Origin of the sequence: Kitasatospora sp. NPDC051914 (assembly GCF_040680995.1) — a bacterium.
Lineage (GTDB): Bacteria > Actinomycetota > Actinomycetes > Streptomycetales > Streptomycetaceae > Kitasatospora.
In genome coordinates this window covers 112987-153403 of the sequence record NZ_JBFAXX010000011.1, presented here as the reverse complement: position 1 = coordinate 153403, position 40417 = coordinate 112987, and the positions used below count along the sequence as shown (strand labels likewise).

Annotated in this window: 37 protein-coding genes and 1 riboswitch; of the genes, 19 read left to right on the top strand and 18 right to left on the bottom strand. The window is 72.9% G+C overall.

Translation table 11 applies throughout. The features are described 5' to 3' along the window. Nucleotides 1–137: 137 nt before the first annotated feature. Entirely contained in the window at nt 138–2351 is a 2214-nt protein-coding gene (locus AB0M03_RS10365; RefSeq protein ID WP_363490550.1) for a transglycosylase domain-containing protein, read from the bottom strand. A gap of 401 nt (nt 2352–2752) precedes the next feature. Here AB0M03_RS10365 and AB0M03_RS10360 point away from each other — a divergent pair, with 401 nt between their 5' ends. Further along, nucleotides 2753–3076: a WhiB family transcriptional regulator gene (locus tag AB0M03_RS10360; RefSeq protein ID WP_043175103.1), complete on the top strand. Its 324-nt coding sequence runs from the start codon at nt 2753–2755 to the stop codon at nt 3074–3076. Nucleotides 3077–3132: 56 nt separating this feature from the next. On the opposite strand, the gene AB0M03_RS10355 is transcribed toward AB0M03_RS10360, so the two are convergent. Together AB0M03_RS10355 and AB0M03_RS10350 are read right to left on the bottom strand one after the other, a co-directional pair. Beyond that, nucleotides 3133–4326, bottom strand: coding sequence for an ArsA family ATPase (locus AB0M03_RS10355; RefSeq protein WP_363490548.1), 1194 nt, complete (start codon nt 4324–4326; stop codon nt 3133–3135). Then, a complete protein-coding gene (locus AB0M03_RS10350) occupies nt 4323–5390 on the bottom strand; it encodes an ArsA-related P-loop ATPase (protein ID WP_363490546.1) in 1068 nt (355 codons plus the stop codon). Before AB0M03_RS10350 ends, AB0M03_RS10355 begins: the two co-directional genes overlap by 4 nt. Nucleotides 5391–5606: 216 nt before the next feature. On the opposite strand from AB0M03_RS10350, the gene AB0M03_RS10345 reads away from it, so the two are divergent. The 5 genes from AB0M03_RS10345 to AB0M03_RS10325 all read left to right on the top strand — a co-directional run bounded on the left by AB0M03_RS10345 (nt 5607) and on the right by AB0M03_RS10325 (nt 8194). Further along, the gene (locus tag AB0M03_RS10345; protein WP_095874066.1) at nt 5607–5765 is read left to right on the top strand and encodes a DUF4177 domain-containing protein; all 159 of its coding nucleotides are present in this window, start codon (nt 5607–5609) and stop codon (nt 5763–5765) included. Next, entirely contained in the window at nt 5765–6235 is a 471-nt protein-coding gene (locus AB0M03_RS10340) for a RidA family protein (RefSeq protein WP_363490544.1), read from the top strand. Before AB0M03_RS10345 ends, AB0M03_RS10340 begins: the two co-directional genes overlap by 1 nt. Nucleotides 6236–6304: 69 nt before the next feature. Further along, nucleotides 6305–7165, top strand: coding sequence for an NUDIX hydrolase (locus tag AB0M03_RS10335; protein ID WP_363490542.1), 861 nt, complete (start codon nt 6305–6307; stop codon nt 7163–7165). Nucleotides 7166–7208: 43 nt separating this feature from the next. After that, nucleotides 7209–7376, top strand: coding sequence for a hypothetical protein (locus AB0M03_RS10330; RefSeq protein ID WP_363490540.1), 168 nt, complete (start codon nt 7209–7211; stop codon nt 7374–7376). Beyond that, complete coding sequence (locus AB0M03_RS10325) at nt 7373–8194, top strand: MBL fold metallo-hydrolase (protein WP_363490538.1); 822 nt, start codon at nt 7373–7375, stop codon at nt 8192–8194. The genes AB0M03_RS10330 and AB0M03_RS10325 overlap by 4 nt, the downstream gene beginning before the upstream one ends. A 73-nt stretch (nt 8195–8267) precedes the next feature. Here AB0M03_RS10325 and AB0M03_RS10320 read toward each other — a convergent pair whose 3' ends face one another. The 3 genes from AB0M03_RS10320 to AB0M03_RS10310 form a co-directional block, all read right to left on the bottom strand. Further along, entirely contained in the window at nt 8268–8942 is a 675-nt protein-coding gene (locus tag AB0M03_RS10320) for a Crp/Fnr family transcriptional regulator (protein ID WP_030272710.1), read from the bottom strand. Between the two features lie 147 nt (nt 8943–9089). Then, the gene (locus AB0M03_RS10315; RefSeq protein WP_363490536.1) at nt 9090–9977 is read right to left on the bottom strand and encodes an aldo/keto reductase; all 888 of its coding nucleotides are present in this window, start codon (nt 9975–9977) and stop codon (nt 9090–9092) included. Between the two features lies 1 nt (nt 9978). Next, a complete protein-coding gene (locus AB0M03_RS10310; protein ID WP_363490534.1) occupies nt 9979–10923 on the bottom strand; it encodes a reductase in 945 nt (314 codons plus the stop codon). Between the two features lie 88 nt (nt 10924–11011). On the opposite strand from AB0M03_RS10310, the gene AB0M03_RS10305 reads away from it, so the two are divergent. Beyond that, nucleotides 11012–11914 (top strand): LysR family transcriptional regulator, encoded by a 903-nt coding sequence (locus AB0M03_RS10305; protein WP_363490532.1) that lies wholly within the window; start codon nt 11012–11014, stop codon nt 11912–11914. An 18-nt stretch (nt 11915–11932) separates the two neighbouring features. On the opposite strand, the gene AB0M03_RS10300 is transcribed toward AB0M03_RS10305, so the two are convergent. Continuing rightward, nucleotides 11933–12229, bottom strand: coding sequence for a hypothetical protein (locus AB0M03_RS10300; protein WP_363490530.1), 297 nt, complete (start codon nt 12227–12229; stop codon nt 11933–11935). Between the two features lie 279 nt (nt 12230–12508). Beyond that, the gene (locus AB0M03_RS10295) at nt 12509–13540 is read right to left on the bottom strand and encodes a LacI family DNA-binding transcriptional regulator (RefSeq protein WP_363490528.1); all 1032 of its coding nucleotides are present in this window, start codon (nt 13538–13540) and stop codon (nt 12509–12511) included. A 131-nt stretch (nt 13541–13671) separates the two neighbouring features. Here AB0M03_RS10295 and AB0M03_RS10290 point away from each other — a divergent pair, with 131 nt between their 5' ends. From AB0M03_RS10290 to AB0M03_RS10270, 5 genes are all read left to right on the top strand, one after another. After that, entirely contained in the window at nt 13672–14982 is a 1311-nt protein-coding gene (locus AB0M03_RS10290; RefSeq protein ID WP_363490526.1) for an extracellular solute-binding protein, read from the top strand. An 18-nt stretch (nt 14983–15000) separates the two neighbouring features. Further along, entirely contained in the window at nt 15001–15933 is a 933-nt protein-coding gene (locus AB0M03_RS10285; RefSeq protein WP_363490524.1) for a sugar ABC transporter permease, read from the top strand. Beyond that, nucleotides 15933–16751 carry a carbohydrate ABC transporter permease gene (locus AB0M03_RS10280; protein ID WP_363490522.1) on the top strand — a complete coding sequence of 273 codons (819 nt, stop codon included), beginning with the start codon at nt 15933–15935 and terminating at the stop codon, nt 16749–16751. Before AB0M03_RS10285 ends, AB0M03_RS10280 begins: the two co-directional genes overlap by 1 nt. 5 nt (nt 16752–16756) lie before the next feature. Continuing rightward, nucleotides 16757–19120 (top strand): glycoside hydrolase family 3 N-terminal domain-containing protein, encoded by a 2364-nt coding sequence (locus AB0M03_RS10275; protein WP_363490562.1) that lies wholly within the window; start codon nt 16757–16759, stop codon nt 19118–19120. 122 nt (nt 19121–19242) lie between these two features. Then, nucleotides 19243–20208 carry an acetylxylan esterase gene (locus AB0M03_RS10270; RefSeq protein WP_363490520.1) on the top strand — a complete coding sequence of 322 codons (966 nt, stop codon included), beginning with the start codon at nt 19243–19245 and terminating at the stop codon, nt 20206–20208. A 46-nt stretch (nt 20209–20254) separates the two neighbouring features. Here AB0M03_RS10270 and AB0M03_RS10265 read toward each other — a convergent pair whose 3' ends face one another. Together AB0M03_RS10265 and AB0M03_RS10260 are read right to left on the bottom strand one after the other, a co-directional pair. Beyond that, nucleotides 20255–21016 (bottom strand): CbtA family protein, encoded by a 762-nt coding sequence (locus AB0M03_RS10265; RefSeq protein ID WP_363490518.1) that lies wholly within the window; start codon nt 21014–21016, stop codon nt 20255–20257. A gap of 13 nt (nt 21017–21029) precedes the next feature. Next, entirely contained in the window at nt 21030–21254 is a 225-nt protein-coding gene (locus tag AB0M03_RS10260; protein WP_363490516.1) for a CbtB-domain containing protein, read from the bottom strand. Nucleotides 21255–21286: 32 nt separating this feature from the next. Continuing rightward, nucleotides 21287–21449, bottom strand: a riboswitch (cobalamin riboswitch). Between the two features lie 113 nt (nt 21450–21562). Between AB0M03_RS10260 and AB0M03_RS10255 the strand changes: the two genes are divergently transcribed. The 5 genes from AB0M03_RS10255 to AB0M03_RS10235 all read left to right on the top strand — a co-directional run bounded on the left by AB0M03_RS10255 (nt 21563) and on the right by AB0M03_RS10235 (nt 26951). Further along, the gene (locus AB0M03_RS10255; RefSeq protein WP_363490514.1) at nt 21563–22123 is read left to right on the top strand and encodes a histidine phosphatase family protein; all 561 of its coding nucleotides are present in this window, start codon (nt 21563–21565) and stop codon (nt 22121–22123) included. Nucleotides 22124–23037: 914 nt separating this feature from the next. Further along, on the top strand, nt 23038–23679 hold the full coding sequence (locus AB0M03_RS10250) for a DUF1963 domain-containing protein (protein WP_363490512.1): 642 nt from the start codon (nt 23038–23040) through the stop codon (nt 23677–23679). Nucleotides 23680–24135: 456 nt separating this feature from the next. After that, a complete protein-coding gene (nth, locus tag AB0M03_RS10245) occupies nt 24136–24993 on the top strand; it encodes an endonuclease III (RefSeq protein WP_363490510.1) in 858 nt (285 codons plus the stop codon). After that, the gene (locus tag AB0M03_RS10240; RefSeq protein ID WP_363490508.1) at nt 24990–25709 is read left to right on the top strand and encodes a CoA pyrophosphatase; all 720 of its coding nucleotides are present in this window, start codon (nt 24990–24992) and stop codon (nt 25707–25709) included. The genes nth and AB0M03_RS10240 overlap by 4 nt, the downstream gene beginning before the upstream one ends. Before the next feature lie 57 nt (nt 25710–25766). Then, nucleotides 25767–26951: a MarP family serine protease gene (locus AB0M03_RS10235; protein WP_363490506.1), complete on the top strand. Its 1185-nt coding sequence runs from the start codon at nt 25767–25769 to the stop codon at nt 26949–26951. An 87-nt stretch (nt 26952–27038) separates the two neighbouring features. Here AB0M03_RS10235 and AB0M03_RS10230 read toward each other — a convergent pair whose 3' ends face one another. The 5 genes from AB0M03_RS10230 to acs form a co-directional block, all read right to left on the bottom strand. After that, a complete protein-coding gene (locus AB0M03_RS10230) occupies nt 27039–27245 on the bottom strand; it encodes a hypothetical protein (RefSeq protein WP_363490504.1) in 207 nt (68 codons plus the stop codon). An 89-nt stretch (nt 27246–27334) separates the two neighbouring features. After that, a complete protein-coding gene (locus AB0M03_RS10225; RefSeq protein WP_363490502.1) occupies nt 27335–28357 on the bottom strand; it encodes an alpha/beta hydrolase in 1023 nt (340 codons plus the stop codon). A 107-nt stretch (nt 28358–28464) separates the two neighbouring features. Next, on the bottom strand, nt 28465–28926 hold the full coding sequence (locus tag AB0M03_RS10220; RefSeq protein WP_363490500.1) for a phage holin family protein: 462 nt from the start codon (nt 28924–28926) through the stop codon (nt 28465–28467). A 115-nt stretch (nt 28927–29041) separates the two neighbouring features. After that, nucleotides 29042–30355, bottom strand: coding sequence for a Na+/H+ antiporter NhaA (gene nhaA, locus AB0M03_RS10215; RefSeq protein WP_363490498.1), 1314 nt, complete (start codon nt 30353–30355; stop codon nt 29042–29044). 574 nt (nt 30356–30929) lie between these two features. Further along, nucleotides 30930–32885, bottom strand: a complete 1956-nt coding sequence (gene acs / locus AB0M03_RS10210) for an acetate--CoA ligase (RefSeq protein WP_363490496.1) — start codon at nt 32883–32885, stop codon at nt 30930–30932. 635 nt (nt 32886–33520) lie between these two features. Here acs and AB0M03_RS10205 point away from each other — a divergent pair. Next, entirely contained in the window at nt 33521–33985 is a 465-nt protein-coding gene (locus AB0M03_RS10205) for a hypothetical protein (RefSeq protein ID WP_363490494.1), read from the top strand. Nucleotides 33986–34129: 144 nt separating this feature from the next. Here AB0M03_RS10205 and AB0M03_RS10200 read toward each other — a convergent pair whose 3' ends face one another. Together AB0M03_RS10200 and AB0M03_RS10195 are read right to left on the bottom strand one after the other, a co-directional pair. Next, the gene (locus tag AB0M03_RS10200) at nt 34130–36502 is read right to left on the bottom strand and encodes a SulP family inorganic anion transporter (RefSeq protein WP_363490492.1); all 2373 of its coding nucleotides are present in this window, start codon (nt 36500–36502) and stop codon (nt 34130–34132) included. Between the two features lie 357 nt (nt 36503–36859). Further along, nucleotides 36860–37858, bottom strand: a complete 999-nt coding sequence (locus AB0M03_RS10195; RefSeq protein ID WP_363490490.1) for an ATP-binding protein — start codon at nt 37856–37858, stop codon at nt 36860–36862. 189 nt (nt 37859–38047) lie between these two features. Here AB0M03_RS10195 and AB0M03_RS10190 point away from each other — a divergent pair, with 189 nt between their 5' ends. Then, nucleotides 38048–38929: an oxidoreductase gene (locus AB0M03_RS10190; protein WP_363490488.1), complete on the top strand. Its 882-nt coding sequence runs from the start codon at nt 38048–38050 to the stop codon at nt 38927–38929. Between the two features lie 370 nt (nt 38930–39299). On the opposite strand, the gene AB0M03_RS10185 is transcribed toward AB0M03_RS10190, so the two are convergent. Further along, entirely contained in the window at nt 39300–40298 is a 999-nt protein-coding gene (locus tag AB0M03_RS10185) for an HAD-IB family hydrolase (RefSeq protein WP_363490486.1), read from the bottom strand. Nucleotides 40299–40417 lie beyond the last annotated feature (119 nt).

Sequence of the window (40417 nt, the reverse complement as noted above, 5' to 3'; positions counted from 1 at the left end):
CGGGCGGGCGGGGCGCCCCCGCACTCCGCGCCCGGGCGGGGCGCTCCCGGCCCCCCGGGGGGGGCCCCCCCCCCCGGGGGGGGGCCCCCCCCCCGGGGGGGGGGGGCCCCCCCCTCCGGGTGTCGCGGGCCGGTCGCTCAGTGCCTGGGCCGGCCGGTGTTGCCGCCGAAGGTGCCGGGCGGCAGGGTGAAGCCGCCGTTGATCAGGCCGGTGGCGTTGCCGTTCCCGTTGCCGTTCCCGTTGCCGCCGCCGGGCGGCGGCTCGGGGGTGTTGGTCGGCGTGGGGTTGGTGTCGGGCACGCTGACGGTCTGGAAGGAGCTGCGCTTGGTGCCGACGAGCACCTCGTTCATGGCCTTCTCCCAGATCGGGCCGGGGCCGTCGGCGCCGTAGACCGCGGAGTAGTACCGGCCGCCGATGCGGATGTTGCGCATCGAGACGTTGCCGGTGGGGCCGCCGAGCCAGACCGAGGTGGCCAGGTCGGGGGTGTAGCCGGTGAACCAGGCGGCGTACCGGTTGTCGGTGGTACCGGTCTTGCCGGCGATCTGGCGGCCGTCGGTGATGCTGATGCCGGAGCCGGTGCCCTTCTCGGTCACGCCGAGCAGCAGGGTGTTGATGCCGTCCGCGGTGGACTCGGCCATCGCCTGGAGGCAGTCGGCCTTCGGCACGGGGAGCTTCTTGTTCTCGGCGTTGACGACCGAGGTGATGGCGATCGGCTTGCAGTACTTGCCGCGGGCGGCGAAGGCGGCGTAGGCGCTGGCCATGGTCAGCGGGCTGACCTCCTGGGTGCCGAGCACCATGGACGGGACCTGCTTGATCGGCTTGCCGCTGGCGAGCTTGCCGATGCCGAGCTTGGTGGCCATCTGCTTCATGGCGCAGAGGCCGACCTCCTCCTCCATCTGCACGAAGTAGGTGTTGACCGACTTCGCCATGGCGTCCCGGAGGCTGTACGGGCCGATCTCGCCGGAGCTCTCGTTCTCGACCGGCACGCCCTTCTCGTTCCAGGTGCCGTCGCAGGTGGTCATCCGCGGGTAGTCCATCTTGTACGGCGAGGGGTACTGCTGGTCGAGCGGAATGCCCGCCTCGAGCGCCGCCGCGGCGAGGACCGGCTTGAAGGTCGAACCCGGGGCGAAGCCGTTGCCGCCGCCCATCGCGGCGTCGACGTTGAGGTTGAGGACGGTCTGGTTCTGCTTGGAGTCCAGGCCGTAGGGGCGGGTCTGGGCCATCGCGAGGATCTCGCCGGTGCCCGGCTTGATCATGGTCATCGCGGCGGACACCGTGTCGGTCGGCCGGACCTTGGTGGTGACCGCCTTGTAGGCCGCCTCCTGCTTGTCCGGGTCGATGGTGGTGTAGATCTTGAGGCCGCCCTGGCTCCACAGCTTCTGGCGGTCGGCCGCGGTCTTGCCGAAGACCGGGTCCTGCTTGACCGCGTGACGCACGTAGTCGCAGAAGAAGCCCATGCCGGACTGCGCGGTGATGCAGCCGTTCAGCGGCTCCTTGTACTTGATGCCGAGCGGGGCGGCGATGGCCTCCTTGGCCTGCTCCGGCGTGATGTGCTTGTTCTCCAGCAGCTTGTTGATCACGGTGTTGCGGCGGGCCTCGGCGGCCTTGGGGTGCAGGACCGGGTCGTAGGCCGAGGGGTTCTGCACCAGACCGGCGAGCATGGCGGCCTCGGGGAGGGTGAGGTCCTTGGCGCTCTTGCTGAAGTACCGGGTGGAGGCGGACTCGATGCCGTACGCCTGGTGGCCGTAGAACGTGATGTTGAGGTAGTTGGTGAGGATCTGGTCCTTGGTCAGGTCCTCCTCCAGCTTGATGGCGTACTTCAGCTCCTGGACCTTGCGGCCGAGGCTCTTGCGGGTGGCGTCCAGGAAGGCCTCCTGGTTGTCGCCGGCCTGCTCGACGAAGACGTTCTTCACGTACTGCTGGGTGAGCGTGGAGGCGCCCTGGGTGGCGGATCCGGCCTCGGCGTTCTTGGTGATCGCGCGCAGCACGCCCTTGAGGTCGACGGCGCCGTGCTCGTAGAAGCGGCTGTCCTCGATGTCGACCTGGGCCTGGCGCATGATCGGCGCCATCTGCTCCTTGGTGAGGATGGTGCGGTCGCGGTCGTAGACCTTGGCGATCACGCCGCCCTTGGCGTCGTAGATCATGGACGCCTGGGAGAGCGGGGGCGTGGCGAAGTCGCTGGGGATGTCGTCGAAGCTGTCGGCGGTGTCCTTGGCGGTCAGCCCGAGTGCGCCGACGGCCGGCAGGGCCATTCCGGCCACCAGGATCCCGGCCAGCACGCTGGTGCCGAGGAGCTTGATGCCGAGCCCTGCCTTGTCGAGTGCGGAGCCCAAGGGTCGCTGAGTCGCCATGGGGAGAACACTACGTCGCCGATTCCCGTACAGGGGGGCAGGTGTTCGCCTACGCTTGTCACAGAACTGCGACAGCTTCGCTCTGTTTATCATCACCACTCTTGTGAGTGATGAGAATTGTCCGATTCGACCTGGTTTGCCGCCCGATGTCCAGCTGTGACGGGTGATACCTGGTTGCGCAGTGTGACGAGAGTGGTCCTGAGGGTTCTGGCAAGACCTGTGACCTGCGATCACTCCAACGAGTGAGCTTTCGGGCACCCATAGTCCGATTGGGCCATGCGAGATTGAGCCCGAAGGGGCTGTTGCTCGCTGCCGTTCTTCCGTAACGTCCTCAACTGGCAGCGGTGAATATGCCGTTGCCGCCGTGGGGGAGCCCCGATTCGGGAGAGGACGGCGCCGAAATGGGCTGGGTGGACGACTGGAGTGCGCAGGCGGCCTGCCGCACGAGTGATCCGGACGAGCTGTTCGTGCAGGGGGCGGCACAGAACCGCGCCAAGGCGGTGTGCAGTGGCTGCCCGGTGCGCACGGAGTGCCTTGCCGACGCACTGGACAACCGGGTGGAGTTCGGCGTCTGGGGAGGGATGACCGAGCGCGAGCGCAGGGCACTGCTCCGCCGCAGGCCCACGGTGGTCTCGTGGCGCCGGCTGCTGGAGACCGCCCGCACCGAGTACGAGGCCTCGCTGGCCACCGGTGTGGTGCTGACGGACTACGCACAGGCGGGCTGAGCGGGCGGCGGGCCCTGCGGTCCGCCGCCGGCCGGGACACCACACCTGGCGGGCGCTCAGTTCACCGCGCCCGCGGGGTCGGTGGTGCCCAGGCGATCACCGATGGCCCGCAGTCCGTCCAGGTCGTGGACGTCTCCGGCCAGCGCAGCCACCTCGACGATCGGCACGTCCGGGTAGACCGAGACGAACCGGTCCCGGGTGCGCAGTTCCCGCGCCATGATCTGCACCCGCTCGGCGTGCAGCCGCAGCAGTCCGGCCGCCAGCGTCTCGGCCGCCACCGACGACGTCTGCGAGCCGTTCTCCTCCAGCGCCTCCGCCGCCGCCAGGGCCCGTTCCGCGGTCAGCTGCGGCGCGCCCGTGCCGTGCACCCGGTTCAGCACCAGCCCGGCCAGCGGCATCTCGTCCGCGGCCAGCCGGTCCACGAAGTACGCCGCCTCGCGCAGCGCGTCCCGCTCCGGGGCCGCCACCACCAGGAAGGCCGTGCCCGGCGCCTTGAGCAGCTGGTACGTGCGGTCGGCGCGCTCCCGGAAGCCGCCGAACATCGAGTCCATCGCCGCGACGAAGGTCTGGATGTCCGTCAGCAGCTGGGCACCGAAGATCTTGCCGAGGGTGCCGGTGAGCAGCCCCACGCCCACGTTCAGGAACTTCATCGCACTGCGCCCGCCGACCTTGGCCGGCGCGGTCAGCAGCCGGATCAGCTTCCCGTCCAGGAAGGAGCCCAGCCGGCTCGGCGCGTCCAGGAAGTCCAGCGCCGAACGGGACGGCGGGGTGTCCACGACGATCAGGTCCCAGCGGTCCTCGGCGCGCAGCTGGCCGAGCTTCTCCATCGCCATGTACTCCTGCGTGCCGGCGAAGCCGGCCGACAGGGACTGGTAGAACGGGTTCGCCAGGATCGCCTTCGCCCGCTCCGGCTCGGCATGGGCCAGCACGACCTCGTCGAAGGTCCGCTTCATGTCGAGCATCATGGCCTGCAGCTCGCCGGGCCCCTGGGCGCCCTTGACCAGCCGCGGGGTGTTGTCCAGCTCGGTCAGGCCCATCGACTGCGCGAGCCGCCGGGCCGGGTCGATGGTCAGCACGACCACCTTCCGGCCGCGCTCCGCCGCCCGCAGCCCGATCGCCGCCGCCGTGGTGGTCTTGCCGACGCCGCCGGAGCCGCAGCAGACCACGATCCGGGTCTCCGGGTCGTCGATCAGCGCGTCCACGTCCAGCACGGACGCCTGCCGGGGCTTCCGGGTGCCCGCCGCGGTCATGCCGCCCCCTGCCGCTTAAGCTCGCCCGCGAGCCGGTACAGCCCGCCCAGGTCCACGCCCTCGCCCAGCAGCGGCAGCTCGTAGGTCGGCAGCTTGGAGCGCTGCAGGTCGGCGCGCTGCTCGCGCTCCAGCTCGACCCGCTCGGCATGCTCCCTGGCCTGCTCCAGCAGCGGGCCCAGCAGCGGCTCCACCGCCGCCCGGACGGTCTCCGGCTTGCGCGACCGGCCGCCCAGCCCGGCCTCGCCCAGAGCCACGGCGACCTCCTCCCGGTGGTCACCGTCCACCGCGGCCACCGCGGCCGCGTCCAGCACCGGGGGACGGACCATGTTGACCATCACCCCGCCCACCGGCAGCTGCGCCTCCCGCAGGTCGGCGATGCCGTCCACGGTCTCCTGCACCGGCATCTCCTCCAGCAGCGTCACGAAGTGCACCGCGGTCTCCGGGGACTTCAGCACCCTCATCACCGCCTGCGCCTGACCGTGGATCGGGCCGAACCTGGCCAGCCCGGCCACCTCCTCGTTGACGTTCAGGAAGCGGGTCAGCCGGCCGGTGGGCGGCGCGTCCATCACGATCGCGTCGTACGCCCGGCGGCCGTCCGGGCCCTTGCGCCGGGCCGCCTCGCAGGCCTTGCCGGTCAGCAGGACGTCCCGCACGCCCGGCGCGATCGTGGTGGCGAAGTCCACGAAGCCGACCTTCTGCAGCGCCTTGCCGGCCCGGCCCAGCTTGTAGAACATCTCCAGGTACTCCAGCAGCGCCAGCTCGGTGTCGATCGCCAGCGCGTACACCTCGCCCTGCCCGCTGCCGGGCAGTCCCAGCCTGGCCTGCGAGACCGAGGCGACCTTGCGCTCCTCGTACGGCAGCGCCGCCATCCCGAACAGCTCGGCGATGCCCTGCCGGCCCTCGACCTCGATCAGCAGCGTCCGGCCGCCGTCGGCCGCCAGTGCCATGGCCAGCGCCGCCGCGACCGTGGTCTTCCCGGTACCGCCCTTGCCGCTGACGACGTGCAGCCTGACCCCCTCCCAGTCGGGGTCGGCCTGCCCCGATGGGCCGGGGGTGCTCGCCACGCTCCGTCTCCGTCCTGCGTCGACCGGGCACCGCACGGGTGCCCCTCCCTGGCGAGGGTAACCAGCCGACGCCGCCGATGGCGGGACCATCCGGGTGCCCGGCCGGATTCATGCCCCCTTTGTGGCCCACCTCACACCGCAGCCCTGCGCCGGGCCCCGCGGCCGCGGCCCCGTGGCGTCGCGGGCCGGGAAGCCGGACCGTCTAGAGTCACCCCCATGACCAAGTGGGAATACGTCACCGTGCCGCTTCTCGTGCACGCCACCAAGCAGATCCTGGACACCTGGGGCGAGGACGGCTGGGAGCTCGTCCAGGTCGTGCCCGGCCCGAACAACCCCGAGCAGCTCGTGGCCTACCTCAAGCGGGAGAAGAGCTGATGAGCAAGGTTGAGGAGAAGCTGGCCGAACTCGGCCTGACCCTCCCCGACGTGGCCCCGCCGGTGGCGGCCTACGTGCCGGCCGTCCGTTCCGGCGACCACGTGTTCACCTCCGGCCAGCTGCCCATGGTGGCCGGCAAGCTGCAGCACACCGGCAAGGTCGGCGCCGAGGTGACGGCCGAGCGGGCCAAGGCCCTGGCGCAGATCTGCGCGCTCAACGCGCTCGCCGCGGTGAAGTCCGTGATCGGCGACCTCGACGACATCGAGCAGGTCGTCAAGGTCGTCGGCTTCGTCGCCTCCGCCGCCGACTTCACCGGCCAGCCCGCCGTCGTCAACGGCGCCAGCGAGCTGCTCGGCGAGGTCCTCGGCGAGGCCGGCGTGCACGCCCGCAGCGCCGTCGGCGTCACCGTCCTGCCGCTGGACGCCCCGGTCGAGGTCGAGATCCAGGTCCGCGTCCGCGCCGGCGCCTGAGCACCGCGACGCACGTCGGGTGGGGTGGGCTCTGTCCAACCCCACCCCCGCGCGCTTAGCATCCGGGGCATGGATGATCGCGCACCGTCGGCCCCGATGCCTCCCGGCTGGCCCGCCCGCATCAGGGCGGTCGCGGCCGGCGAGCTGATCCCGGCCGTGCCCAAGGCCGCGGCCACCGTCGTACTGCTGCGCAACGGTGCCGACGGGCCGGAGGCCTACCTGCTGCGCCGCCGCACCTCGATGGCGTTCGCCGCCGGCATGTACGCCTACCCGGGCGGCGGGGTCGACCCCCGGGACGCCGACGCCGAGCTCGCCTGGGCCGGCCCCTCGCCCGCGGAGTGGGGCGTCCGCCTCGGCACCGACGCCCGCACCGCGCAGGCGGTGGTCTGCGCGGCCGTCCGGGAGACCTTCGAGGAGGCCGGCGTGCTGCTCGCCGGCCCCGACGCGCACTCCACCGCCGACGCCCGCGACTGGTCCGCCGAGCGGGCCGCGCTGGAGGCCCACGAGCTCTCCTTCGCCGAGTTCCTCCACAAGCACGGCCTGGTGCTGCGCAGCGACCTGCTGGCCGGCTGGGCACGCTGGATCACCCCGGAGTTCGAGGAGCGCCGGTACGACACCTGGTTCTTCGTGGCGGCGCTGCCGGACGGCCAGTCGGCGGCCGACCAGGTCGGCGAGGCGGACCGGGTGGCCTGGCTGTCCCCGGCCGAAGCCGTCGCCGGGTACGCAGAGGGCCGCTACGGCATGCTGCCCCCCACCGTGACGGTGCTGCGCGAGCTGCTGCCGGTGCGGACCGCAACGGGCGCCCTGGAGGCGGCCTCCCGGCGCACCGTCGCGCCGGTCCTGGGCCGCGCCGAGGTGGCCGGCGACCGAATGACCGTCCGCTGGGCCGGGTATGACGAGCTGACCATCGACGGAGACTTCCCGGCGTGATCCCCGCGCCGGGCGAACCGAACACACGGAAGGACACTGGCCGATGAACCACAACGACGTGGCTCGCCGGACGGCGCACACCCTGCCCGCCCGCAGCCTCACCCCGAGGACCGTCGCCTGCGACGGAGAGGTCGAGGAGCGCACCGCGGTGCGCGCGCTCGCGCGCGAACTGCCCCCGCGCGCACTGGTGCACAGCGAGGGCGGCCGGTGAGCGGTCTTCTTCCGGGCGACCCCGCCGCCACCGTCGGCGGCGGGGCCACCCCGCGGGCGCTCTGCGTGCTGGCGCCCAACCCTTCCCCGATGACCCTGGACGGCACCAACACCTGGCTGCTGTCCGAACCCGGCTCGGACCTCGCGGTCGTCGTCGACCCGGGCCCGCTCGACGAGGGCCACCTGCGCCGCGTGGTCGACGCCGCCGAGCAGCAGGGCAAGCGGATCGCGCTGACCCTGCTCACCCACGGGCACCACGACCACGCCGAGGGCGCCGCCCGCTTCGCCGAGCTGACCGGTACGCACGTGCGCGCGCTGGACCCGGCCCTGCGCCTCGGCGAGGAGGGCCTGCGGCCCGGCGAGGTGCTGGAGATCGGCGGGCTGGAGATCCGGGTGGTCGGCACCCCCGGGCACACCGCCGACTCGCTGACGTTCCACCTGCCCGCGGACGGCGCCATCCTCACCGGCGACACCGTCCTCGGCCGGGGCACCACGATGGTCGCCCACCCGGACGGCCGGCTCGGCGACTACCTGGACTCACTGCGCCGGCTGCACACCATGGCGGCGGAGCACGGCGTGCGCACCGTGCTGCCCGGGCACGGCCCGGTGCTGGCCGACGCGCTCGGCGCCGTCGACTACTACCTCGCCCACCGGGCGGCCCGGCTGGCCCAGGTGGAGACGGCCGTGGAGGCCGGCTGCCGCACCGCCCCCGAGGTGGTCGCGCGGGTCTACGCGGACGTGGACAGGGCCCTGTGGCCGGCCGCCGAACTGTCCGTCCGGGCCCAGCTCAGCTACCTGGAGGACCACGGCCTCATCTAGGACCGCCCGGACCCGTGGGGCAACCACCCAGCGCCACCTGAGCGGTTGCCCAGGAGGCCTGGGCGAAGCCCGGTCAGCGGGAGCGGCGGGAGAGGCGCTCGACGTCGAGCAGGACGACCGCGCGGGCCTCCAGCTTCAGCCAGCCGCGGCCGGCGAAGTCGGCGAGTGCCTTGTTGACCGTCTCGCGGGAGGCGCCGACCAGCTGGGCCAGCTCCTCCTGGGTGAGGTCGTGGGAGACGTGGATGCCCTCCTCCGACTGCACGCCGAAGCGGCGGGAGAGGTCGAGCAGCGCCTTGGCGACGCGGCCGGGCACGTCCGAGAAGACCAGGTCGGACATGACGTCGTTGGTGCGGCGCAGCCGACGGGCGATGGCGCGGAGCAGCGCGATCGACACCTCGGGGCGGGCGTGCAGCAGCGGCAGCAGGTCGCCGTGGCCGAGGCCGAGCAGCTTGACCTCGGTCAGCGCGGTGGCGGTGGCGGTGCGCGGGCCCGGGTCGAAGAGCGACAGCTCGCCGATCATCTCGCTGGGGCCGAGCACGGCGAGCATGTTCTCGCGGCCGTCCGGCGAGGCGCGGTGGAGCTTCACCTTGCCCTCGACGACGACGTAGAGCCGGTCGCCCGGATCGCCCTCGTGGAACAGCGACTCGCCGCGGGCGAGGGTCACCTCGGTCATGGAAGCGCGCAGCTCGGCAGCCTGGTCGTCGTCGAGGGCTGCGAACAGCGCGGCGCGGCGAAGAACGTCGTCCACGTGCTTCCTCCTGCATCGTCCGGTGGTGTTTCTCACCACCAAGGATGGCGCATGTCGCTCCGATCATATGAGGAGGGGTCGGCGGCGGAGCGTCCTACGGGGCCATTCGCACCCGCCCGTACCAGCGGTGCGGGCCCGTACCGCCGGTCATCCGGTGGCCGGTCGGCCGGGGAGCAGGGCGAGTTCGGCAGCGTCCAGGACGGTGTCGGCGGCGAGTGCGGAGTCGCGGATCGTGGCCGGACGGCTCGCGCCCGGGATGGGGACGACCGCCGGGGAGAGGGCCAGCAGCCAGGCCAGGCAGATCCGCTGCGGGGAGACGCCGCGGGCGGCGGCGACCCGGTGGAAGGGCGTGTCGGCGGCTCCGAGGTCGGAGGGGCCGTCCAGGGAGCTGCGGGAGAGGCCGCCGAGCGGGCTCCACGGCAGGAAGGCCATGCCGAGCTCCTCGCAGAGCCGCAGTTCCGGTTCGGCGGTGCGGACGGCGGGGGAGTAGCGGTTCTGCACGGAGACCAGGGCGGGCCCGAGGACCGCACGGGCCTGGAGGATCTGTGCCGCGTCGGCGTTGGAGATGCCTGCGGCGAGGATCTTCCCGGCGTCCAGCAGGTCCTTGAGGGCGCCCACCGACTCGGCCCACGGCACCTGCGGGTCCGGCTTGTGCAACTGGTAGAGGCCGATCGCCTGGGTGCCGAGCCGCCGCAGCGACTCCTCGCAGGCCCGCCGGAGGTGGTCGGGGCGGCCGTCGACCGTCCAGGAGCCGTCGCCGGGCCGGCCGCGGCCGCCCTTGGTGGCCACCAGCACCCGGGTGCGGTCGCCATCCCGGGAGGCGAGGGCGCGGGCGATCAGGCGCTCGTTGTGGCCCTGCTCGCCGGCGTGCCAGTGGTAGGAGTCGGCGGTGTCGATCAGGGTGACGCCCGCGTCCAGTGCGGCGTGGATCGTGGCGGTCGCGGCCTGCTCGTCGGGGCGGCCCTCGACGGACAGCGGCATGGCGCCGAGGCCGATCGCGGAGACGGTCGTGCCGCCGATGGTGCGCTGCTGCATCTCAGGCCGCCTTCCCGGCTGCGGCGGCCTCGTCGATCGCGTCGGGCAGCCAGTCGGCCGTCCGGGAGAAGCGGAAGCCGAGCCCGGTGGCGCGCGCGTTGTCCATGGCGTACGAGCGGTCGAAGGAGTACGGGGAGGCGCCACCGCCGTCCGCGGGCTCGAAGTGCGCGGTGGTGCCGAGCCGGTCGGCGACCAGCCGGCCCAGGTCGACGGCGGTGAGGGCGCCGTGCGAGCAGGCGTTCAGCGGGCCGGTGGCCTCCGCGGCGGCGGCCCACGCCAGGACGGCGGCGATCTCGCGGTGGTGGACGAAGGAGGTCGGCCGGGCGTCCTCGTGCACCGCGACGGGGCGGCCCGCGGCGATCCGGTCGACGTAGTGGGCGAGGCGCCCGGTGAAGTCCCGGGCGCCGCCGCCGAGCACGTGGGCGCTGCGGATGCTCGTCCAGGAGAACGGCGCCGCTCGGGCGAGGACGGCCTCGGCCTGCCGCTTGCCCTCGGCGTAGCCCGTCGCCCCGTCGAAGTGCCGGGCGAGTGCCTGCGGGTCGTGCCAGGGCAGCCCGAGGTCGACGGCCCAGCGGGCGGGATCGACCTGCGACTCGGCGACCGGGGCGGCGGAGGCCGGGACGAGCGGGGAGGTCGCCGGGTCGTAGACCTCCATGGTGGAGGTCATCACGTAGCGCGGGGTGCGGCTGGCGAAGACCCGGCAGGCCACGTCGGCCTGCACCGGGGTGTAGAGCACCTGGTCGACGACCGCGTCGAAGGTGCGCCCGCCGAGGGCGGCGGCCAGCGCGGCCTCGTCCGACCGGTCCGCGACGAGGTGGGTGACGCCCGGGGGAGGGGCGGCGGAGCCGCGGTTGACCAGGGTGACGCGGGCGCCGGACTCCTGGAGGAGGGAGACGAGGTGCAGGCCGAAGTACCGGCTTCCGCCGATGACGCAGACGCTTCTCATGGCTCCACCCTCCTGCCGTATCGTCACCAGTGGAACTGGCGACCTGCTGATGCGGTCGTAAGCCCAGCTGTCGACCGGGGAGGGTGCGGTGATCGACGTCCAACGGCTCAGGGTGCTGCAGGCGGTCGCCGAGCACGGGAGCTTCAACCGGGCGGCGGCCGCGCTGCTGCTCACCCCGTCCGCGGTGTCGCAGCAGGTCGCGGCGCTGGAGCGGGGCCTGGGGACACTGGTCGTGGAGCGTTCGACGCGCGGTGTCACGCTCACCGAGGCCGGGCGGCTGATGGTCGAGGCGGCCGGCGCGATCGGTGCCGAGCTGCGGCACGCCCGCGAGCAGATCGACCGGCTGAAGGCGCCCCGCCCGCGGTTCACCGTCGTCACCTTCACCACCGGTGGCCGGCACCTGCTGCCCGCGGCGCTGGCCCGGTTCGCGGCCGAGCATCCGGAGGCCGAGCTGCACGTGCTGGAGCGGGAGCCGGAGGACAGCCTGCCGATGGTCCGCGAGGGAGCCGCCGACCTGGCGATCGCCTACCACTTCGACGGGCCGCTGCCGGTGCAGCCCGGCGACCGCTCGGGCCTCGACTGGACGCCGCTGATGGTGGACCCGCTCTCGGTGGTGCTGCCGGACGGGCATCCGCTGGCCGGCCGCGAGGACCTGGACCTCGCCGAACTCGCCGACGACCGCTGGGTGGTGGGCTGCTCGAAGACCGAGGCCTTCCTGCACCGGCACGCCGCCCTGGCCGGCTTCCGGCTGCAGGTCGCGGGCAGCACCACGGACTACTTCTTCGCCCGGTCGCTGGTCGCCGCCGGGGTGGGCGTCTCGCTGGTGCCCTTGGTGGCACTGGACCCGCCGTTCCCGGGCACCCGGGTGGTGCCGGTGCGGCCGCCGGGGCCGGCCAGGCACTTCGGCATCGCGGTGGCGCGGCGGCGCCGGCCGCAGCCGTACGCCGAGGCGCTGGCCCGGATCCTGCGGGCCGGGGCGGGTGCCGGCTGAGGCACCGGCCGACGGCGGTCAGCGGTGCAGGACGGCGCTGGCGTTGCGGAGGTCGATGCGGGCGCCGCGGCGGCGCGTCCGGGCGCTGTCGTCGTGCGCGCGGCGGCCGGCGTCGGCCATCGCGTCCTGCGCGGTGAGGGCGCGGACGACGAAGCTCTGGGTGCCGGTGCGGCCGTCGTGGTGGGTGGTGGGCACGGTGACCAGCCACAGCGGGTGGTGGTGGGCGAGGCGGCCGGACCGCAGGGCGGGGACGGCGGAAGCGGTGGTGGCGGCGGGGCGCGGACGGGCCCCGGCCGGGGGGAGGCCGATGGTCATGGGGGCTGGCCCTCCTCGGACGGCACAGGCGGTCGCGTGGGGGCGCGACCGCCAGCGGGTGGGGCGGCTGACCTGCGGGGATGGCACAGGAGGAGGGCCGCGCGGGGTGGTGGCGGCGTACTCCCGACGATGCGCCCGGCCGGGGCGGGGAGTCAAGGTTACCCGCAAGTATGAATGTAACTTTCTGCAAGGACTTGCCGAAATCCATCGCGGCCGTCCGCGCCGGAGGCCCCGGAAAGATGGCGCGACCGGCGCCGACCGTTTTCGGCCCCCCTGTCCTCAGGTGGTCGGCGGCGGTGCGGTGCTCTTGCGGACGACCAGGCTGGTGGCGAGCTCCAGCCGGGTGGCGGTGCCGCCCTCGGCGCGCATCCGGAGCAGCATCTGCGCGGCCTCCTCGGCCATTTGCCGCAGCGGCTGGTGAACGGTGGTCAGCGCCGGGCTGGTCCACTGGGCGACGGCGACGTCGTCGTAGCCGACCACCGAGAGGTCGTCCGGCACCTTCAGCCCGTGCACCCTGGCGGCCTCCAGCACGCCGAGCGCCTGCAGGTCGCTGCCGGCGAAGATCGCGGTCGGCCGGTCGGGCCTGGCCAGCAGCTCCATGGCCCGGCGCCGCCCGCCCTCGACGTGGAAGTCGCCGAAGGAGACGAAGTCCGGCGGGATCTCCAGCCCGGCCATGCCCATCGCGGAGCGGAAGCCGTCCAGTCGGGCCAGCGAGCAGAGCATGTCCTCGGGACCGGTGATGATGGCGATCCGCCGGTGCCCGCACTCGATCAGGTGGCGGGTGGCGGCGAGGCCGCCGGACCAGTTCGCCGAACCCACCGACGGCACGTCGGGCTCGGGGTCGCCGGCCGGGTCGATGATGACGAACGGGATGGCGCGCGACCGCAGTTGCTGCTTGACCTCGAGCGGGAGGCTGGAGAAGACCAGCACCACGCCGAGCGGCCGGCGGCGCAGCACGCCCTCGATCCAGCCCGGGTCCGGGGAGTGCCGGGTGCCGCTCTCGGTGAGCACCACGCTCGCGTCGTGCTCCTTGGCGACGTCCTCGACCCCGCGGATCAGCTCCATCGCCCAGATGCTGTCGAGCTCGTGGAAGACGATCTCGATGAGCGGCGCCTCCCAGGCCGATTTGGGCGTGCGCTGGTAGCCGTGGATCTCCAGGAGGCGCTCGACCTTGAGCCTGGTCGGCCGGGAGACGTCCTGCCTCCCGTTGAGAACTTTCGAAACCGTGGAAACGGAGACGCCGGCCTCCTCGGCCACCTGGGCGAGGGTGACTCGCCCGCTCTCCTCCTCTTCGCGCATGCCGTGCAGCATAAGGCACGTGTCCCAGGTCACGTTCTGGTAACTGCGGAACCGGGGGTTGACCCCTCCCGAGGACCGGTCTTAGCGTCACAGCGCGCCAAGAATTTCGGCGATGATGCCGAAACATTTCGAAAGGCACCGCGATGAGAAGACACGCTCGGCTCTCCCGTGCACTGGCCGCCGGCAGCGCGGCGGTCGTCCTCGGGATCACCCTGACGGCCTGCGGCAGTGGCTCCGGCTCCTCGGCCGACAGCGGCTCCGGCGAGATCCACGTCCTGGTCTACGGGGATGCCACCAACAAGGTCGAGAAGCAGATCGTCGAGACCTTCAACAAGACGTCGAAGGTCAAGGTCGTCCTGGACACCATTCCGGGCGCCGACTACCAGCAGAAGCTCCAGACGATCATCAACACCAAGCAGGCCCCGGACATCTTCTTCAACTGGGGCGGCGGCAGCATCAAGCCCTTCGTCGACGCCGGGCTGCTGATGCCGCTCGACGACATGATCGCCAAGGACCCGGGCCTCAAGGCCAACTTCCTCTCCTCGGTGTTCGACACCGCGGTGATCGACGGCAAGTCCTACGGCGTTCCGATGCGCGGCACCCAGCCGGTGCTGCTCTTCAGCAACACCAAGGTGCTCGCCGACGCCGGCGTGGCCGCGCCCAAGACCTTCGACGAACTGCTCGCCGCGGTGCAGACGCTCAAGGGCAAGGGCGTCACCCCGATCGCCCTCGGCGGCGGCGACCAGTGGCCCACCCTGATGTGGTTCGAGTACCTCTACGACCGCATCGCCGGCCCCGAGCTGTTCCAGAAGGCGCTCGGCGGCGACAAGGCCGCCTGGGCGAGCGAGGACAGCAAGAAGGCCCTCGGCATGCTCAAGCAGCTGATCGACGCGGGCGCGTTCGGCACCAACTTCGACTCGGTGAAGTTCACCGACGGCGGCTCCCCGGCGCTGCTCGCCCGCGGCAAGGCCGCCTTCGAGCTGATGGGCTCCTGGGAGTACTCCACCCAGCAGGACGCCAACCCGGACTTCGCCAAGACCAGCCTCGGCTACGGCTCCTTCCCGACCGTCGCGGGCGGCAAGGGCGACCCGAAGAACGTCGTCGGCAACACCAACAACTTCTACTCGGTGCTGAAGAAGACCAAGCACCCCGAGGCCGTCGCCGAGTTCCTCAAGCTGCAGTACTCCGACGAGTTCGTGCAGGGGCAGCTGGCGATCGGCAACCTGCCGACCACCACCAACACGCCCAAGTTCCTCAGCAGCGCCGCCAACCCGGCCTACTCCACCTTCCAGTTCGACCTGGTGAAGGCCGCGCCCTCGTTCCAGCTGTCCTGGGACCAGGCGTACCCGCCGGCCGCGATCACGCCCATCCACCAGGCCGTCCAGCAGTTCTTCAACGGCCAGATCGACGAGAACGGCTTCATCAAGGCCATGCAGGCCCTGCCGAACTCCTGACACCAGACGGGCCGCACCATGACCACAACTCTTGCCACCGGGGCCGTGACACGGCGCCGACCGGCGAGCCGGGCGGGCACCGCGGTGACCCGCCCGGGCTTCGCCTGGGCGCTCCCCGCCACGGTCTTCTTCGTCCTCTTCGCGATCGTTCCGCTCGTCCTGGTCGCCGTGCTCTCGTTCACCCGCTGGAACGGCCTCGGCTCGCCGGAGTTCGCCGGACTCGACAACTGGAACCGGCTGTTCGACGACCCCGTGATGGTCAAGAGCCTGTGGCTGAGCCTGCTGCTCACCCTGCTCGGCGTGGCCGTCCAGACCCCGATCAGCATCCTGCTCGGGGTCTGGGCGGCCGGGCACCAGCGCAACCGGGCGGTGCTGTCGGCGATCTACTTCGTGCCGCTGCTGCTCTCCGCCACCGCCGTCTCGGTGCTGTGGCGGGCCCTGCTCGACCCGAACTTCGGCGTCCCCGCCGAGGCCCAGTGGCTGTTCGGCGACGGCAACCTGTTCGGCACGCAGACCGGGGCGATCGGGGTGCTGGTGCTCGTCGGTGCCTGGCAGTTCACCCCGTTCCACACCCTGATCTACCAGGGCGCGGCCCGGGCCGTCCCGCAGGTGCTCTACCAGGCCGCCGCGATCGACGGGGCCGGCACCGTACGGCAGTTCTTCCACATCACGCTGCCGCAGCTGCGCAACGCGATCATCACCTCGGTGATCCTCATGGTGGTCGGCGGCCTCACCACCTTCGACACCGTGCTCATCCTCACCCAGGGCGGGCCCGGCACCGACACCACCATCAGCGCCTACTACATGTACCAAAAGGCCTTCAAGGGCTTCGACTTCGGCACCGGCTCGGCCGTCGCCCTGCTGCTCGTCCTGGTGGCCACCGTCATCTCGCTCGCCGTCGTCCGGCTCTCCGGCTACGACCGGATGCGCAGCACCTCGGAGGGCCTGTGATGAGGCAACGACCCAACATCCTGGCCGGATTCGGCTCGCTGGTCTGGCTGTTCGTCGTCGGCCTGCCGCTGTACACCATGCTGGCCGCCACCCTGCAGAGCCGCTCCGACTACGCGCAGAGCGGCCCGCTCGGACTGCCCCGGCACCTGACCCTGCAGAACTACCTGGACGACCTCGAGGGCGGCTTCGGCCAGTACTTCCTCAACACGGTCGTCGTCACGGTCAGCGTGGTCGCCATCGTGCTGCTCGTCGTGCCGCCGCTGTCGTACGCCATCGTGCGCAGCCGCGGCCGGACGACCACCCTGGTGTTCCGGCTGTTCCTGCTCGGCCTCGCCATCCCCGCGCAGGCCGTGATCGTGCCGATGTTCTACGTCATCAGCAAGGCCGGCCTCTACGACAACCTCATCGGCGTCATCCTGCCGACCGCGGCGTTCTCGCTCCCGGTCTGCGCCCTCGTCCTCACCGGAGTGATGCGCGACATCACCCCCGAGCTGTACGAGGCGATGGCGATGGACGGCGCCGCCCCCTGGCGGGTCTTCGTCCAGCTGGTGCTGCCGCTCTCCAAGGGCGGGCTCTCCACCATCACCGTCTTCTCGGCCCTCCAGGCCTGGAACGGGTTCCTCTTCCCGCTCGTGCTGACCCAGTCGAACGAGACCAAGGTGATCACCCTCGGCCTCTACGACTTCCAGACCCAGTACGGCATCAACGTCCCCGGGCTGCTGGCGGCCGTCGTGCTGTCCATGATCCCGATCCTGCTCGTCTACCTGTTCGCCCGCCGCGCCCTCGTCCAGGGGCTCATGGGCGTCGGAGGAAAGTGACCGACATCGTGAACCTGGCCGTAGAGACCGCTTCCTCCGTCCCCGCCTGGCACGACACCGCCCTGGACCCGCAGGCCCGGGCGGACGCGCTGATCGCCGAGATGACCCTCCGGGAGAAGATCGCCCAGCTGTTCGGCGTCTGGGTGGGCGCCTCCGACGAGGGCGGCGAAGTCGCCCCGTACCAGAACGAGATGGAGCCCGCGGCCGACCTCGACGGGCTGCTGCCGCACGGACTCGGGCAGCTCACCCGGCCGTTCGGCACCGCCCCCGTCGACCCGGCGACCGGCGCGCTCTCCCTGCTGCGCACCCAGCAGCGGATCGCCGCCGCCAACCGGTTCGGCATCCCGGCCGTCGCCCACGAGGAGTGCCTGGCCGGCTTCGCCGCCTGGAAGGCCACCGCCTATCCCGTGCCGCTCTCCTGGGGCGCCACCTTCAACCCGTCGCTGGTCCGCCGGATGGCCGCCGCGATCGGCGCCGACATGCGCTCGGTCGGCATCCACCAGGGCCTGGCGCCCGTCCTGGACGTCGTCCGCGACGCCCGCTGGGGCCGCGTCGAGGAGACCGCCGGCGAGGACCCGTACCTGGTCGGCACCGTCGGCACCGCGTACGTGCAGGGCCTGGAGTCCGCCGGGATCGTCGCCACCCTCAAGCATTTCGCCGGCTACTCCGCCTCCCGCGCCGGCCGCAACCTCGCCCCGGTCGGCATGGGCGCCCGGGAACGCGCCGACGTCATCCTGCCGCCGTTCGAGATGGCCGTCCGTGAGGGCGGTGTCCGGTCCGTGATGCACGCCTACACCGACACCGACGGCGTGCCGTCCGCCGCCGACGACCGCCTGCTCACCGAACTCCTCCGCGACACCTGGGGATTCACCGGCACCGTGGTCGCCGACTACTTCGGCATCGGCTTCCTCAAGACCCTGCACGGCGTCGCGGGCGACTGGGCGGAGGCCGCCGGCGCCGCCCTCGCCGCCGGCGTCGACGTCGAACTGCCCACCGTGAAGACCTTCGGCGAACCGCTCCTGGAGGCGGTCACCGACGGCCGCGTCCCCGAGGCGCTGATCGACCGGGCGCTGCACCGCGTCCTCGTCCAGAAGGCCGAACTCGGCCTGCTCGACCCCGACTGGACGCCCGTCCCGGCCGTGCTCGCCGGCGCCGACCTCGGCGACCCGGCCGCCCTCCGCGGCACCGTCGACCTCGACCCGGCCGGCAACCGCGAACTCGCCCGGGAGATCGCCGAACAGGCCGTCGTCCTGCTCCGCAACGACGGCACCCTGCCGCTCGCCCGGCCCGCCCGGATCGCCCTCGTCGGCCCCAACGCCGACGAGCCGACCGCGGTGCTCGGCTGCTACGCCTTCCCCGTGCACGTCGGCCGCCAGCACCCGGACACCCCGGTCGGCGTCCGGCTGCCCACCCTGCGCGAGACGCTGGCCGCCGAATTCCCGGACAGCGAGATCACCACCCTGCCCGGCGCCGGCATCGACACCGCCGACACCAGCGGGTTCGCCGAGGCGGTGGCCGCCGCCCGCGCCGCTGACGTCGTGGTGCTCGCCCTCGGCGACCGGGCCGGCCTCTTCGGCCGCGGCACCAGCGGCGAGGGCTGCGACGCCGAGTCCCTGGAACTCCCCGGAGTCCAGCAGCAGCTGCTCGACGCCCTGCTCGACACCGGCACCCCCGTGGTGGTCACCCTGCTCGCGGGCCGCCCCTACGCACTCGGCCGGGCCGTCACCGAGGCGTCCGCGATCGTGCAGGCCTTCTTCCCCGGAGAGGAGGGCACCGGCGCCGTCGCCGGCGTCCTCAGCGGACGCGTCGCCCCCTCCGGCCGGCTGCCGGTCAGCGTGCCCCGCCGCCCCGGCGTCCAGCCCTCCTCCTACCTGGCCGCCCGCCTCGCCGGCCCCACCGACGTCTCCAGCACCGACCCGACCCCGGCGTACGGCTTCGGCCACGGCCTCACCTACACCGCCTTCGAGTGGTCGGACCTCGCCGTGGAGAACGACCGCGCCGACACCGCGGGCGAGTTCCGGCTGGCGCTGACCGTGCGCAACACCGGCGCCCGGGCCGGCACCGAGGTGGTGCAGGTCTACCTGCACGACCCGGTCGCCTCCGTGGTGCAGCCCGTCCAGCGGCTGATCGGCTACCTGCGGCTGCCGCTCGAAGCGGACGAGGCCTGCCGGATCACCGTCACCGTCCCCGCCGACCTGGCCTCCTTCACCGGGCGCGACGGCCGCCGGATCGTCGAACCCGGCGCGCTGGAGATCCGCCTCGCGGCCTCCAGCACCGACCCGCGGCTCACCGCGGCCGTCGAGCTCACCGGCCCCGTCCGCACCGTCGACCACACCCGCCGGCTGCACCCCGCCTTCGACACGGTGTAGCCCCCGGACCCCACCTGCCCCGGCCTCCTGCACTCCGGACCCCGCTTCCCGGAGTGCGGCGGCCGGGGCCGGGGCAGGTGGACCCCGACAGCACAGCCGCACCGCCGTCGAAGGAGCCGACGTTGTTCACCGACCTGCCCGAGGACGAACTCCGCTCGTACCGCAGCACCCAGACCGAGCCCGCCGACTTCGACGCCTTCTGGCAGAAGACCCTCGCCGAGGCCCGGGCTGCGGGCGGCGAGGCCACCGCCGTCCCCGTGCCGACCGGGCTGACCACCGTCGACACCTTCGACGTCACCTTCCCCGGGTACGCCGGCGAGCCCGTCCGGGCCTGGCTGCGGCTCCCGCGCGGAGCCGGAGGACCGCTGCCCGCGGTCGTCCAGTACGTCGGCTACGGCGGCGGCCGCGGCCACGTCCTGGAGAACCTCGTCTGGGCCTCCGCCGGCTTCGCCCACCTGCAGATGGACACCCGCGGGCAGGGCTCGGTGTGGAGCCGTGGCGACACCCCCGACTCGGGCCCCGCCGGCCCGCAGGTGCCCGGCGTGATGACCCGCGGCATCGAGGACCCGCACGGCTACTACTACCGGCGGCTGTTCACCGACGCCGTGCGGGCCGTCGACGCCGTACGCACCCTGCCCGCCGTGGACCCGGACCGGGTCGCCGTCATGGGGAACAGCCAGGGCGGCGGCACCGCCCTCGCCGCGGCCGGCCTCGTTCCCGACCTCGCCGCGGTCGTCGCGCACGTGCCGTTCCTCTGCGACTTCCCGCGGGCCGTGGTCGTCACCGACGCCCACCCGTTCCGGGAGATCGCCGACTACCTCGCCGTCCACCGCGGCCGCGACGAGCAGGTGCACCGCACCCTCTCGTACATGGACGGCGTGCACTTCGCCGCCCGTGCCACCGCCCCGGCCCGCTTCTCCGCGGCCCTGATGGACCAGGTCGTCCCGCCGTCCACGGTCTTCGCCGCCCACAACGCCTACGCCGGGCCGAAGCAGATCGACGTCTGGCGCTACAACGGCCACGAGGCCGGCGGGCCGGACGACGACGAGGCCGCCCTCCGCTTCCTCCGCCGCCACCTCGGCGGATAGCCACGAGGGGCGCTGGGGAGGTACCCCAGCGCCCCTCGATCGCCTGTCAGGCTGCCGAGGCCACCGCATCCGGTGCGGCCGCCGCAGCGGGCCTCGGGTTCAGCAGGCGCTCGGCGAGGTGACCGAAGACCAGGCCGAAGCCCACCCACAGGGTGGCCTGCACGGCCAGGGTCGCCAGCCGGAACTGCCACAGCAGGGTGGCCGAGAAGTCCGCCGGCACCTCGTCGAACGACGGCAGGAACGCGTACGCCAGGCCCACGGCCAGGGCGAACGCGGCCACCGCGGCCACCGAGGCGTTCCAGTTGCCCAGACGCGGTGCCAGCCGCTTGCCGAGGATCACCGCGGCGATCGACAGCAGCAGACCCAGCAGCATCATCAGGAAGTACAGCGTGGTGCGCTGCCCGATGGTCTCCGGATCACCCACCGCGGGCGGGTTGGCCGGGTACTTGAGGAACGGGACGACGTACACGGCGACCAGGCCGGTGCCGGCGACCAGCATCGCCGTGGCCCGGGGGCCGAAGCGGCCGATCCGGCCCAGCGCGAAGCAGAACGCCAGGGCGAGGATGCCGCCCAGCGCCACGCCGAACACCAGGATGCCGGTGGCGAGGCCGGCCGTGGACTGCATCGACCGGCTCACCAGCTCCACCCCGTGCTCGTGGGTGTGGGGCTGCGACTCCTCGTACGCGATGGCGGCTTCGACCCGGGGCTCGCCCAGCAGGTAGGCGACCAGCAGGGCGGGCACGGCTGCGCCCAGCCCGCCCAGCATGCCGCGGACGAGCAGGGATCTGACGGGTGTGGAGTTGTTCACGGTGCCCGTCCCGTCAGTGGCAGGGGAAGCCGAGCAGGTGGCGACCGTCGTGCACCCACTCGTGCACGTCCTCGCCGGCGATGAGGGAGACGGCGCCCTGCTCGGCGCCGACGAAGTAGACGAGGGTCATCATCAGGATGCCGAAGAACACCGCCCAGGGCAGGATCGCCTTGACGGAGAGCGGTGCGGCGGACTGGCCGACGGGGGAGACGACCGCAGGAGCGGCGGACTGGGCCATGGCAGGACCTCCTCGGGAACTCGCGTCCCGCTAGATGGTGCACAGTCGACGGCAGTGGGTCTGACTCACCGACAGCCCGCCTCCCGCAGGGGGCGACCCGTCGGCACACAGTGGCGCGACCGTGCCGGAGTTCCACCGGGCTTCCGTCGTGCCGTCGCACATCGGCAAGAAGGTACCGTCAAGGACAGGGCCCGCCAAGGGCGTGCGGACGGCGCATTCACCACCAACGGCACGCCGCAGCACCCGGCCGTGCCCCTCACCGGCGGCGATTCGCCTACCGGCAGACGGAGTTGGGGGAGGACGTGGTCATGCGCGTGACATTGATCTCAGCGGCCATGAGCGAGGCCGCCCGCGCCTCCCGCTTCGACGACGGCTCACCGCTCGACGACCACGGGCTGCGCGCCGCCGCCCGCGCCGCCGGGACCCTCCGCCCGACCGGCCGGGTGCTGGTCTCCCCGTCCCCGCGCTGCCGGCAGACCGCCGAGGTGCTCGGCCTGCCTGCGCCCGCCGACGAACCCGCCCTGGCCGGTTGCGCCGTGGGCCGCTGGCGGGGCCGCACCCTGGACGAGGTCGCCGCGGCCGAGCCGGAGGCCCTCGCCCGCTGGCTCGCCGACCCGGCGGCCGCCCCGCACGGCGGCGAGCCGCTGCAGGCGCTGCTCGACCGGGTCGCCGCATGGCTGGACGGCCTCCCCGAGGAGCCGGCCTCGCTGATCGCCGTCGTCGAACCGGACACTGTCCGCGCCGCCGTGCTGCACGCCCTCGGCGCCCCTGCCGCCGCCTTCCGGCGCCTCGACGTCCGCCCGCTCACCGCCACCCACCTCAGCGGCCGGGCCGGTCGATGGAACGCGCGCTGCGGCGAACCCCTCTGACGCGCCGCCGACAGGGTGGTCGGCGGACGATCGAACCGGGGGGACCGATGACGCCCGCGCGTGCCGCACAGCCCGCAGCCCTGCCGAAGAACGGGCTCCGTACGCTGCTCGCCGCCTTACTCGCCATGCTGCTGGCCGCTGTGCTCGCCGGTGCGGCAGCACCGTCACCGGGCAGGGCACCCGGCCGGATGCCGCGGAGATCCCGTGGACGGTGATGGGGGTCTCCGCCGTCGACGCCGTCCGCACCACGCCCGACGGCCGTTTCCTGGTCGTCGATGTGAAGGTCCCGTCCGGTGCCGAGAACTGCACCCGCGGACTCACCGGCGAGGTGACGGGCTCCCGCCCCGGTGCGGTGGATGTCCGGATCACCTTCGAGTCCTGCTCCATGGACCGGAGTTCCGGCTGCACGAGCTCGGAGGCCGCCACCGTCGAGGTGCCGCTGCCCGCACCGGTCGGCGACCGCACCGTCCTGGTCGGCGGCACTCACTCCTTCACCGCCGCGGGCGCCACCCCGCCGGCCCTCCGCCGGTGCGGGGAACTCGGCTGCAGCCCGGCCCCGACCGGCTGCACCGCCGATTCGTACCGGCAGGCGCTGACCGGCGCCGACTCGCCGCAGCACACCGGCTGGACGGTGCGCGGCTGCGACGGGCACTGGCTCGTCCTCGACCTCTCGGCGCCGACCGGCCCGCGGCGACCCCGGCCCCGGCTGCGACAGCCACGCCCGTACCACCCGCTGGTTCTACCGGGCGTCAGCCTCCGGGTGGACGGCGGTCACCTCGGCGGGTGGCGCGGGCTGCACGGCCGTGCAGCGCGTCGAGCCCGCCTTCCCGACCGCTCTCTGCAAGGACCTCGGGGCCGTTCCGGCGGCCGGCTGACACCGCCGGCGTCGGTGGCCCGCCCTATCGTGGCCAGCCGTGACGATCCTGATGACCGACGCCGGCCCGATGGCGCCCGACGCCCTGCTCACCCGTACCGGCGGCGTGCCGCTGGCCCCGGCCGGGACGGACTGGCCGCACTGCGCGACCTGCGGCGGGCCGATGCAGTTCCTCGCCCAGATCCTGCTCGACGACCTCGGCCGGCAGGCCGGCGCCGGGGCCGCGGAGGGCCGGGGCCTGCTCGCGCTGTTCATGTGCCAGAACGACCCCGGCGGTTGCCAGGAGTGGAGCGCCGACGCGGGCGGCAATCGGGCGCTGGTCCTGCCCGCCGACGGCGTCCGCCCGCTGCCGCTGCCCGACCTCCCGGCGGACCACGACGGGGACCCGCGCCTGCTCGGTGCGGTGCGCGCCGTCGCTTACCGGGCGGCTCCCGGCGGGGACCACGCCCGGGCCCGACTGGCACCGCACTCCGCCGCCCCGCTGGGACGGCTCGGCGGAGAGCCCGAATGGCTCCAGTACGAGCAGACGCCCGACTGTCCGTCCTGCGAGCAGGAGATGGCGTTCGTCGCCCAGCTGGAGGAGGGCCCGGATTCCCTCACGGCGATGAACTTCGGCAGCGGCTGCGCCTACGCCTTCGCCTGCGAGCCCTGCGGCAGCGGCGCCTTCCTCTGGCAGTGCTGATACCGGCCGTACCGACGGCCCGGCTGCTGCCCCGGCGTCAGGTGGTGCATCCGGCGTTGAGCCGGACGTAGCCCTCGGTCAGGTCGCAGCCGTACACCGTGAACTCCCCGTCGGCGATGCCGAGGTCGATCCGGACGACGACCTCGGCCCGGCGAGGTGCGACCGGGTGAAGACCGCCGCCGACACCGCCGGCACCTCGGACACCACCAGCGCGAAGTCGTCCGCCGAGTCCTTCAGCCCCGTGTTCGCGGTGTACGAGCGGTACCCCCGAGGCCCTGCGACCGCCATGGCCGTCCCTCTCCCCAGAGTGCATAGCAATGCAGAACTAGGCATAAGTACTCGGACTGATGGCCTGTCACCCGATTTCGGCGGCCGCCCGCACACCGCGGCGGCGGCCGGTGGCGGCGGCGGGCCAATCGGTCCCGCACGACCGGTCGCGGGGCGTAGCCTTCCTGCATGGCAGAGAGCAAGGTCCGGACGGTCAGGCCCAGGGCGGCGCGGCCGAAGAAGCCGGAGTCCCACCTGGCGATGGTGCGGCGGGCACGGAGGATCAACCGGGCGCTCGCGGAGCTGTACCCGTACGCGCACCCGGAGCTGGACTTCGACAACCCCTTCCAGCTGCTGGTGGCGACCGTGCTGTCGGCCCAGACCACCGACCTGCGGGTCAACCAGACCACCCCGGCGCTCTTCGCGAAGTACCCGACGCCGGAGGACATGGCGGCCGCCGTCCCCGAGGAGCTGGAGGAGATCATCCGGCCGACCGGCTTCTTCCGCAACAAGGCGAAGTCCCTGCTCGGCCTCTCCGCCGCACTGCGCGACGACTTCGGCGGCGAGGTGCCCGGCCGCCTCGCCGACCTCGTCACCCTGCCCGGCGTCGGCCGGAAGACCGCCAACGTCGTCCTCGGCAACGCCTTCGGTGTCCCGGGGATCACCGTCGACACCCACTTCGGCCGGCTCGCCCGCCGCTTCGCCTGGACGCAGGAGGAGGACCCGGAGAAGGTCGAGGCGGCCGTCGCCGGGATCTTCCCCCGCTCCGAGTGGACGATGCTCTCCCACCGCGTGGTCTTCCACGGCCGCCGCGTCTGCCACTCCCAGAAGCCTGCCTGCGGCGCCTGCCCGGTCGCCTCGCTCTGCCCCGCCTACGGCGCCGGCGAGACCGACCCGGAGAAGGCCGCGAAGCTGCTCAAGTACGAACTGGCCGGAAAGCCCGGCCAGCGGCTGCGCCCGCCCGCGGACTTCCCGGGCGAGGCGGCGGCCCGCGCCGAGGCCGACGCGCACGACGGCGAGGTCGCGGACATGGCGGTCGCCGGATGACGGCCGCGATCGAACGGGACGGACTGCCCGAGTGGCTGCTGCCGGTGCGGGCAGCCGCCGAATCGGTACTGCCCGAGCAGCTCAGCCGCTTCCTCCCGCCGACCGAGGGCGGTCGGCCGTCCGCGGTGCTGATGCTGTTCGGCGAGGGCGCGGCCGGCCCCGATCTGCTGCTGATCGAGCGGGCCCGCTCGCTGCGGGCGCACGCCGGCCAGCCGTCCTTCCCGGGCGGCGCGCTCGACCCGGAGGACGGCGACCCGGCCGGGCCCGGGCCGGTCGCCGCGGCCCTGCGGGAGGCCGAGGAGGAGACCGGCCTCGATCCGGCGGGCGTCCAGGTCTTCGCGACCCTCCCCGCGCTGTACATCCCGGTCTCCGGTTTCGTGGTGACCACGGTGCTGGGCTGGTGGCGCCGGGAGAGCCCGGTGGGGCCGGTGGACCCGGCCGAGACCGGCGCGGTCTTCCGGGTGCCGATCGCGGACCTCACCGACCCGGCGAACCGGGCCCGGCTGCGGCACCCCTCCGGCTACACCGGCCCGGCGTTCGAGGTGGCCGACCGGCTGGTGTGGGGCTTCACGGCCGGGGTCATCGACCGGGTGCTGCACTACAGCGGCCTGGAGCAGCCCTGGGACAGGAGCCGCACCCTGGCCCTCTCCGAGGAGGCCCTGCAGCTCACCGCCCCCGACCGGCAGCGCGACCGGGGCTCGCCCGCACCCCGCTGATGGCGCCGGGCCGGTGGCCCGTGCGGGTCCGGGCTCCGTCCATGGGAGGGTATCTGGGTGAATGTCCTGGATCTGCTGCTGATCGCCGCCGCGGCGGGCTTCGCCGTGACCGGCTACCGTCAGGGCTTCGTGGTGGGCGTGCTGTCCGTCCTCGGGTTCCTCGGCGGCGGCCTGATCGCGGTCCAGCTGCTGCCGCTGCTGCTGCGCCGGCTGGGCCCGGGCACCACGGCGTCGGTGGTCGCGGTCGTGGTGGTGATCGTCCTCGCGGCGGTCGGCCAGGCGATCACCACGCACTACGGCTGGAAGCTGCGCGGCAGGATCGGCCGCCGCCGGGCCAAGACCCTGGACGCGATCGGCGGCTCGGTGGTCAACGTGATCTCGATGCTGCTGGTGGCCTGGCTGATCGGCTCGGCGCTGGCCGGCACCTCACTGCCCACGGTCTCCAAGCAGGTCCGCACCTCGAAGGTGCTCTCCACCGTCCAGGACGTGCTGCCGGCCGACGCACCGAACTGGTTCTCGGACTTCAGCAAGGAACTGGCCCGCAACGGCTTCCCGCAGGTCTTCAACCCCTTCGAGCACGAGCCGATCACCGAGGTCGAGGCGCCGGACCCGGCCCTGGCCGGCAGCGACGCGGTGCGGCGGGCCCAGCAGAGCCTGGTCAAGGTGGTCGGCACCGCGCCGTCCTGCGGCAAGACCCTGGAGGGCAGCGGCTTCGTCTTCGCCCCGCACCGGGTGATGACCAACGCCCACGTGGTCGGCGGCGTCGACGAGCCCACCGTGCAGATCGGCGGCACCGGCAGGGTCTACGACGCGACCGTGGTGCGCTACGACTGGCAGCGCGACATCGCCGTCCTGGACGTACCGAAGCTGAACGCCCCGGCCCTGCCCTTCGCCGGGGACGCGCGCACCAACGACAGCGCGATCGTCGCCGGCTTCCCGGAGAACGGCGCCTTCAACGTCCAGCCCGCCCGCATCCGCGGCCGCATCCAGGCCAACGGCCCGGACATCTACCACCGCGGCCAGGTCGTCCGCGACGTGTACTCCGTCCGCTCGCTGGTGCGCCAGGGCAACAGCGGCGGCCCGCTGCTCACCCCGAACGGCGAGGTCTACGGCGTGGTCTTCGCCAAGTCGCTGGACAGCGCCGACACCGGTTACGTGCTGACGGCGGCCGAGGTGCGCCAGGACGCGGCCGAGGGCGCGAGCGCCACCGCCAGGGTGGACACCGAGGGCTGCGCGCTCTGAGCCTCTCCCGGAGGTGCCGTCCTTCCGGAGACGCCGTTCGACGGGCCCGTCGGCGCTTGCGGCCGCCGGCCCCGTGCGCGGGCCCGGTCAGCCCTCCCGGCGGAGCCGGGCGCCCACCCAGCGGGCCCGGCGGCCCAGGATGCGGGGGATGCCGAGCCGGTGCGTCCCTGTGCCGTCCGGCCGTCCGGGCGAGGCCCCGTAGGACCACTCGGACTCGTGGGACTGGCTCTGCGAGGTGCTGCTCCCGCGGCGGCGTCGGCGCGGTGCGGCATCGCGATCGGGCATCCAGGTCATACCGGATGGATGCCCCTGGGCCGAGAGGAGTAACCGCCTCCGGACTTCCCATCTGGCCTATGCGATTGTCATATGAGTGATGGTCAGATTCAGTCGGTGTGCTGACGGACCCATGCGAGCAGCTCTTCCGAGACCTGCTCCGGGGTCTCCTCGTGCGGGAAATGACCGACCCCGGGCAGCAGCCGCCACCGGTACGGAGCCTCCACGTACTCGCCCGCGCCCAGCGCGGTCTGCGCCAGCAGCACCGGGTCCGCGGCGCCCTGGACGTGCAGCGTCGGCGCGGTGACGGGCTTCTTCATCCGGCGCGCGAACTGGATGCCGTCCGGGCGGGCCATCGACCGCAGCAGCCACCGGTACGGCTCGATCGAGCAGTGCGCCGTGGACGGGATCTGGATGGCCTTCCGGTACGCCTCGACGGCCTCCGGCTCGATGCCGTTCTGCCCCGTCCAGGCGCGGAGGTAGTCGGCGACCAGCGCGGCGTCGTCCGCGACCAGCTGCCGCTCGGGGATCCACGGCCGCTGGAAGCCCAGCACGTGCTCGAAGGCGGCGATCTGCCGCCGGTCGGTGAGCAGTGCCCGGCGCAGGTGCCGGGGATGGGCCGCCGAGACGACGGTCAGGCTGCGGATCACCGAGGGCCGCATCACGGCCGCCACCCAGGCCAGTGAGCCGCCGGTGGCGTGCCCCACCAGGTGGGCGCGGCGCTCGCCGAGCGACCGGATCACGCCGGTGATGTCGAGCGCGAGGTTGCCCGGGTCGTAGCCGCGCGGGGTTCGGTCGCTGCCGCCGATGCCGCGCAGGTCCAGGGCGACGGCCCGGTACCCGGCCTCGGCGAGGGCGGCCATCTGGTGGCGCCAGGCCCACCAGTACTCGGGCCAGCCGTGCACCAGCAGCACCAGCGGGCCCTCGCCGGCTTCCGCGATGTGGAAGCGGGCCCCGTTGGCGGCGAGGTCGCGGTGCGTCCAGGGCCCGGGTGCGCGGACGCTCCAGGCGGCTCCGGCGGCGCCGTCCTGGCGTCCGCCGGGGGAGGACGCGGAGCGGCCCGCGGCGGGCCGGGGCGTCCCGGGCCGGGGTTCGGCGGGCTTCGCGGGTACGGGCTTCTGGTCCAGCGGCATACCGAGAGCCTGTCATACCCGTGCTACGAACACGTCTCCGGCACTCGCGCCGCTTCGCAACGATCCGGTACGGGCGGCCGCTGAAGGGGTCGGCGGACGCCGGCTCGTCAGGAGATCCGGCCGAGCGCCCGGTCGATCTCCTCCTTGGTGGCCGGCCGCGGGCGGGCGTTCTTCAGCACCTCGGCGGTTGCCTGGGCGCCCTCGATCGTCCGGTGCGGCTTCTCGATCTTCTTGAACGAGCGCATCGCCAGCAGGCCGAGCAGGCCGGCCAGCAGCAGGTAGGCGCCGCCCACGATCAGGAACGACCAGCCCAGGGTCAGCCCGAGCGCCTGCAGGCCGTAGGCCGCGGCGAAGCTGAGCATGGGGACGGACGCGAGCGCCACCACGCCGGCGACCGAGAAGGAGGCGCCGCCGGCGACCCCGCGCTTGACGTCGGCCCGGATCTCCGCCTTGGCCAGCGCGATCTCGTCGTGCACCAGGGCGGAGAGGTCGGTGGTCGCCGCCGCGAACAGCTCGCCGATGGAACGCTCGCCCTCGTACGGGGCCCGGCCTGCGGTTCCTGCGGACATCGGCGGTTCTCCTTCGCGGCGGCTGCACTCGGTCGACAGCTCAGCATCATGCCTCCCCCGCATGCCCGCACACCACTCCGGCCCCCTCCCCGGCGGCGTGTCAGGAGACAGCGCGTCAGTTCGGGCGCCCGTACACGTCCGGAATGCCGTCCTGGTCGGAGTCCGCGTTCTCCTCCTCGTACAGCAGGCGGTAGTGCCGGGTCCGCAGCTTCAGCAGGACGGTGGCGAACACCGCGCACAGCACCGAAGCGGTCAGCACCGCGGCCTTGGACTTCTCCGCCAGCAGGTGGTCGTCCGGGAAGGCCAGCTCGCTGATCAGCAGGGACACCGTGAAGCCGATGCCGGCCAGGGTGGACAGCGCGAAGACGTCGCCCCAGCCGAGCTGCGGATTGAGCTCGGCCCGGGTGTAGCGCGCCGCCAGCCACGTCCCGCCGAACACCCCGACCGTCTTGCCGACCACCAGGCCGAGCACCACACCGAGCGGGGTGGCCTGCGAGAACACCTCACCGAGCGCCTTCCCGGAGATCGTCACCCCGGCCGCGAACAGGGCGAACAGCGGCACCGCGAAACCGGCCGACAGCGGCCGCACCTGGTGCTCGATGTGCTCGCCGGGGGAGTGCTCCTCGCCCGGCCGGGTGTGGCAGCGCAGCAGCAGCCCCATCGCCACGCCCGCCACCGTGGCGTGCACACCGCTCTCGTGCATCAGCGCCCAGATCACCAGCGCCAGCGGCACGTACAGGTACCAGCCGTGGACGTCCCGGCGGTGCAGGAACCAGAACAGCACCAGGCCGGCCAGGGACAGCCCCAGCGCCCAGAACTTGATGCCGGAGGTGTAGAAGACCGCGATGATCAGGATCGCGATCAGGTCGTCGACCACGGCCAGTGTCAGCAGGAAGGCGCGCAGCGCCGAAGGGAGCTGACTGCCCACCACGGCCAGCACGCCCAGTGCGAAGGCGATGTCGGTGGCGGTCGGGATCGCCCAGCCGTCGGCGTGGCCGCCCGGCCCGAGGTTGGCGGCGGTGAAGAGGACCGCCGGCAGCACGACACCGCTCACCGCCGCCGCCACCGGCAGCGCCGCTGCGCTCGGCGAGCGCAGCTCGCCCGCCGTGAACTCCCGCTTGAGCTCGATCCCCGCGACGAAGAAGAAGACGGCCAGCAGGCCGTCCGCGGCCCACTCCTCGACGGTGAGGTCCAGGTGCAGCGGCTTCGACGGGCCGAGGGTGTACTCGGTGACCTCCTCGTACGAGCCCGGCCAGACATTGGCCCAGACGAGCGCCGCGATCGCGGCGACCAGGAGCAGGACACCGCCGACGGTCTCGGTGCGCAGGGCGTCCAGGATGATCCGGCGCTCGGGCAGCGGCAGCAGGCCGAGGAAGACACGGCGCTGCGCGGGCACGGGCGGCTGGTCGGATGCGGACGGCCTGGCCACGGCGGGACCTCCTGGGGCGGGTCGGACGGTCTCCCGTGCGGGGACACCGGTGTGCAGTGCCGACCAGACTTCCCGGCGCGCCTCGGAGTTGCGTTGTGCCCCTGCATCCTACGGGGCGCGCGGTTGCTGCTTCCTCGTCCGGTTGCTGTGCGGTTCCCGTCCGGTTCCTCGTCCGGTTGGTCGTCGGTTCGGGGGGAGGGGCCGGCCGCCCCCGCGCGGGGGCGGTGCACGGGTCGGGCGCAGTCTACGTGCGCGGCTTTCGCGACCGGCGCGACGCGACCGGCACTTGCCGCCGTGTCGGCGAGGGCTCCCCCGGACGGTCTGCACGAGGGCTCCCCCGGACGGTCTGCACGAGGGCTCCCCCGGACGGTCTGCGACCGGATGCGTGAACGGAGGTCCGTCCTTGTTGCGGGACGGCTGATCGGGAGCGTCCGGCGCTGTTCGGGACGTCCGACGCTTGTGCGGTGCGCCCGGCCCTGTTGTGCAACGCCGCGGCCGTCCGGCCGCCCCGGGAATTCGGGGCGGCCGGACGGCCGTTGTCCGACTGCCTTGCCGGCGGGGTTCCTGCCGGTGGTCAGTCCTCGCTGGAGGCGGTGGGCAGCTGGGCCTGGATGAGGCTCATCACCGAGGAGTCGGCGAGGGTGGTGACGTCACCGATCTCGCGGTTCTCGGCGACGTCGCGGAGCAGGCGGCGCATGATCTTGCCGGAACGGGTCTTCGGGAGCTCGTTGACGACCAGGACGCGCTTGGGCTTGGCGATCGGGCCCAGGGTGCGGCCGACGTGCCCGCGCAGGTCCTCGACCAGGGCGTCCGTGACCTCGGCGGTGCCGCGCAGGATGACGAACGCGACGATGGCCTGCCCGGTGGTGGCGTCGGCGGCGCCGACGACCGCGGACTCGGCCACCGCCGGGTGCGAGACCAGCGCGGACTCGACCTCGGTGGTGGAGATGTTGTGCCCGGAGACGAGCATGACGTCGTCGACCCGGCCGAGCAGCCAGATGTCGCCGTCCTCGTCCTTCTTCGCGCCGTCGCCGGCGAAGTAGCGGCCCTCGAAGCGGGACCAGTAGGTGTCGATGTAGCGCTGGTCGTCGCCCCACACGGTGCGGAGCATGGACGGCCACGGCTCGGTGAGCACCAGGTAGCCGCCGGAGCCGTCCGGGACCTCGTTGGCCTCGTCGTCCACGACGGTCGCCGCGATGCCGGGCAGCGCGCGCTGCGCGGAGCCGGGCTTGGTCTCGGTGACGCCCGGCAGCGGGCTGATCATGATGGCGCCGGTCTCGGTCTGCCACCAGGTGTCCACGATCGGGCAGCGGCCGCCGCCGATGTGATCGCGGTACCAGACCCAGGCCTCGGGGTTGATCGGCTCGCCGACGCTGCCCAGCACCCGGAGGCTGGACAGGTCGAACTTGGCGGGGATGTCGTCGCCCCACTTCATGAAGGTGCGGATCGCGGTCGGCGCGGTGTACAGGATGGTGACGCCGTACTTCTGCACGATCTCCCAGAAACGGCCCTGGTGCGGGGTGTCCGGGGTGCCCTCGTAGATGACCTGGGTGGCGCCGTTGGCGAGCGGCCCGTAGACGATGTACGAGTGGCCGGTGACCCAGCCGATGTCGGCGGTGCACCAGTACACGTCCGACTCCGGCTTGAGGTCGAAGACGGCGTGGTGGGTGTAGCTGGCCTGGGTGAGGTAGCCGCCGGTGGTGTGCAGGATGCCCTTGGGCTTACCGGTGGTGCCGGAGGTGTAGAGGATGAACAGCGGGTGCTCGGCGTCGTGCGCCTCGGCGGTGTGCTCGGCGGACTGGCGGTCGACGACGTCGTGCCACCACACGTCGCGGCCCTCGGTGAAGGCGGTGTCCTGGCCGGTGCGGCGGACCACCAGGACGTGCTCGACGCCCGGGCAGCGGGTCAGGGCCTCGTCGATGGCGGGCTTGAGGGCGGACGGCTTGCCTCGGCGGTGGCCGCCGTCGGCGGTGATGACGAGCTTGGCGTCGGCGTCCTGGATGCGGGAGGCGACGGCGTCGGCGGAGAAGCCGCCGAAGACGACGGAGTGGGTGGCGCCGATCCGGGCGCACGCCAGCATCGAGACCACGGCCTCGGGGATCATCGGCAGGTAGATCGCGACGCGGTCGCCCTTGGCCACGCCGAGCTCGAGGAGGGCGTTCGCCGCCCGGCTGACCTCGTCCTTGAGCTGGGCGTAGGTGATGGTGCGGGTGTCGCCGCCCTCGCCCTCGAAGTGGATGGCGACGCGCTCGCCGCGGCCGGCCTCCACGTGCCGGTCGACGCAGTTGTGGGCGACGTTCAGCCTGCCGTCGGCGAACCACTTCGCGAACGGGGCGTTGCTCCAGTCCAGGGTCTCGGTCGGCTCGACGGCCCAGTCGAGGCGGCGGGCCTGCTCGGCCCAGAACGCGAGCCGGTCCTGCGAGGCCTGCCGGTAGGCGTCCGCGGTCACGTTGGCCGCCGCCGCGAGCCCTGCGGGCGGCGCGAAACGGCGCTCCTCCTTGAGCAGATTGGCCAGGCTCTCGTTGCTCAACGCGCACTCCTCATCGAGTCTCATCTGCCGGGTGATCCCATGCGGTGGGATTGTCCCGTGTGTCCCATGACACAGCTCACCAGGCGAACGGGTGTGTTGACAAGAGCCTCCCGAGAATTGGTGTAGACCTTTGCTCGGCTTCCCGGGTTCCGATCGCCGGAGCCCGGCCGACGGAGGCCGTTGCCGGCGCCCGCTCCCGGTCGGCACTTCCGGTCGGCACTCCCGTGGCCGTGCCGTCGCCCGTCCGCCCCGAGGTGTCTGCGAGGGGTGGCTGCAGGGGCGTGCACGGACGTCCGCACACCTGTCTGAGGCGGGCGAAGTGTGTAGAGATGGGTGGAATTGCGCCGCGTGGGGCACACCCACTGGGCAGGGCCGCCGTAGTACGTCGGGCAAGGTCCTGCGGGGTTCCGCGCGGTGCCGGCAGCCGCGTGCGAACCGGAGGACTCCTGGTGCAGGAGTACTTGACGATCCGACGCATCGGTACTCCACTGACCAGGCGGGCCTGCGGCGCAGCCGCAGGCCCGACCAACGGCGCATCTCGTGCGACGGAGGTTCGAGTCGTGCAGACACCTCCCTCTTCCTCTTCGTCCCACCCCTCGGCGCCGCGCCTTCCCGGGGATTTCGCAGTCGTCCGGATGGACGGCCACGTCGGCAGGCTCATCCGGGTCGGCCAGTGGCTCAACGGCGACGGATTCGCCGACTACGAGCACGCCTTCGTCCATGTCGGCGGCGGTGAGCTGGTCGAGGCGCAGCCCGGCGGAGCCGAACTGCGCCCCCTCTCCGTGTACGACAGGAGGTCCGCGCTCTGGTCCTCCGGCAGGTACGACCTGACGGTCGCCCAGCGGGCGGCCATCGTCGCGGCCGCCCGCGGATACGTAGGCGTCGGGTACAGCGTGGCCGACTACTTCGCGCTGGCGGCGCACCGCTTCCGTCTGCCGGTCGGCCCGCTCATCAAGAACTATGTGGCCAGCAGCCGCCACATGATCTGCTCCCAGCTCGTCGACCAGTGCTATCTGGACGCCGGGGTCCACCTGTTCTCGGACGGCCGGTGGCCCGGGTACGTGACACCGGCGGACCTCGCAGGTCTGCTGCGGTCCTGACGGCGGGTCGGCCGGGCTCCCCGGGCTCCCCGGGCTCCTGGTGCTCCTGGGTCTTCCGGCGGTCGGCCTTGCCCGGGCGGCCCGAGGGGTCTGGGCGGCCCGGGGCCGCCTCCGTCGGCGGCACGGGTGGCCCGGGCCGAGGTGTCAGGCCGTCACCGGTGTTCGTTCCGGGAGCGGGTCGCGGTGCACCTCGGCGCCCACCGGGGTGAAGCGGCCGCTCGGACCGTCCAGGACGTAGGCCTGTGCGGTGGCGAAGTCGAAGTACATGCCGACCAGTCGCAGGGTCCCTGCGGCGACGCGGCGTTCGACGGCGGGATTGGCGAGCAGTTGGTCCAGTTGCTGCACCACGTTGGTGATGCAGAGCTCCTCCACCGGGTCGGCGGCCGGGCGGTCGCCGAAGCGGGCCGGTGCGCGCTTCGACCTGGCCAGTGAGCCGCGGCCGTTGCGCAGCCAGCGGGCGAGCGGCGTCGGTGTCCCGGGTTGCTCGTGGATGCCGTCCAGCAGGGCCTTCATCGCCCCGCACCCGGAGTGGCCGCAGACCGTGATGGAGCGGACCTCCAGGACCTCGACGGCGTACTGCACCGCCGCGGCCACCGAGTCGTCGGCAGCCCCCGGCTCGTAGGGGGCCGGCACCAGGTTGCCGACGTTCCGGACGGTGAACAGGTCTCCGGGGCCGCTGCTGGTGATCATGCTGGTGACCATCCGGGAGTCGGCGCAGGTCAGGAAGAGCTGTGACGGTGCCTGGCCCTCCCTCGCGAGCCGTGCCAACTCCTGCCGGACCAGTGGTGCGGTGTGCTCCTGGAAGCCGCGAACCCCATCGAGCAGGCGACCGTGCACGTCGTCGCCGTCCGGCTCGATGCTGTGGTGGCCCATCCACGGTGTCCAGGCACGGAACTGTTGGGACCCGGCGCCCGGGTCGGGGTGGACGGTGCCGTCCGGGTCGAGGACCGCCTCCTGGCTGCGCGCTTCGGTGACCATGGCGACCCGTCCGCCGGCGGCCTGGTACATGGCCCGCCAGGTGTGCAGCGCCTCGTAGGCGGCGTGGTCGAGGAACGAGCCGTCGTGGTGGACGGTGACCGCGGCGCCCGGCGGGATCTGTGCGAGGGTGCGGCTGAGCCGGGGCACTGCGGCGAAGGTGAGCGGCCCGTGGGTGCGCACGTGGTGGGTGCCATCGGGGTCGGCGGTCACGTCGACACGGGCGCGGGTCAGCCGGTACAGGGCGAGGAGCGCGGCGACCGTGCCGCCGAGTGCCACTCCGAGCGGAACGCCCAGGGCGACCACTCCGAGGACGGTACCCAGGTAGACCGGGAACTCCCGGTGCCGGTGGACGCGCCGGATGTGGGCGAAGCTGACCATCTGGATGCCCACCACGAGGACCAGTGCGGCCAGTGCGGCGAGGGGGATGCGGCGCAGGCCGCCGGCCAGGGCCAGTGCGGCCAGCACCACCCAGCAGCCGTGCAGGACGGCGGACCCGCGGGAGACGGCGCCGGCTTGCACGTTGGCCGTGCTGCGGACCGCGCCGCCGGCCACCGGCAGCCCGCCGAGCACCCCGGAGAAGAGGTTGGCGAGACCCTGCCCGCGCAGTTCGCGGTCCAGGTCGCTGGTGGTGTGGGTCATCCGGTCGACGGCGACCGAGGACAGCAGGGACTCCACACTCGCCACGGCGGTGACCGTCAGGACCACGGCGAGCAGGGCCGGCCAGTGGTCGGCGAGCAGGCGGCCCGTCGGCGCGGCCGCCAGCGCGTGGTGCTGCCAGCCGGGCAGTTCGACCCGGGCCAGCTGCAGGCCCAGCCCGAGGGAGAGGAGCGTTCCGGCGGCGACGGCGACCAGTGCCGACGGCAGCCGGGAGAGCCGTGCGCCGACCCGGCCGGCGGTGCCGGGCAGCCGGCCGAGGCGCGGCCAGCAGAAGAGCACCGAGACCGCGAGTGCCCCGACGGCCAGCGCCGGGAGGTGCGGGCCCGCGAGCTGGCCCGGCAGCGCGAGCAGGTTGGCCAGGGCCGAACTCTGCGGGGAGCCGCCCAGGACCACGTGGAGCTGGGCGAGGGCGATGGTGAGGCCGACACCGGCGAGCATGCCGTGCACGATCGCGGGTGAGACGGCGAGCGCCGCCCGCGCGACCCGCAGCGAGCCGAGCAGTAGTTGCAGCAGGCCCGCGGCGACGGTGACGGCGCAGGCGATCCGCCAGCCGTACTGCGCCACGACGCCCGCGGTGATGACGGTGAGGGCGGCGGACGGGCCGCTCACCTGGAGCGGGGTGCCGCCGAGCAGTCCGGCGACCAGGCCGCCGGCGGCGGCTGCCACGAGGCCCGCGGTCAGCGGCGCGCCGGTGGCGAGGGCGATGCCGAGCGAGAACGGCACCGCGATGAGGAACACGGCCAGCGAGGCCGGCAGGTCGTGGAGGAGAACGGTGCGGCCTGGGCCGCGCGGCTTCCTCGGCGGGAGCGTCCGACCGGACGCCGGCGGCGCGTGGTCGGTGGTGTCGGATGCGATGGGTGCGGAGGAGATGTCGAGGGTCATGGTGTCCCGTCTTTCCGGGGGAACGTACGCAGTCAGGTCCGGCGGTCGTGCATGTCAGCGGATCGGCTGTCGTTGATCGCGACGGTTTGGCGGGATGGTGTGGGCGCGGCGGCTGTCCCGCGGGGCCCAAGGACCATCAGTCCGGTTTGCCAAGACTCGGTAAACCGAGAGTAATGAGATCTTTGCACAGCGTGAATACGAACGACAGGCCGGAGCGTTGGATTCACCTTTACGGGTGGAGGCGGCCCCGGCCGGGAACCCGATCGCCGGAAGGGCCGGCGAACACCCAGGTCAAGGGGGTGTCCGCCGGCCCTCCCGGCGATGCGGCGGCCGCGGTGCGCGGTCCGGCGGCAGGGCTCAGGCGCGGGCGGCACCCAGGCCCGCACCGGCGCTTCGGAGGCCGAGGGCGAAGCCGTGGTCGACCTGGGTCGCGAGGTCGTGGCCGACCTTGGCGTTGCCCCAGCTCTCCGCGTTGCGGAGATGGAAGTGGACGGCCTGTGCGGTGTACTTCCCGGCGTCGCGCAGCGCGAAGGAGGCGTCGGCCTCGGCCTCGAGGTCGTGCAGGACGGCCCGGTTGGCCGGCTCCAGGGCGCTGAGCGCGGGCTCGGCCCCCTGTTCCAGCTTCCGCACCCAGTCGGAGTGCCCGAAGGCGGTCAGCAGGTCGTCCCCGACCTCCCGGCGGAGGAAGGCGAGGTCGTCCGCGCCCTGCACCTTGTTGCCGACGACCCGGAGGGTGATGCCGAAGTCCCGCGCGTACTCCTTGTACTGGCGGTAGACCGAGATGCCCTTGCGGGTCGGCTCGGCCACCAGGAAGGTCAGGTCGAAGCGGGTGAACAGGCCGGAGGCGAAGGAGTCCGAACCCGCGGTCATGTCGGTGACGACGTACTCGTCGCGGCCGTCGACCAGGTGGTTGAGCAGCAGTTCGACCGCGCCGACCTTGGAGTGGTAGCACGCGACCCCGAGGTCCTCCTCGGTGAAGGCTCCGGTCGCCAGGAGCCGGACGGAGCCCTCGTCGAGCGCGATCGGCCGGGCGCACGCGGCGTACACCGGGTTCTCCTCGACGATCCTCAGCAGTCGCGAACCCCGGCCGGGGGGAGTGGTTTTGATCATCTCGTCGGCAGAGCGGATCAGCGGGTTGTCGCCCCGCAGGTACTCCTTGATCTCGGGCAGGTGGGCGCCGAGGGCGGGCAGGGCGGATGCCTGTTCGTCCGTCAGCCCCAGTGCCGGGCCGAGGTGTTGGTTGATGTCGGCGTCGACGGCGATGACGGGCCGGCCTGCGGCGGCCAGGTGGCGGATGAACAGCGCGGACAGCGTGGTCTTGCCGCTGCCGCCCTTGCCGACGAAGGCGATCTTCATCTGGGACTCCGGCTCTCACTGCGGCGGTCGGTGCCGCCGAAGGATGTTGGAAATCGTTATCGTCACCGATAGTCGTCATGCTAGCGGGGGTTTGGCGTGCGGCACATGAGGGAACTGCGGATTGCCTCGATCGGGTGATGCCGGGGTTGCTGTGAGGGGGGTGAAGGGTGGGTCACTACCCTCGGGTGGGTGAGCACTGGAACTGATCCCCTCGCCTCGCTGGCCTATCTGCCCGGGGTGCCCGAGGCCGTCGCCGAGGTGCGCAAGTCCGTCGACCGCCTCTACGGCCACCGCGTGATGCGCCGGCGCGCCGCCGAGGTGACCTCCGAGGCGGCGCTCCGCGGCGCCCGGGCCTCCGCGGCCCTGGACGGCGCGGACTGGTCCCTCGAGGAGATCCGGCGCCGCACCGACTTCGGCGGTGACGAGCAGGCGCGCACCGTCGGCGGCGCGCTCCGGATCTCGGCCGACGCGGGTCAGCTGCTCGGCATCTGGCGGCATTCGCCGCTGCAGGTCCTGGCCAGGCTGCACCTCCTGGCGGTCGGTGACGCCGATCCTTCGGCCGGGCGGCCGCGCCGCACCGGCGAGGACGCCGCTCCGCTCTTCCCGATCGACCTGGCCGCCTCGGAGGGGCACGAGAAGCCGGCCGAGGGTGTACAGCTGCCGCCCGCGCCGGGTGCGGACGAGGCGGCCGCGCGCCTCGACCAGCTGGCGCAGCTGCTGGTGGCCCGGGCCGAAGGTGCCAAGAGCGCTACGCCCGCGCTGGTGGTGGCGGCGGTGGTGCACGGCGAGCTGCTCGCCCTGCGCCCCTTCGCGTCCCACAACGGGGTGATCGCGCGCGCCGCGCAGCGCATCGTCCTGATCTCCGAGGGCCTGGACCCGAAGGCGATCTGCCCCGCCGAGGTCGGGCTCGCCGAACTCGGCACCGATGCCTACCGGGATGCCCTGGGCGGATACCTGAGCGGCACCGGCGAGGGCATGGCCCGCTGGATCGGCCATTGCGGTGAGGCGCTGCGGCTCGGCGTACGGGAGAGCACCGCCGTCTGCGAGGCGATGCAGCGCGGCATGGTCTGACCGGCCCGCCGGCCGTGGACGCGAGCGCGCCGTGGACGCGGGCGCACAGATGCGGCGGCACCTGATCCTGCTCGGTGCCGCCGCTGGCACAGGTGCCGGGTTACCAAGCATGCACCGGAAGTGCCCATCAGGTGGGGATCTGGCCCGTTCACCTGGTGCGGCGGCCCGTCAGCGGGTCGGCTGCATGTGGGTGCCCAGCTATCTGTGCGCGGTCCGTGGGCCTGAACTGCGTTGTCGGAACGACCCCTTAGGGTCCTGACCGGGTCTCGCGGGCCGTAAGTCCTTTCTATCGCGGATCGCTGCAAAGCGGAACCCGAAACAAGAACTTTTTCCCGATTGTCCGATATGGCGCCAGGTGTCCGGGAGGCGGTCAGACCGCAGGTCGGCGCCGCTTCGCCGAGTACCAGAACAGGCCCGCGGTGATCGCGGCCGTGCCGAGCGCCACGGCGAGCAGGACGGGCCGACTGGGGGCGGAGAACTCCGGTAGCCGGCTGTGGAGTTCGACCGGTCGGTTGAACACCAGCACCGGCCACTCGCGGGCCGCGGCCTCCTTGCGCAGCGCCCGGTCCGGGTTCACCGCGGAGGGGTGCCCGACCGCCTCCAGGAGCGGGAGGTCGGTGGAGGAGTCGCTGTACGCGTAGCTGGCCGCGAGGTCGTAGCCCTGCTCCGCGGCGAGTTCGCGGATCGCCGCAGCCTTGTTCTCGGCGTAGGCGTAGTAGTCGATCTCGCCCGTGTAGCAGCCGTTCTCGACCTTGAGGCGCGTCGCGATCACATGGTCGGCCCCGAGCAGCCGGCCGATCGGCTCGACCACCTCCGAGCCGGAGCTGCTGACGATCACCACGTCGCGTCCGGCCGCGTGGTGCTGCTCGATCAGTGATGCGGCCTCGTCGTAGATGATCGGGTCGATCAGCTCGTGCAGGGTCTCCGAGACGATCTCGCGGACCTGCTGGACGTTCCAGCCGCGCGTCAACGCCGAGAGGTACTGGCGCATCTTCTCCATCTGGTCGTGGTCCGCGCCGCCGACCAGGAAGACGAACTGGGCGTAGGCGCTCTTCAGCACGGCCCGACGGTTGATCAGGCCGCCCTGGTAGAAGGGCCGGCTGAACGCCAGCGCGCTCGACTTGGCGATGATCGTCTTGTCCAGGTCGAAGAACGCGGCAGTGCGCGGCGCGCCGTACGCTCGAAGTGGAGCGGGCCGGTCGGCGTCCTCGGCTCCGGCGTCGTCCTCGGCTTCGGCGGCCGTCGGGTCCGCCTCGTCGGCCGGGTCGTTCGGCCGCTCGGCGGGTCCGGTCGGGGCTGCGCCCGGGGTGGCGGCGCGTGCGGAGTCGGGACCGCGGTCGACGGCGTCGGCGTTCTCGGTGGTGTCCACGGGACCGAGGATAGAGGGCGCGGCAAAACCCCCCGCCATTCGGCGTACTGGGTGGCGCGCGGGTTTGTGTTTCTGGCCGCTCGGGTACACCATGGAAGTCACGGATCGTTCGCGACCGT

Excerpts from the sequence above, each read along its gene's own strand:
- AB0M03_RS10365 (WP_363490550.1), bottom strand. The coding sequence starts at position 2,351 with ATGGCGACTCAGCGACCCTTGGGCTCCGCACTCGACAAGGCAGGGCTC.
- AB0M03_RS10360 (WP_043175103.1), top strand. The coding sequence starts at position 2,753 with ATGGGCTGGGTGGACGACTGGAGTGCGCAGGCGGCCTGCCGCACGAGT.
- AB0M03_RS10355 (WP_363490548.1), bottom strand. The coding sequence starts at position 4,326 with ATGACCGCGGCGGGCACCCGGAAGCCCCGGCAGGCGTCCGTGCTGGAC.
- AB0M03_RS10345 (WP_095874066.1), top strand. The coding sequence starts at position 5,607 with ATGACCAAGTGGGAATACGTCACCGTGCCGCTTCTCGTGCACGCCACC.
- AB0M03_RS10340 (WP_363490544.1), top strand. The coding sequence starts at position 5,765 with ATGAGCAAGGTTGAGGAGAAGCTGGCCGAACTCGGCCTGACCCTCCCC.
- AB0M03_RS10335 (WP_363490542.1), top strand. The coding sequence starts at position 6,305 with ATGGATGATCGCGCACCGTCGGCCCCGATGCCTCCCGGCTGGCCCGCC.
- AB0M03_RS10330 (WP_363490540.1), top strand. The coding sequence starts at position 7,209 with ATGAACCACAACGACGTGGCTCGCCGGACGGCGCACACCCTGCCCGCC.
- AB0M03_RS10315 (WP_363490536.1), bottom strand. The coding sequence starts at position 9,977 with ATGCAGCAGCGCACCATCGGCGGCACGACCGTCTCCGCGATCGGCCTC.
- AB0M03_RS10310 (WP_363490534.1), bottom strand. The coding sequence starts at position 10,923 with ATGAGAAGCGTCTGCGTCATCGGCGGAAGCCGGTACTTCGGCCTGCAC.
- AB0M03_RS10300 (WP_363490530.1), bottom strand. The coding sequence starts at position 12,229 with ATGACCATCGGCCTCCCCCCGGCCGGGGCCCGTCCGCGCCCCGCCGCC.
- AB0M03_RS10295 (WP_363490528.1), bottom strand. The coding sequence starts at position 13,540 with ATGCTGCACGGCATGCGCGAAGAGGAGGAGAGCGGGCGAGTCACCCTC.
- AB0M03_RS10290 (WP_363490526.1), top strand. The coding sequence starts at position 13,672 with ATGAGAAGACACGCTCGGCTCTCCCGTGCACTGGCCGCCGGCAGCGCG.
- AB0M03_RS10285 (WP_363490524.1), top strand. The coding sequence starts at position 15,001 with ATGACCACAACTCTTGCCACCGGGGCCGTGACACGGCGCCGACCGGCG.
- AB0M03_RS10280 (WP_363490522.1), top strand. The coding sequence starts at position 15,933 with ATGAGGCAACGACCCAACATCCTGGCCGGATTCGGCTCGCTGGTCTGG.
- AB0M03_RS10260 (WP_363490516.1), bottom strand. The coding sequence starts at position 21,254 with ATGGCCCAGTCCGCCGCTCCTGCGGTCGTCTCCCCCGTCGGCCAGTCC.
- AB0M03_RS10255 (WP_363490514.1), top strand. The coding sequence starts at position 21,563 with ATGCGCGTGACATTGATCTCAGCGGCCATGAGCGAGGCCGCCCGCGCC.
- nth (WP_363490510.1), top strand. The coding sequence starts at position 24,136 with ATGGCAGAGAGCAAGGTCCGGACGGTCAGGCCCAGGGCGGCGCGGCCG.
- AB0M03_RS10240 (WP_363490508.1), top strand. The coding sequence starts at position 24,990 with ATGACGGCCGCGATCGAACGGGACGGACTGCCCGAGTGGCTGCTGCCG.
- AB0M03_RS10230 (WP_363490504.1), bottom strand. The coding sequence starts at position 27,245 with ATGACCTGGATGCCCGATCGCGATGCCGCACCGCGCCGACGCCGCCGC.
- AB0M03_RS10225 (WP_363490502.1), bottom strand. The coding sequence starts at position 28,357 with ATGCCGCTGGACCAGAAGCCCGTACCCGCGAAGCCCGCCGAACCCCGG.
- AB0M03_RS10220 (WP_363490500.1), bottom strand. The coding sequence starts at position 28,926 with ATGTCCGCAGGAACCGCAGGCCGGGCCCCGTACGAGGGCGAGCGTTCC.
- AB0M03_RS10205 (WP_363490494.1), top strand. The coding sequence starts at position 33,521 with ATGGACGGCCACGTCGGCAGGCTCATCCGGGTCGGCCAGTGGCTCAAC.
- AB0M03_RS10200 (WP_363490492.1), bottom strand. The coding sequence starts at position 36,502 with ATGACCCTCGACATCTCCTCCGCACCCATCGCATCCGACACCACCGAC.
- AB0M03_RS10195 (WP_363490490.1), bottom strand. The coding sequence starts at position 37,858 with ATGAAGATCGCCTTCGTCGGCAAGGGCGGCAGCGGCAAGACCACGCTG.